The sequence below is a fragment of the Parabacteroides sp. ASF519 genome, from assembly GCF_000364265.2.
Lineage (GTDB): Bacteria > Bacteroidota > Bacteroidia > Bacteroidales > Tannerellaceae > Parabacteroides > Parabacteroides goldsteinii.
Genome location: NZ_AQFV02000006.1, coordinates 6,689,734 through 6,747,404 on the forward strand (window position 1 = coordinate 6,689,734; position 57,671 = coordinate 6,747,404).

The following is a 57,671-nucleotide window of genomic DNA, read 5'->3' on the forward strand; positions in this document are numbered from 1 at the left end:
TTCGGCAGATTGGCGTTCTGCGCAACCGGCAGGATACAGCCAGCCGCCTTGATCCTTCCGTCTGCTATGATCATGGCACCATCATGCAAAGGACTATTCTTAAAAAAGATATTTTCAATCAGACGGGCATTCACATCAGCATTGAACATTTCGCCGGTATGTTCATAAACCGACAGGTCCACATCTTGTTGGATAACGATCAGGGCACCGGTCTTTTTACGCGCCATATTCATACAGGCCAGAACCACCGGAGCGACAAACTTACCTTCACTCTCCTTATCCGCTCCTCTTTTTGAAAACAGTTTCCCCAGAAACTTCCAGCCGCGGTGCGAACCGAGGGCCAGTAGGAAACGCCTGATTTCATCCTGAAACAAAATAACCAGTACGACAAAACCGACACTGATAAACTTATCCAGTATGGCGCCCATCAAACGCATTTCCAACACCTGCGAAACCAGGATCCATACAACAATAAACGAAACGACCCCGCTAAAGATAGCCAGCGTGCCCGAACTTTTCATCAGTTTGTATGTCTGATAAAGGAAGAAGGCTACCAGCAGTACATCGATCAGGTCTTTTATTCCGAAATGCATCCACATAATTTAATTGAAAATTGAAAATTGAGAATTGAAAATTACGGATGAACGTGATCTTCGACTTTCAATTTGGTTATTATTTTAACTGTTTCTACAGCAGCTTTCACATCATGAACGCGGAGAATATCAGTGCCGTTCATTAGGGCAAAAGCATTCAGCACCGTAGTTCCGTTCAGGCTGTCGGCAGGTGTTCCTCCCAGGAAACGGTAGATCATACTTTTGCGGGATATACCGACTAAAAGGGGAAGATCGAACACGCCGAACTCCTGTAAACGATTCATCAAAAGGTAATTCTGATCGACCGTTTTACTGAAACCGAACCCTGGGTCAAGGATAATATCATTTACCCCCAGCAAACGAAGTTCACGTACTTTCGATGCGAAATACAGCATGATCTCTTCCATCATATCCGTATAACCGGTATGCTGCTGCATTGTCTGGGGGGTTCCGCGCATATGCATCATAATATAAGGTACATTCAGCCCGGCAACAGTACCGAACATAGCCGGATCCAGTTCGCCGCCCGATATATCGTTTATGATGGCAACACCATAATCCTCCACACATTTACGGGCCACATCAGCACGAAATGTATCGACCGATACGACAGCCTCCGGATAATGTGCGTTCAATATCTTTAAGGCAAAAGCCAGCCGTTCCATCTCTTCTTCCGGCGAAACCTCCTCTGCATCGGGACGGGACGAATATCCGCCGACATCAATGATCTGACCGCCTTCCGACAATATAGCCTGTATACGTTCTTCAATATCTGCTTCCGTTTGTTTACGGCTTCCGGCATAAAAAGAATCGGGGGTAACATTCAGAATCCCCATCACTACCGGGGTAGAGAGCGACATGAGTGTTCCCTTAATATTGAGCGTTTTATCTGACATTCCAATTTTATATTTCCAGCAAAGATACACGATTCTCACTGAAATCTTCCCTCTTCATTCCTCATTCTTCATTTAATTACTACTTTTGCTCTCTAATAATCAGCAAACGAAAGAAAGCTATGAGTATTTCAGAACTGTATGAATTATTTATACACCATCCGAAAATAACGACAGACAGTCGCAATTGTCCGCGTGGTTCTATCTTTTTCGCCCTGAAAGGGGAAAGATTTGACGGAAACCAATACGCAGAAAAAGCACTGGCTACAGGTTGCTCTTATGCCGTGATCGATAACCCGGACTATGTCACAGGCGAACGCACCATCCTGGTCGACAATGTATTGACTGCCTTACAACAGTTGGCTCACCGCCATCGTAAAGTATTAGGTATTCCCATTATCGGTATTACCGGAACAAATGGGAAAACGACCACCAAAGAATTACTGGCGGCCGTATTATCCACCAAGTTCAACCTGCTTTATACCGAAGGCAACCTGAACAATCATATCGGTGTTCCCCTGACCCTGCTTCGACTGACACACGATCATGAGATGGCAGTTATCGAAATGGGGGCCAGTCATCCGGGCGATATCAAAGAACTGGTAGAAATCGTTTTGCCGAACTACGGAATCATTACCAACGTCGGACGCGCCCACCTGGAAGGTTTCGGTTCCTTTGAGGGTGTAATAAAAACAAAAGGGGAATTGTATGACTATATCCGCCGCACAAAGGGAAAGATATTTATAAAGAAAGAAAATAAAGACCTCCAGGGGATCGCTAAAGGGATCGAACAAATCACTTACGGGGCAGACGATACTTCGTTCGCTTCAGGTCATGTGATCAGCTGTAACCCGTTCCTCACTTTCGACTGGAAACAACAGGGGAAAATTCATACTGTAGATACGCACCTGATCGGGGCATATAATCTGGATAATGTGCTTGCCGCCGTCGCCATAGGCCGTTACTTTAAAATTCCGGCAGAACGCATCAGCCGCGCCATTGCCGCTTACGAGCCGACAAACAACCGGTCGCAGTTAAAAGAGACAGCAAGCAACACCTTACTGATCGATGCTTACAACGCAAACCCCAGCAGCATGAAAGTCGCGTTAGAGAACTTTACAGCCATGCCGGTATCCCCTAAAGCCGTCATTTTGGGTGACATGCGTGAACTGGGGCCGGCTAGCGACGAATTGCATGCCGAAGCGATAGAAGAAATCAAAGCCGGAAAATTCGATAAAGTATTCCTCTGCGGAGAACATTTCCAAAAAGCAGGCAAAGACTTTGACACCTATGCCACAACAGAGGAATTGATCGACGCATTAAAAGCCAACCCGTTAAAAGGATACCATATCCTGATCAAAGGTTCACACGGGATGGCATTGGAAAAGACAATAGAAGTTCTGTAATAACTGTCTGTCCTGTTTGCTTGCCGACAATTGTCGGCAGGCCTGCTCACAATTATCGACAGGTTTGCTCATAATTGTCGACAAGCCTGTCCATAATTATCGGCAGCCAATATGATCAAGTAGTTCCTTCCTCCTGATTATCCATAAACAATACCTTCTTCAGCTTCTGATACAGGAAAGACAATACGAGCAGGATAACTCCCAGCATGATAAATACAATGATCTTACCAACCGTCGGTAGTAACCACAGATCGACAACAGGAAAATCAATAAGATAATCTTAATTTAATGAACGCAACTAAAATACGGATTAATTTAAATTACAAGCTATCCATAATCCTTCTTTGTTTCTCAAAAAACAAAATACGCTGTTGTTCACCACTGACCGATATCATGGTAGAGGCTTTCAGCAATGACTGAAGCCAGTTACGGACAATCTCATAGGCCTTTTCGTCCTGCGAAACAACCGTATTCAAAATAAATGCCCGAATGATGCTGATCCGGAAATTCTGTGAATCCAGATAACTATAACTGGCATCAAAATTAATATTCGAAATATAAAACAAAACCGGATTACCAGTCTCATTATATACCCCACGGGTTGCCATTAATTCCATATTATCGAGGAAACGGAGTAAATCCTGTTTTAAAAGACGGATATTTTCAGTATCTATCAGATGGATACTGCGACAATATAATATATCATTCACTATGTATTGAAAAATCAACGGATCCCAGATATAAGTAGTCTTCCCAATATGTTTCGATTCCGCCGCAGTTATCCGCTGAACCTCCAACAGTTTCTCCGAAGGTTCTATATCGCAGAAATGAACCGCCCTATCCGAATGGCCATACTGATTATACCATTTACAGAGATAAAAACGGGTTATATAATCGTAATCAAGTAAGAAAGTGGTAGGAAGCACGTTCATACACTCCACCCCGCAGGAAGACGGATCGGTGCCAGCTTCCCGCAACCGTTCGTTATACATTTCCCACATTTTAAAATCATCCTCTATCGGTTCCACATACTCCACCAGACTCAGCTGATAAGGACGACTCTTTGCCGCACATCCTCCGACCAGATTATCCAACGAGACCCCAAACTTATTGCAGATCGCAGCTATCTCTGCAAAAGAAAAAGCCACATCGCCCCTCATACGGCGGTACACAGCTTCTCTTTCTATACACAGTAAATCAACCAAAGCATTGGTCAGGGTCGCTTTATGTGGCATTTTCTCTCTGATCGCGCTGATAAACTTTTCGTAAATCAGGTCTTTACTCATAATAACAATTTTAATGATTGCCAGTAGACAAAAATAATAAAAATAAAGAACCATTCCTACCAATACTCATTTTTGACTACTTTTGTATATTTATAAACAATATAATAATATGCACGATCTTTGTTGTATAGGTCATATCACACTGGATAAAATTGTGACCCCTAAAAATACAGTACACATGGCGGGAGGAACCGCTTTTTACTTCTCCCATGCAATCAAACATTTCAACGACATCGATTATTCGTTGATCACGGCTTTAGCCGAATCGGAGATGAAAGAGGTTGATAAGTTACGATCGGAAGGAATCGATGTGGCGGTTATGCCCAGCAAACATTCCGTTTATTTCGAGAACATCTACGGAGAGAACCAGGATAACCGCACGCAGCGGGTTCTGGCGAAAGCAGACCCGTTCACAGTCGATTATCTGAAAGATATACAGGCCAAGATCATACATCTGGGAAGTCTGCTAGCCGACGATTTCTCACTGGATGTCGTGAAATACATGGCTGAAAAAGGACTCGTATCCGCCGACTCTCAAGGTTATCTGCGCGAAGTCCGTGATAAGAAAGTCTACGCTGTGGACTGGACAGAAAAGGAAGAAGCATTAAAATATATCCATTTTCTGAAAGCAAACGAACATGAAATGGAAGTGCTCACAGGCCACGACGATGTTGTCGGTGCTGCATTGAAAATGTATGAATGGGGAGTAAAAGAAGTACTGATCACGTTGGGCAGCCTGGGCTCTGTTATATACGATGGAAAAACATTCCATAAAATACCGGCCTACAAACCCAGAGAAGTGGTTGATGCCACCGGCTGTGGCGACACTTATATGACCGGTTACCTGTATCAGCGTGCCAAAGGTGCTTCCATAGATGAAGCTGGCCGCTTTGCCGCCGCCATGTCCACCATCAAGATCGAAGCCTCCGGTCCCTTCAGCGGAAGCAAAGAAGATGTCATCCATTGCATGGAGACGGCGGAACAGAAGTTTCCGGAAATTTAGACGAGCCTGTAAAATTCCCCATATTTTTTATTGTGTGGGGAATTTTCCCCAACTAGAAAGGGGAATAATCCCCATTGCAATGGGGAAAATAGAATTATCTAAACGCCTTGCTGAACGTGGTCATCAACAGAATACAAAGTCCCAGCAAGCCGACCACCATATAAGCATATTCCATATTAAAAGCCTGCGAGATTGCCCCGATCAGTAATGGTGCGACAAGCGAACCGATAAAACTGATACTTGAAAGAATGGTAAGCGCAATCCCTACCGGTGTTTTCGACTTTGCCCCGACAAGGCTATAAATAGTAGGAACCATACTCGAAATTCCCAGTCCGACCAACATGAATCCGAATGAGTTGACAATCACCTTCAAGGCCATCGAGTCAACTGTACTGCCCAATAAGGCAGAAGTAAAGAACCCGATAAAAATAAAAGCACCGGACAACTGCAACACCCGCTGCTTTCCCCATATCCGGTACGCATAATTAGCCAGGAAGCGACCGACAGTCATCATCACCATAAACACCAGAAAGCCTATCTGCAAAGATTTAGGTACCTGCAAAACCGATTCAAAATAGACACCGCTCCAGTCAAACATCGCGCTCTCAACCACCAAAGCGAATAAACCGACCAGCCCCAACTTAATCAGCAACATCTCCGGTCTCTTTATATATTGCCATTTCTCCGACTTATCTTCTACAGCTTCCTCCTTCACTTCCGCTGTAAATACATCATCCTGTAAATACCTGCGGCTCACCATGGTAAGCAACAGTATCAATGCAGCGATCAACGTAAAATGCCAGAACGGAGTAATATCCGAAACGATCATGATAAAACCGATCAACGCTCCCAGACAGGCAGCCAGACTCCATCCCCCATGAAAAGAAGCCATGATCGTCCGCCCATAAAGCCGCTCTATCCCGATCCCCTGTGTATTCAACGATATATCACACAGATTCCAGAACACACCGAAACAAAACAGCCCCCCCCAAGCATATAAATATTCAATGCCGTCCCAATCGCAAATAGAGAAAGGGCATATCCCATAATACTGATCTGCACCATAATACGACTTCCCAGCTTCGATACCAGATAACCCGCCAGCGGAATCGCCACAAACTTCCCCACCGGAATCATAAACAGCACAATCCCCCAATACAGGGCATCATTCACCGTAAAGATCTCCTTAATATCAGGAATACGACTTGCCCAACTTGAAAAGCAAAGCCCCTGAGCAAGAAAAAAGGAAAGAACCGCAAAACGTATATGTTCTTTCGAATAAGCTACATGGTTATTAGAATCCATTTCATCAGATATTTATTGAACGGTTAAAAATAGACATATTTTCGTTATACCGGGCACCAATCTGTGAAACAAAAAATAAATACACAGTTCAAATTGTGCGTTTATGAACACTAAACGTGCGATAAAGCACTCACTCTTCAATAGCCACAACAGGACAAACTACTATATAACAAACATTTAATTCATGGCACATTTTTTGATTATTATCATTTAATAATATTCTATCATGATTAGACACTATTTCAAGACAGGATTCAGAAACCTGCTAAAATATAAAACCCAATCCTTTATCTGCATAATAGGATTAGCAATCGGATTGACCTTTTTCACCGTTGGGTACTATTGGTATAGATATGAAACATCTTACGACAGCTTTTACCCGGAATCGGAACATACCTATAATATTTATACGATCGACAAACAGACTGGAAAAATGCAGCCGGGTGCCCCCGTCATTTTATGCGCTGAATTAAATGAAAACTTCCCCGAAGTTAAATATGCTGCTACTTTATCCAATGCTGGGGGCATATATACTTCCGATAATAAAACAATCGGTACCCCCTTATTTAAATGGGTAAATCAAAACTATACCCGGCTTTTTCCTCCCAAAGTTATAGCCGGAAACATGACTGATCCCATCCCTACAACCGAAGACGGAACAAAAACGAATCTGATGGTAACCCGCAAATTCGCTTTGAAATACTGGAAAACCCCGGAAGAGGCTATTGGTAAAATACTCACTGACCAGAATAAATTCACAAAGACAATAACAGCCGTTATTGAAAATCCACCCTCAAACAGTATTTTTCAGGCAGATGGTTATTATAGTATCCAAGTCGATAAAAGCCATTACACCAGCCGTTCGCCGGAATATTACTGGAATTATCCACCTAATGAAATGTATGTATGCCTCCATGAAAATACAGATGTAAAAGCATTCAGTCGGAAGCTACACACCTATTCGATAAAAAATCAGCTAAACCCTAATTTATATATCGAAATAACCCCTATCACTAAAACAAGATACCAATTGGGAGCAGAGATGTCCTTCAATCTAAACTATATCCGGACCTTTGTTGTTTCCGGATTATTATTGCTACTCTGTACTCTGTTCAATTTTATCAACTTACAGGTCAATCGCATCTTTGAGCGTTCCCGCGAATTTAAGCTACGAACCTCTCTGGGAGCAGTAAAAAAGAATTTATTCTGCCAGATCATCATTGAAATTTCTATTCAGGTACTGTTAGCCTTGTTAGTCGGGGTTTCCCTGATAGAACTGACAACCCCTTATATCGAACAATTATTGGATACGTCTATTCAAAAACAGGAATTATTCATAGATTTATTACAGACAGGAATATTCGGCTGGACTCTTCTGTTATCAATCGTCCTGCTTATCATCAGCCGCTTTATCCATAAGCAATCAAACGATTTCAAAGCGGGTCCCCCATTATTCCATACGACCAACAATGAATGGATCCGCAAAATCAGTATCGGACTACAGTTAGGTATTTGTGTCGGCTTCATGTTTACCGCACAAATATTATTTCTGCAAATCAACCGGATGAAAAATACAGCGATGGGATTTGATACCGACAACCTTATACAGGTTAATATATCCTCACAAATCTACTCGCAATTCACTGATGAGATAAAACAAATACCAAGTATTACAGATTGCATTCGCGGAGGAAATTTCCGGCTAAGTCATGATAACTGGCATACCGAAAAAGAAATAGGATGGGAGAACAAACCAGCCAATGCCTCTTATGAAATCCAGATGATACAGGCAGGCATAGACTTCGCACAGAAGATGAAAATTACATTGCTGAAAGGACGTTACCTGGAAGATACAGACATGCAATCGGATGATCCGTCCGGCATCGGATGCCATAAAGTACTTATCAACGAACAAATGGCCAATCTGCTTGACACCACCGATCCGATTGGAAAAATGATTAGCAGAAAAGATTATCTTCTAAGAGGAACGGACGAGACACCTCCCCTTTATTTTGAAATAGTAGGAGTCGTCAAAGATTTCCACGGACTAAGCCTTCGAAATCCAATACCTCCTACAATCATTGAATATTGGAATTTCTATGATTACTATTTATATTTACGGACTTTACCCGGAAAGGAAAAAGAAGCATTAAAAGCTGTAAAGGAATTGATCAGTCGTATAACCCCCGAAGGATTTCCGTTGAGCGAGACAATGACAGTCAACGATCAGTTGGAAATACTGACCCGCACTGAAAACGCCAGTCTCCGGTTATTCACCTTACTGGCTATTTTATGCGCATTAATTTCCATCTTTGGTATTTATTCTATTTCTTCGTCCAATATGCAGCAGCGAAAGAAGGAAATAGCCATTCGAAAAGTGATGGGAGCCACTTCGCGAGAGATCATTGATATGTTCTTGAAAGAATACACAATAATCACTTTGACAGCCAATGCCATCGCTTTACCTGTCGGCTATCTGTTCGCCCAAAAATGGCTGGAACAATATCCACAGAGCGTTCATATCCAACTCTGGATGTTTATAAGTATCCTGCTGGCTACTATTCTGTTAGTTATACTGACAGTCTTAGGACAAGTGATTCGGGCCGCAAACGGAAATCCGGCAGAAGTTGTAAAAAGCGATTAAAAATAAATGATGAGGACAAGAACCGGAAATAACAGAAAAAATCCGTATGTTTGCCATAAACCTTCCGAGTATGATAAACAGAATATTACTGATTTTCCTGTTGTTTTTCTGCAAAACCTTGCTTTTAGGACAAACTATTGCAGAACGAATAATGCCTCCCGAAGGATATGTCCGAACAGAGGTAGCAGCAAATTCTTTTGCTTCATATCTCCGTCGGCTACCTCTGCAACCGGAAGGAAGCAAAGTTTTGCTTTATAATGGAGAGACAAAGCGTAATCAGCTGCCTGCTTATGCCGTCGTCGATCTGGATATCGGAAAACGTGACCTTCAGCAGTGTGCCGATGCCGTTATCCGGTTGAGGGCAGAATATCTTTACGGACAGAAACAGTATGCAGCCATCCACTTCAATTTCACAAACGGATTCAATGCCGAATATACCAAATGGGCAAAAGGCAACCGTATCCGTGTGAACGGCAATACAGTGTCGTGGTATCCATCCAAAGGCGAAGATTATTCCTATAAAACATTCCGTTCCTATCTGGATATGGTATTTTCCTATGCAGGAACAGCCTCCCTATCGAAAGAACTGGCTCCGGTCAATTACCAAGAGATGAAGATAGGTGACGTATTTATCCAGGGCGGTCACCCGGGGCATGCCGTTATTGTCGTCGATATGGCCGTTCACCCAAAGACAAAAAAGAAAGTATTCCTGCTGGCACAAAGTTATATGCCTGCCCAGCATATCCATATACTGACCAATCCGATAAACTGGAAGAAATCCCCCTGGTACGAACTGAGTGACTCGGATGACGGAAAAGTTTATACCCCGGAATGGGTATTCAATAAAAAAGATCTGAAACAATTCAAATAAAAAACGTTTCAAAAGCCACTACATATCAATACCTTACATTTAAATATATTATTTTTCTCATTTATTATTCAATAAAGATGCAGCCTTTTTACAACTTCTACCATCTTATTAGTCGTACATAATTTATTAACACTAAAATAAAAGAAAAATGAAGAAGACGTTGAAATGGTCGCTTATGATGATGTTAGCAGTAGTTGGTTTAACTTTTGCTTCTTGCAGTGATGATGATGACACTCCAACAGTAGGAACTGTAGAAGATGTTAATGGCGAGTTTACAGGGAAGATGACTTATGCAAAAGAAGCAAAAGAAGCAGCAGCTACAGGTACGACTCTGGAACTGAAAGTTGCAAATGACTCAATTCAGTTTGAGAAATTCCCTTATCAAGCATTAGTTGTAGAACTTTTGGGTGAAGAAGCATCAAAGCCTATCATCGAAGCGATTGGCGATTCACTGAATTACAAAATAAACTATACAGCAACAATGAATGCGGCAAAAGATTCAGTTGTAATGACTTTAAAACCGGAACCATTAAAAATCGATGCTGCTGGTGTTGAAGTTACTATTGAAGCAGAAAAGACAGCTTCATATGCAGTTAAAGACAAAAACTTAAAGTTCACTATTAAAGCTGCTAATGTAAAAGTAGGCGGAATAGACTTCCCTGGTGGTTGGACTCCGATGGACTTGTCTTTCGATATGAAGAAGAAATAAGACTAATTCTATCCAATATAAACGGAGGATGTTTCATTGGAAGCATTCTCCGTTTTTGTATTCCAACAACAGGTCCTATATAATATATGTATAGTGCGTCAAACTTTTCTCTCCTTCTTTCCGCAACTGATTACTATCAACCGCCTCTTTTAAGTCCCTGCTGGCCGTAGCTGTTGATAACTCTTTAAAATATCTCAGATAGTCTTTACGGGTAAAAGAAGCATCTGCTATATAATCCTTAAACAAAGCAATTCTGTCACGCCCCGTAAGTGTTACATTCTGCGATTGCAGTAATTCTTCGAGCGACTCTTCTACTATTCTCAGCATAAATTCAACAAAGATAGTAGACTCCCCTTGTCTGTCAGCAACAGCCAAAATCCGATAATACTCTTCCTGATTTTCTTTAATGAGAGACTCTACCGGCAAATATTCAAACACCGGATTATACTTCATCAAAATAACACTTTGCCACAAACGTCCCATTCTTCCGTTTCCATCAAGAAACGGATGGATAAATTCAAACTCATAATGGAAAACACAACTCTTGACAAGCAATATTTCATCATCATTCTCCAAATAACCAAACAAGTCATTCAACAGCGATTTAACAAGAGTCCCTGAGGGAGCGACATGTGCCAGCTGTTTTCCTTTCATGATGCCAACTGATTTATTCCTCAGCCTCCCAGCGTTTTCTACCAGACCATCCATCAATATCTGGTGTGCCTCACATAAGGATTCTATGCTAAAAGGATCAAAAAGGCCAATATTTTCATAAACACGAATTGCATTTTTCACTTCGGTAATATCTTTTAATGGAGCTATTACACGTTTCTTTTCCAATAAAGCCGTAACTTGATCGAAAGTTAACGTATTTCCTTCAATAACAAGAGAAGAATGAATTGTGCGTATCCTGTTCCTTTTTCTTAGTTCAGTAGGAGGCCTATGCAAACGGGCCGCTTTAATTTCACCCAGTTTTTCTGAAATTGAAGCGACTTTAGCCAATATATAAGGTGTTATTTTATAAAGAGGTTTCATTGTGATAGTATCATTTGATAGTATCAAAGATAAGAAATATATTTATATAAACATAAAAAATCTCCTTCCGGTATGCGAATTAACATGTAACCGGAAGGAGATTCTTATATTCAACAATCTTTTCAGGATTGGTCTGCTACAATTTCTCTTTCAAATAATGCCCTGTATAAGACTCCGGGCACAAGGCCACCTCTTCCGGCGTTCCGGCACAAACCAGATAACCGCCGGCGTTACCTCCTTCCGGTCCTAAATCGATCAGGTAGTCAGCACATTTGATCACGTCCATGTTATGTTCAATGATCACTACCGTATGTCCTTTATCGATCAATGCATTAAATGCTTTCAGCAGGGTCTTTATATCATGGAAGTGCAAACCCGTAGTCGGCTCGTCGAATACGAACAAAGTCGGCTGCTGCTTTTCCTGCCCCAGATAATAGGCCAGCTTCACACGCTGGTTCTCACCGCCGGACAAAGTCGAAGAAGTCTGTCCCAGTTTGATATAACCCAGGCCGACATCCTGCAACGGCTTCAACCTTTTGACGATCTTCTTTTCCTGCGAACCGGTATATGCTTCGAAGAACTCGATTGCCTGGTTGACAGTCATTTCCAGCATATCATAGATATTCACACCGTGATATTCCACATCCAGCACATCCTGTTTGAAACGCTTTCCATGGCAGCTTTCGCATTCCAACGTGATATCCGCCATAAACTGCATTTCCACCGTGATACGGCCGTCCCCTTTACATTCTTCACAGCGTCCGCCTTCCTTATTAAAAGAGAAATAGGCAGACGTATATCCCAGCTGTTTCGCCAGTGGCTGTTCACCGAACAATTTACGGATCTCGTCGTAAGCACCGATATAAGTCACCGGATTCGAACGCGAACTCTTACCGATCGAGTTCTGATCGACAAACTCGATACCCTGTATCATCTTCATATCACCTTCCAGGCCGGAACAATCCACCATCAGCCGGGCCGCATCATCCAGATAATGCTTTACCCCTTCATAAAAGATATCCCGCACCAGCGAACTCTTTCCCGAACCGCTGACACCGGTAACAACCGTCATCACGTTCAACGGAAATTTCACATCTACCCCTTTCAGGTTATTCTTACGGGCCCCTTTCACCTCTATATAATTATTCCACAGGCGCCGGAAAGCGGGGACTTCAATCTTATCTTCACCGGTCAGATAACGGACCGTATAACTGTCGCTGCTGGTTTGCAGGTTATTCACATCCCCCTGGTAGACCACTTCGCCCCCCAAACGTCCAGCCTTCGGACCTATATCTATAATATAATCGGCTGAACGGATAATATCCTCGTCATGTTCCACCACGACCACCGTATTACCCAACGCCTGCAACTGACGCAACACCTTTATCAGCAAATCGGTATCTCTCGAATGCAACCCGATACTCGGCTCATCCAATATATACAAGGAACCGACCAGGCTGCTGCCCAACGAAGTCGCCAGGTTAATACGCTGACTTTCACCACCCGACAACGAAGCCGAAAGGCGGTCGAGCGTCAGATACCCCAACCCGACATCCAGCAGGAACTGCAAGCGGTTCATAATCTCCGTCAACAAACGTTTTGCCACGGCCGCATCCGTTTCGTCCAGCACCAGGTTGTCAAAAAAGGCTTTTGCTTCCGTGATAGGCAATGCCACCAGTTCAGCTATATTCTTACCGCCTACTTTCACATAGAGCGCTTCCGGTTTCAGGCGGGCCCCTTTACAGGAAGGACAGGTCGTCTTTCCCCGATAGCGAGCCTGCATGACACGGTATTGTATTTTATAAAGATTCTCTTCCACAAACTTGAAAAAGTCGTCGATGCCGTGCAAGCCGCGGGCACCATGCCACAACAGGTCTTTTTCCTTCTGCGTCAGGTCGTAATACGGACGATGTATCGGGAAGTTGTATTTCTCGCTCTTGGCGATAAACTCCTTCAACCACTCTCCCATCACTTCGCCTTTCCAGCAGACCACCGCCCCCTGAAAGACCGACAAACTCTTATCCGGTACCACCAGGTTCTCATCGATACCCAGAACTTTTCCGAATCCTTCACAGACCGGACAGGCTCCCAGCGGATTATTAAAACTGAACATCATATCGGTCGGTTCGATAAACGTGATACCATCCGCTTCGAATTTCTTGGAATATTCCTTTACCACCGTCCCTTCGGCAGCATAGATACGGATAATACAGGTATCATGCCCTTCAAAAAACGCCGTTTCCGCCGAATCGGCCAGACGGCTTTTCAATGTCTTATCGTCCGAAACCGTCAAACGGTCGACCAGCAATTCAATATTGGGAGAACCGAGCAATGCCTCATCCGCCAACACTTCCTGGATACGGTAAGCCGTGTCGTTGATTGACAAACGGGTATATCCTTCTTTCTGTAAAATCTCCAGCTGCTCCTTCATGCCACGGCCTTCCGGCAGGACTACCGGGGCAAACACGGCAAAACGGGTACCGGCCGGATATGCCAGAACCTCCTTCACGATGTCTTTCACCTGATGCTTTTTCACTTCCATCCCCGACACAGGCGAAATCGTCTTGCCTATCCGGGCATAAAGCAGCCGCAGGTATTCATATATTTCGGTAGATGTACCCACTGTCGAACGCGGATTGCGGGTATTCACCTTCTGCTCGATCGCAATAGCGGGCGGAATGCCTTTAATATAGTCGCACTCCGGCTTGCTCATACGCCCCAAAAACTGGCGGGCATAAGAAGAAAGACTCTCCACATAGCGGCGCTGTCCTTCGGCATATAACGTATCGAAAGCAAGGGAGGATTTTCCGCTGCCGGATAATCCGGTTATCACGACCAGTTTGTCGCGCGGGATCTCTACATCAATATTCTTCAGGTTATTAACACGAGCCCCTTTGATAAATATAGCATTATTTTCAGACATAAATCTTTTCCTAATAAGGATACAAAAATAGCAAAAAGAAACGAGAACCTGAATTTAGTACAGAGGTATTCGGGTTTGTTATTATTTATTATCTATTATCTTTGAATCGGATAAGAGACTTTCGCATATCTATCTGAATTACATTTTTTAATCTACGGAAACAGGATCGTTTTTTACCATTTTTTTAGCTCGGAAATAACTTCGATAATTACTGAATCCAGCATGAATAACAATCTCCATCAAAGATATTTTTTGCTTTCTTTGTACAGCCTCCGCCTGTAATCTTTCAACTTCCTTCAATCGGTAATTATTAATAAAACGATTGAAATTCATCTCATACTCTCTATTTATAAATGCTGATATATAAGTTCTGTTGGAGAAAAGATCCTTGGCCATGTCGGTTATTTTGAATTCCGGGTTTAGATAAGGTTTCTTATCCTCTAAATACTTCTCGACTCGCTCCCGCCCCAATTGCGCATAATTCCCCAACGCAGTCATTTCCTTTTCTTTGGCAGTAACAGGTTCGATAATCACATAATTCTCCGAAAGAATATTCAGGCACAGCACAATATGAGTAAAAACTGCCGGCAACGTTGTAAATATCCAAATAAGCCCCAACTTATTGAATAGCCCGATACCCAATATCAATCCGGCTATCGGCAAGGTTTGCAGCAGGACCCTGAAAATAATGATAAAGGATAGCCAATCCAGCGACATCCGGTAAATATCAGCGGAATAATCAGTTACCTGACGTTTATAGGATTTTATGCGAAGCAAGCTCAATACAGAATATAAAATACTCAGCAAAATACAGACGATAAACGTAATGTCGACAATCGCGCTTGTCAGGCTTACTTCATTATCATAAATAGCAGTCCATCGTTGCCGGAACGGCACTATTAAGGCAATCACGTAAATAGTTACAGTCAAACACGACGGAAGGATAAAATGGTATACCGGAAAACGCCTCTGCTCGCCTATTCCCGTAATAATATAGGTAATCAGGTACAGGAATATGGGAATAAAACTGAACGAGGAAAAGAAAACAGGTTGGTATGTTATAAAAGTGTCGCGGGCGACAGAATGCATAACCAATCCACTCCAGTACAACATTATCAAACAGTATACAGTGATTATGCTGTAATGTATTTTCCGATTGACTGTATTGGAAGAGCGAGTTATGTCAAGCGAAATCATGATGAGGCCGACCGCAGCGCTTACCACAGGTATTGAAAAAACTATTGCACGTCCGATATCTTGATTCATCCTTTTTTATTTATTGGTGATTCCTTGTCTGTCTGTTCTTTATATGTATTTTCCAATTGAATCGCACGCTGGAAATGCCTAGAGTCTTTGAACCCCGCCATGGTTATTACCTGATACGGATTTTTTTGTTCATTCGAAGGATGCGCTATCAGAGTCTGGTATTCCCTAATCCGACATTGGTTCAGGTAACGCCTGAAATTCACCCCATAAGTTTGATTGACAAAATTGGACATCACGGTACGGTTCACCCCCATCGCCTCGGCCATGTCAGTCAACTTGAAATCAGGATCGAGGAATGGTTTTTGTTGAGACAAATAGTTTTCGAACGCCGTCCTGTTCAATTGTCCGCGGGTGTCATCCGGCACAGGGTATTGTTTGGCGATCAAACCGTTGTTCCCGGTCTCATTTTCATTGCCTGAAAACAAATCAAAGGTCTTGTAAGAGAGATATTGCCTACGGATAACCTGATATGTAAGCAAGATTTCCTGAGCCATAATGCATAACGCGTTCAACCGAATAAGCCATTGACTTGCCCCGACCAACGAAGGCAAAAAAGCAATTAGAAATATAACGATGGAAAGTATGGAAAGCATGAAAAACATAATGAGCCAACGCGATGATTTAATACTGACATATTTTCGATCCGTATCGGCCATTTGAAGTACCGTCTGCCTATAATACCGCAGCAATAACAGGCCAGTCGGAACAATATAAGCTATTGCAGTGATAAACCGCAGTAAAGAACTGGATATAAAAAGCTCCGTATAGCGCTCAAATAACGACAGTCTGGTAAAAAGTCCTCCCTCGGGAGGTGACATCCAAGCTGTCGTTATCAGGATAATTGCCAATGTGGGTACCGGCCAAATGTAATTCAGTACGGGAAAGTTTCTCTTTTTCCCTAAATAGGCCAAGTAATAAACGATATTGTAAAACAATATGGGAATATAAATATACGACAGGGCAAAAGGAATATCGACCGGAAGGAATATCGGATCGTCAGAGAGCACATGCCATAAAGCGGATGACCACCATACGGCTATCAGGATACAATAAATGCTTACAACCCGCCTTAATTTCCTTTCGGCAAGATTGCGATAATTCCATATCAATAATAAAGTAAAGACCGAACATATGGCCGAACAAAATATCGGTAAAATATAGGTCATCAAGTTGCTGTATGTGACAAATGCTCCCATGTCAATCGAATTCAAATTATTTTTCTCGAGTGTGTGTTTCTGCTGGCTTTTTCCGATGCACTTAAATTGCTTATGCAGACAGTCATAAACTCACTGACATTACGGTATACAAAGATAGCCTTTTTTACTGCACTTATTTGTATTACAACTGTTAATAATGACTCCGCGCACTTCTAAAATGAGTCAGACTTTGATGATTTGACATGCCCGTTACAAAATTGCAGCTTGTGTAAAATGGTCATTACGATTTTGCCGATATGATTTATACGTTTTGACACTATGCGATAACAAATACGCCGTTCCTTTGTGCAAAACAAAAATAAAGAAAGCGAGGTCACCGCAGTTGACCTCTTGAGACTGTCTATGCAAGAACAGACTATAAAATTTACAACGGAATAATTAACTATAGCCATAAAATATGCACAATGGAATTATAAAACGAATATTGGTCCTGCTGGTAGTTGCCACCGCCGGTATGATGCAGGATACCAAAGCCCAGAACGTGGCTGTCAAGAGTAATGTTCTGGCAGATGCTTTCCTGAATCCGAATTTGGGAATAGAGATCAGACTCGCACCTAAATGGACTTTGGACGCTACGGGACAGTTCAACGCATGGACACTCTCGCACGACCGGCGCTGGAAACACTGGGCCGTTCAACCTGAGGTCAGATACTGGTTCTGCGACCACTTTTCAGGGCACTTCGTAGGTGCTCACATCCATGGCGGACAGTATAACATCGGAGGTTTTGACGGAAAAATCAACTTTCTCGGAACGGATGCCCGCAAACTGAAGGATACCCGTTATCAGGGCTGGTTCGTCGGCGCTGGTATCGCTTACGGTTATACGTGGATACTGGGGCGGCATTGGAACCTTGAGGCGGAAATAGGCTTGGGCTATTCCTATACACGCTATGACCGCTTCCAGTGTGCCGGGTGCGGCAGAAAGTTAGAAACGGACAAACCACACCACTACGTGGGGCCGACGAAAGCGGCAATCAACCTTGTTTATGTATTTTAATCGTGTGCAAAATGAAAAAGATAATATATATCCTATCAGCCCTTTGGGGCATGGTTACGGTAGCGGAAGCACAAACCGCAATCGACATGCGAAAACAGGACATCGTGGACGGTGTTTCCGTGGAGAATCTAAAAATAGAACGCAACGGCGGGTACATCGCCATAGACATGCTTTGGGATTTGTCAGGGCTTGACGTAGACGATAATCGTGCCGTACTTCTTACACCATGGCTAGTCAATGGCAACGACTCGCTCGACCTGCAACCGATAGGGGTTTACGGCAGGCGCCGTTACTACTTCTATGTACGCAATGGCGAAAGCATGCTATCGGGCAAGAATGAAAAGAGCTATAAGGCCTCGGAAAAACCCGATACCCTCAAATACCACCATATGGTACCATACGCCGAATGGATGAACGGAGCCGTGCTGTCGCTTCGTCGTGACGACTACGGGTGTTGCAACACGTTGTTGGCAGAGCGGAATGACACGCTCGGACGACACACCGAAGCGTTTTTCCCCGAACTGGTATATATACGTCCGCAAGGGCAGATCGAAAAACAGGATTCACTCGAAGGTTCGGCGTTCATCGACTTCCCGGTGAATCAAACAGTGATTTATCCGGATTATCGACACAACACCGCCGAACTTGGGAAAATACAGTCATCGATAGACTCCGTGCAAGGCGACATGGACATAACCATTACTTCGGTATGGCTGAAAGGTTACGCTTCACCCGAAAGTCCTTATGCACATAACAAAGAGTTGGCTATCGGACGTACGGCAGCATTGAAGAAATTCATACAACAACTCTACCAGTTTGAAGACGAGGTAATAACGACTGACTACGAACCGGAGGATTAGGTAGGATTGCGCCACTACGTGGAACAGTCAGACCTTGAACATCGCACAGAAATGATTGCTTTGATAGACGGCAATTTGGAACCGGATGCCAAAGAGCTGAAAATAAAACAGACCTATCCGGCGGAATATCGCTTCCTGTTACAGAACTGTTATCCGGCGTTGCGCCACACTGACTACCGCATAGTCTACACTATCCGCAGTTACAGCGACGTGGAGGATATAAGGCGAATCATACGTGAACGGCCGCAGAAACTGAACCTGAATGAGTTCTACCTCGTCGCACAGGAGTATGAACCCGGTACGGATGAGTTCACTGAAGTGTTCGAGACAGCGGTACGCATGTTCCCGGATGACACCATCGCCAACCTGAACGCCGCCAACGCTGCCATGCGCCGTGGCGACCTCACGGCCGCAAAGCGTTACCTTGCCAAAACGGACAATTCGCCCGAGGCTGTTTATGCCCGAGGTGCACTGGCCATCCGGCAAAAAGATTACAACAGTGCCCGACGTTACTTGAACGAGGCGAAATCTCTCGGATCAGAACAGGCCGGCATCACGCTTGAACAGCTTGAAAAAGGGAAACATTAAGGATAAACGAGATAATATATTATTAACAAAATTAGATTACAAACATTTATGAAGATGAATAAATTATTTTTAGGTATGTTCGTATGCATCGCATTGTGTGCATGCTCGAACGACGAATCAGGAATTATTCCGGATGATACACCGAATGCCTTCACAGGAGACGAGGCGTACATCAATATCCGCCTCGCTGATGCAGGTTCACTTACAAAGGCGCAAGAAGGTGGCTTTGAGTACGGAATAAACGAACAGTCTGTAAAAAACGCCTACTTCTACTTTTACGATGCAGACGGTGTATTCGTGACACAAGGTAATGCTTGGGGAGGTGGCAACGCCTCAACGACTGCCCCTGCCGAAAACATTGAATTTGTGAGCAACAACGTCGTTGTACTGAAAGGACTGGACAAAAAAGACTATCCTAAATATATGGTAACAGTGCTCAACAAACCGACCAACTTCGTGTATGGAAAAACACTCGACGAAATGCAAACAGTGCTTGCAGACAATAACGCGGAAGGTATTTATTATCCGGAAACGACCAATAACGTCACAACCAATTACTTTACCATGAGCACTACGAGCTACACCGAAACCAATCGGACAAAATATTTCGTGACGGAAGTTAAAGAGGAAAATTTCTCTCTTGAACCGATAACAGATGTGAGTGCCATTAGCAATGCAGTGACTGTATATGTGGAGCGTCTGGCTGCCAAAGTAACCTTGAATGTATCCGATGAACTTCCAAAGGATGTAAATGGGCGTTATCCGATAAAAGTCACTGTAGCAGGCGAAGACAACCCAGCCGGAAGCGGTAATATCGCTTCGGAAGAGCTTTATGTGGAATTGCTCGGATGGAAATTGAACGCCACAGCGAAGAAATCGTACATGATTAAGAACATAGATGCAACTTGGACGGATAATGACTTGGGCTTTACATGGAACAGATGGACCGACCACCGCAGCCATTGGGGTAAGTCGTTCAACTACGGTTTGTCCGGCTATCCTGAAAATGCGGCGGGAGTTCCCACCAATTCCACATATCTGAATTATGTCGATTTGGAAAGCGACTTAACCGCATTGGGAACCCCTGCCTATTGCGCCGAGAACACCAACACAAACACCATCGTGACTGGCAACTTTCCTTCTACCGTTACGAGTGTCCTGTTGAAAGCCAATATATGCGATGCAAGCGGCAATGCACTCGACCTCGTACGTTACAATGGTGTACTTTTCAAACAAGACTCCTTCCTCGAATATGTGCTCAACGTACTGAAGACGAAAAACCAACTGAACATGTGGTATGAAGACGGTCAAGACGATGGAGGTAATACAAAATATACACAGATTGGTAAAGAGTATGTGAAATTGGAGAATATGGGCGACGGAAAAGTAAAAGTGGTATTTACGAATGAGAATGAAACCTCATTATATACAGAGGACGGCGCCAACAGTTCGGATCAAATCATCGCCGCTCTTAACGAAAATCTGGCCGCTGCTTCAGCAGATGCCATCGCTTACAACGGTGGATCGATGTACTACAATATACCTATCGAACACCTCAACAATGGCGATGTCACAAACGGGACTATTCCGGAAGCCAAATACGGTGTGGTGCGCAATCACCACTATGTAGTCACCATTGACAAATTGGAAAATATAGGCAAGGGGATTTTTGACGAAGACGAAAAAATCGTTCCCGGCGAAGATCCGGACGGTGACACTTATTACGTTGGCGCGAAAATCAATATCCTTTCCTGGAAGATTGTCAGCCAAAATGTGGAACTTTAATTTTTCTTGAAACAATCCTTATCTTATAAAACAACCATTCCATGAGGAATAAACCCCACATGGAATGGCTTTAGAAAAGCGCTTCCGCTCCGGCGCAAAGAGAGGACGGAACCGGAAAGGGCGCATCTGCCATTTCCCACCGAAAATGAAAATCCCCTGCGGTATTTTCCGCAGCATACATATATAAAATAAATAATATAAATCAAATGAATATACGATCTTACATAAGAAAAATAAACGTCAAGTCGATGGCGGTCATCGCTTGCACCTCGATGCTATATGCCTGCGACAGCTTAATCTATGACGATGAGGGCGACTGCTCGGTAAACTACCGTGTGAAATTCCGCTACGATTACAACATGAAGTTTGCCGACGCCTTTGCCCACGAAGTGAACGTAGTGACACTTTACCTGCTCGATGTCGACGGCAAGGTGGTTTGGCAACGTACCGAACAGGGAGAATCCCTTGCGGCTGATGATTATGCCATGACCATAGATGTAGAACCAGGCGAATACGAGCTGCTCGCTTGGTGTGGCACAACTGACAAAGGTTCTTTCTCAAGACCTGCAACAACCGTCGGCAGAGAACTGACCTGCACGCTTGACAGGCAATACGATGCCGGAAACAAGGCATTCGTCAACGAAGATCTCGACCGCTTATTCCATGGGCGACTGCCGGAACAGACGTTCGGTGAAACCGAAGGTACGTACACTTATACCGTACCATTGGTGAAAAACACCAACAACGTCCGAGTGGTGTTACAACACCTCTCGGGAGAGGCTGTGGACAAAGATAAGTTCGTCTTCACCATCACCGATACTAACGGAAGCATGGACTGGGACAACACATTGCTACCCGACGAGCCGGTGACTTTCTTCGCATGGCATACCGACGCCGGGGAAGCAGGCATAGACTCCCAGTCCGAAGAAATACAGACTGTGTCTCGCGCCATTTTCAGCGCAGCCATAGCCGAACTGACCATACCACGTCTTGTAAAAGGACAGAAAACACAGCTCACCGTGACCAACAAGGAAACAGGAAAACCAGTTTTCTCCATTCCTCTTATCGACTATGCCTTGCTTGTGAAAGGTTTCTATAACCGGGATATGGACGACCAGGAATATCTCGATAGGCAGGACGTATACGACATGGTGTTCTTCCTCGATAAAGGTGACCGTTGGCTCGATGCCTACATTTACATCAACTCTTGGAAGGTGGTGCTGCAAAACAGCGAATTATAATAAAAGGAATGCGAATGAAAAATGTGGTAAAACATATCATCACGGGGACTCTGATGCTCCTTGCGTTGTGGAGTACCTCGTGTAGCCATGAAACGGATGTTTTCGGCATATCCGAAAAAGAAACAGCTCTCAGCATCGGCTTCAGATTGCCCACAAGAAGCCCGGAGACCGGTGAAGACTATGAAGTTGGCGAAACCTATGAAAACTACATAGACATAGAGAACAACAACTACAGGATTTATTTCTTCACCTTCGACAATAAGCTCATCGCTCGTTTTGAGCCGGACGGTTTCGTAGTAACTGAAAAAAGCGATTACAGGGATTATAGTGTACTTGGCAAGGCACCCGCCGCTTTGGCCAATCACAAAAACTTCAAAATGGTCGTGCTTGCCAACTGGCCGCAATATGGCGACGATACGATGAAGACCGGAGAAACGTTGCTTTCGGATATCTGCAATGCCGATTGGGGGCAGTTCGATAGTTTTTCTTCTTTCGAGTTGAAACCGGAACGACTGATTCCTTTCTATGGTGTCCATGAATACAACAATATAGAGTTCAAGTCAGGAGAGGTTACATTGTTACCTGAGCCTGTCACTCTACTCCGTGCCGTGGCAAAGGTGGAGATGATCCTCAAGACAGATGACTATTTTGACTTATCGATCAGTGAGGTAAAAGTTCGCCGCTATAATAAAAAAGGATATTGTGCCCCCAAAGATATTTTTTCACAGGACGACTACGACCACGGTGGTGAGTGGAGCAGCGATTACGTTAGCGGCTTGCACCTCGTAGGAAATAGCAACGATACGGAAGAAAAAATACAAAATTTCCGCTTTGTAAGCCGGTGGGTTGGTACTGACGGAAATAAATATGAGAAATGGATTGCCTACCTGACCGAATACCAAAATATTGACGCAGGCGACAAATACGCGTGCATTGAAGTAAGGCTCGATGCCCAGACCGGTGAGGACGAACCGTATAAAGTCTATTTCGCAAATTACGATGAGAGTGGAAAGACAGATAATAAGGACAATACCAAGCGTTTCGACATCAACCGAAACATCCTCTACCGTTTCACCATCACCGTCCGCGACAACAGGCTCACCGTGAACGTGCAAGAATGGAAATATACTTATGATAATGAATATACTTTTGACTGATATGAAACATTACTTTTTAATCATACTTCTATTGGTAACCATCGTAATGGGAGGTTGCACAGAAGAACTGCAACTGGAGACAAGTGGAACAAACGGGGCAGGTCTTGATGAAGGTGAACTGACGGAAGCCGTATTGAATTTGTCCGTCAATACATTTGCCGTTGAAGCACAAGCAAAAACAAGGGCGTCTCTACCGAGCGACACACCAGAAAAAGAGACTTCGGAAGAAAAAGAGATACATAACATCTGGGTGTTCCAGTACGATGCGACAACCAAAGAACTGCTGATAAAGCCGCGTTACTATACCATCGCCGATCAGGCAATGTTACAAGACCTACCCGTATATCTGAAAGCCGGAGTTCCGTCCATTGTATATGTCGTAACCAACACGAGCTATGACAACTGGGCCAACGACGGCACGGATACTTCATGGCAAAAGTTCAAGAATCTGGAACAACTGAAAAAACAAACCCTGCCTACCGCTTTCCCTTTACGATCGATAGATAAGGTGTCGATACCAATGGACGGAGCAAGCGAGGAGGTGGAAGTAACGACAGGTATTAAGGTCACAATACCGGTTACACGTATGTATGCCAAACTCAAAGTAAAAGTAGAGATGCTGAAAGCAGAAATGAAACTCAACAACGTCAATGTAAGGCAAATTCCGAATATTTGCCGGGTAGAGACATTGGCCGGCGACGGAAATGGAGAGCCAATGGATGCGGTTCCATTTCCTGTCGGAACGACATTCAGTTCGATAGCCTTTGCCGCCTCGGATTTGGAAAAGAACGAAGATAAAGAATGGGCTGTTTTCTATGTCCCGGAAAATCTGCAAGGAGAAATAGAGACTCAGGGCGGTAACAAGTCTGATGCAGCTCCTTCCAATGCACTTGTAGTCGATGTCACCACCGAAATCGGTGGTGAAAGGTATCTCTATGCAGCTTATCCCGGAGGAAACTCATTCAATAATTTTAATATACAACGTAATCAAGTTTACCGTATGACGGTGACTGTCACAGGAGAGAAAGGTCAAAACAATCCATCATCCAACTGTTTTGTTATAAAACCAAACGATTTCCTCTCTTTTGAGCCTTATTACCGTGTAGAGACAGGGGGCGGGTATAATTTTGCAGACTATTTAAACCCTCATGACGAGAATCTGAAAATAGCCCGTGTCGGTATTATCTGGCAAACCAAAGACTGCATTGGTAATAATACGAATGGAACGTTGGTTCAACTCGGTGAGAATACAGGCGACATTCATCAGAAAATCTATGTTAGAACGCAAAAGAAAGGTAATGCCTTGATCGGTGCTTACAATAGCAAGGGAGACATTATATGGTCTTGGCACATTTGGGTTACAGACCATGAACCGGACAATTTCGGTAAAGCTGTCACTTATTACACATACGACTGGGACAATAATGGTATACATCCTGAGAAGCCGCGTATTCAAGGCTATGCTGTCATGTCATGCAATCTCGGTGCATTGGCAGATAATCAAAAAGGTATAGGAAATGGTCTCCATCGGTATCCGGATGAAATGACGCAGGCCTTCGGCATGTTGTATCAATGGGGACGAAAAGACCCGTTCCCTCCTTTACGCAATATTATAAATGAACATCAGGATTATAACGACGGACATACAGATCTGCATTATGACAACTCCAACCAAATTGAAGTGCATAAGACATCCCTTACCGATGAAAGCATGCTGTTCCATTCGGTAATCGGAAGCACCCTGACCGGGGCTGTCAGACACGCCATCGCTAATCCTACGATCTTTATCTGTGGGACGAACGAAGTCAACCGAGGCGAAAGTTATGTGCAAACAAAGAGTAGCTATTTCAATTATGGCGACTGGTGCCCGACAGGAGAAAGCGACAATAAGCTTTGGGGAGGACTGGAACCGGCTTCCGATGGAATGAAAGCCTACACGATTAATCAGAGTAATAATGTACATATATACGATAACTACGGAACGGAAAAATCCATTTTCGATCCCTGTCCCACAGGCTGGAGAGTAGCCTCGGGCGAATTGTGGTTCGAGTTTACAAATACAGGACTCAATCCAGGATCTATGAGCGGTATCAATTATGACGATGGATTTCCGAACGGATATGGAATGAATATGTATATGCAGAAATGGAAAGAGGGTCCGACATCTTATTTCCCGACACAGGGAACACGTGTAGGCGATGGAGGAGGTTTTCGTGCAAGTAGTTGTGGAAACTACCATAATGCAACCACGGACACGGACAATCGAGTGAATATTTTGCATATCCATAAGGATGCCGGTCTGTTCCATATATTCGAATACCAATTCTATTTTTATTATGTAAAGTCGGTCGCAGGACCAATCCGTTGTGTACGCGATTCGAAATGAAACAGCCCTCTTCTACCTCCTGCGCTCAGTCTCACTTTTATTTATTATCTTTGCCGCAGGAAATGAAGAAAGTGTTACAATAATCTCAAACCAGACAATATTCATGAACAATCAGTATATCCGCCTGCTTCTGGCAGTGGTCCTTTGTGTAGTTACCTCCTGTTCGACTACACGCCAACTACCAGTCCGCGAGACAGAAGGAAAAGACAAACGGGAATTCAGGGGAGCCTGGATACAAACAGCTTTCCAGGGAGAATATAAGGATATGACTCCCGCCCAGCTACGGAAAGATTTCGTGCGTAAGTTGAATTACCTGCAATCCTGCGGTATCAACGCCATCATCTTCCAGGTCCGTCCCGAAGCCGACGCTTTCTATAAATCGGACATCGAACCCTGGAGCCGTTTTTATACCGGACAGCAGGGCGTCGCTCCGGCAGGCAATTTCGATGTGATGGAATTTCTGATCGACGAATGCCACAAACGGAATATGGAGTTCCATGCCTGGCTGAATCCTTACCGCGCCAGCACGGCCGGCAACACCCGTTTTGCCGATTCGCATATTTATAACAAACACCCGGAATGGTTCGTCACCTATAATAAACAGATCCTGTTCGACCCGGGATTGCCCGAAAGCCGCCAGTTCATTAATAAGGTAGTACGCGACATTGTCAGCCGTTACGATGTGGACGCCATCCATATGGACGACTATTTCTACCCCTATCCGGCAGCCGGCATGCCTTTCCCCGACGATAAGAGTTTCCAGAAATACGGACTGAACAAAGGTTATACCAATGCACAGCGCAGTGACTGGCGCCGGGAGAACGTGAACACGCTGATCCGCGAACTGAAACGGACCATCCTGCTCACCAAACCCTGGGTGCGTTTCGGCATCAGTCCCTTCGGTATCTACCGTAACAAGAAAAGCACACCCGACGGTTCCGGCAGCGACACCAACGGCCTGCAAAACTACGACGACCTTTATGCCGACATCCTCCACTGGGTGAAAGAAGGCTGGATAGATTACAACATGCCTCAGATATATTGGGAAATAGACCATCCGGCAGCCGACTATATCACCCTGATCCAATGGTGGAATAAGAACGCAACCCTCGAAGGTCCCCATCTCTATATCGGCCAGGACGTGGCACGCACCATGAAAGCCAGCCAGCTGACCCGCAAAATGCGTTACGAACGTGCCCTGTCGAAAGTCAAAGGCAACTGCTTCTGGCCCGCCAACGAACTGTTGTGGAACAACAAAGGTGTAGCCGACAGCCTGAAAAGGAACTACCACCGTTATCCGGCACTGATCCCGGCCTATACCCATATGCACAACCGGGCACCGCAGGAGGTGAAAAAACTGAAAAAAGAATGGACCGCCGACGGTTATATGCTGCACTGGAAGGCCGAACAAAGCCCGACAAACCCGGAGCTAGCCTCCTACTTTGTCGTCTACCGTTTCGAAGATAAAGAACCGATCGACCTCAGTAACCCGGCAAAAATCGTAAAAATCACCCGTAACACAAGATATTTAATGCCTTATGATAACGGAAAGAAAAAATATCGCTATATTGTGACCGCCGTAGACCGTTTTCATAACGAGAATACGGGAAAAAGTATAAAGGTAAAATTATAATGACCGTCTATGTTCTCTCCGGACCTTAGATACAGCAAATTTACGGATTGTGGCTCCTGTTCCGAATACAGGAGAAACATCTTTAAATATCGTTCCTATCCCAAAGGACTTATCATCCCACGGGAACGTTGTTTGCAGAATACATTGTATTTTCTGCTGAAAGGTTCCGTGCAGGTCAATAGCGAAGAACATCCCAATACCATTTTCAGTGCAGGACAGTTCATCCTGCAACCGATCGGCTCAAAGGTCGAATTCAAGATCCTCGAAACCGCCGAATGTATCCTGTACCTGTTTGAACGCCCGATCAATATCTGCAACGAACGTTTCAACAAAGGGGCCAGCATAGCAGAGACCTCCCGTATCGAACCGATTGTAATGAATATGTGCCCGCCGTTGCAGTATTTCGTGGAAGGGGTACGGATGTACCTGAACGACGACCTGCTGTGCGCCGGTTTCCTGAATGCCAAACGGACGGAGCTGGTCTACCTGCTCAATTGCTACTATACATTAAAAGAACTGGCCGCTTTCTACTCGCCGATCTACCGGTACAGCAAAAGTTTCCGTTACTTCGTCATGCAGAATTATATGAAGGCGAAAGATGTGGAAGCCTTCGCCCAGATGGGAGGCTACAGCACACCTACTTTCCGCCGCCTGTTCAAAGAGACATTCGGCGAACCCGCTTACCAGTGGATGCTGAAAAAGAAATGTGAAGACATCCAGAACGACTTAACCACTACCGAAATGTCTATTTCAGAGATCAGCTACAAATACGGTTTCGAATCGCTTTCCAACTTTTCCCACTTCTGCCGGACCAATTTCGGCATGTCTCCCCGTGCACTTCGCAATAAAAAAGACGAATAACCAGTAAAAATCAACAACTTTCGCAGTTTTTACAACTTATTGAATAGAAAAAGCAATTTTACGTCTGCTTTTTCCCGATACATTTGCGTCAGAAACAAGAAGAATTGACTTTCAACGTATATTAAATGATGATAAGAAGTGAACTAGGTTGCTCGTGCGGAATCGCAGTCTGTATATTAATGATCATTACATGTTTCATTAAATGCAGTTCGGAAGAAAAGCCAGAGCAGTCTTCCTACGGTTTCATTTGGTATTCGTTGAAATGGGAACAGGCCATGAGCAGCTATGAAAGTCCTAAAAAAGTTCGTTATTGCTTTTATCCTTTGGAAAAGGGTGCAATGATACAGATCGAGAGTGACACAAGCGGTCTGAAGTTCACACTGCCACCGGATACATACCGTTTACTGGTTTTCAATTGCGATGCCGACAACATCCAGTTCCGCAATATGAATTCATTTGAGACGGCAGAAGCATTTATCCCGGAAACGAAAGCGGCCGGGGGTACGACATCGGGACGCATTCCTTTATATGGAATAGCCATCGACAACCTGGAAGTGGAAGCCAACGACGGAGCAAATAATAAACGTGAGTTCAGTCCGGCTTCATTGATCCGCGAAGTAACGCTCGACATAAAAGTCGAGGGTATGGAGTATATAAAAGAATGCAAAGGGCAGCTGACAGGCGTACCTGCCGCTTTCAACCTGAGCAAACAAGAGATCGTACCGGACAAAACAACAACAGTTAACTTTGAAACAACAACTTCAGCGGAAGGTATAAAAACAAATGTATTGATATTAGGCACTCCCCCCAAACAAGGAACACCCCCACCTGCCCTCCCTAAAAACGAAGTACAGCTGGATTTCACCCTCAATGACGGAAGTACCACCACTTCCACCCTCGACCTGGGCAACTCGATCGGAGAAACGGAAGGAAACAAAGTAAATGTAGACGTATCCGTAACGGTAGAAAAAGACGCTTCTTTCACTGTCACAATCAACAAGTGGGAAGTCTCTGCCGGCGATGACATGATCATCGAATGAATTGAATGATAAGTAATAAGCAACGAATAAAACAACAACAATTAAATTTTTATAATTATGAAAACATTAGTATTAAGTATGATTTCAATTGCTGCAACAGTTGCAGCAATGACCGCTTGTACAAGCGAAGGTGACCCAATAGATAATATTGATAATGGACAACCGGTGGAGATACAGTTGAATGCAGGGATTGGGAGTATTACGACAAAAACTCCTATAACCAGCGATGATCAAGGTAAATTGTCCAGCGCTTTACCAGGTATCCAATTCGTAAAAGCAGCAGACATTGCAGAATCTCCTGCATGGGGAGATGTAAGTAAAGTTGCATCTACTGCAGAAATAAAAACCGATGATATCTCAACAGGTAAAATCTCATTCAATACACCACTCTACTACAATGTCGATCCTACTCTCAAATCATGGTTAATTGGCTACTATCCAGTAGCGGAAGTAGAACCTGATGCTTCGACAAACAAAGGTAAATTACAATGGACAATAACAGGGAAAGAAGATATTTTATTATCAGCAGAAGTTTCAGGCAATAAAAGTAAAGACGAACAAATTAAATCCATAACATTCAATCACCAATTGCTCCAGATGCAATTTAAATTTGTTGCAGAGGATCCAGCAGCTATTGACACTTGGGGAAATGCCATTAGAAGCATTGCTATTAAAACAAAAGCTTCAGGTACACTTGCTAATTTACCATCCACTATAACATGTACATTATCATCTACTCCTTCATTAGCTTGGAGTAACCCAGCAGAACTAACAGCTTATGCAGTCACAGATGGAACATATAGCGACAATAAAATCACAGAAGCAAGTCCTATAACTCTAACTGAAACTGAAACTTTAGGTGGATACATAATGGTGCAACCTCTAACAGCAACAACTGATTATACTCTTGCAATTACGACAAACAAATCAACGGCAGAGGTTCCTATTACTTTAGGAGCTGCCCCTGCTGCAGGAAAAGCATATGAAATCATACTTACATTTAAAGCGAGTACTATAGCTACTACTGCAACCATTACAAAATGGGAAACAGTTACAGGAGGAACAGGAACGGTTCAATAATAGTAATATATACTGAAGACAAAATTAGAGTGTTTAAAAATATTTATATTGCATTACAAAACAATTATTACTTTTTTAAACACTCTCACTCTCTATTAATTTACTATCGTAGTATTACATGAAAAATTCATCTTCATACCTTTTGGCCCTCATTTTCATCCTAACCGGATGCAGCAATGAAATCGGGATAGAAGAGGAACCTCATCCGATAAACGAAGTTCCTGTTCCCATCCTGATTATGCCAAAAGGGATTGATGCTACAACTAAGGCATTAGTAGATGTATTCACAAATGATAATATTAATGAAATAGGTATTTACGGAACAAGTAGTACAAAAGTTATTTACAACGGAATCTCTCCCAGCCAGATAGGGAGCAATCAGGAATTAATCTTTACGAATCCATCATTGGTTTATCCGACAGATGGAAATTCAATCACTTTAGCCGGATATTATCCGCGCCAATCAAAAGGTACAGCCTATACAATCAATAATAACTCTTTAGAGTTCACATTGACCGGTGAAGAAGATTTAATGCATGCCGCTCCAATCAACGCCGGAAACCAAAAAACGCCGGAAGCTGTCAACCTAAACTTCACCCACAAACTAACTAATGTAAAATTCAACCTGGTAAACGGAACAGAAAATATATTGCCTGACGGAAATATATCCATTACAACCGATGCCCCCAATAGCGGAAGTCTGGATCTGTCGAATGGCATAGTAACAATCGACCAAACTTCCACAACAACATTCACATTATCGACCGACATCAATGCAAACACAATGGCTAGCAAAGAGACAATATCCGTAAACGGAAATCTATTGCTATTCCCTGAACTAGCCTACACCTTCAAACTAAAGATTGGCGATCAATCTTATAATATACAGATAGACACAACCAACTCACCAGCATGGGAAGAAGGCATTTCCTATCTGTTGACAATCACAATCAAGAAATTAAACACTCTAAAATCATTCACTAAATCGGACAACAAAGCCGAATCGTCATCCGATTCTTTCGTTCAAGGCAATATCATACAAATAAAATAATGACAAAATGAAAAATATAAAGTTATTACTCTCTGTTCTATTCTTTGCGACTTTCAGTTGCAACAATGATGGCGATGTTATAAAATCAACCGATGGTCAAGGGAGTATTATACGCTTTGGAGGTAATATTATTATGACGAAAGCAATTGTCGACAATACAGCTTTTCCCGACAACTCCCAGGTCGGGATATTGGGTTGGGGATATAATAAAAACAATTCCGGAGGAAATATGACTCTCCGCAAGGACCTCAACAACTCTCCCTACACCAAAACCACCGGTAGCAATGAATTTACCTGCGATACCCATGCCCATTACCCCATCAACCCCGACACCTTACTAAACTTTTACGCTTATTACCCTTACACCGAAGCAGCGACAGCCGCTCCGTTAAATATCCCCTTTGACCTGAAAAAACAAGACGACATCATGTGGGCAACTCCCGTACTGGACCGAGATAAAACAACAAGTGATGAACCAGTCAATCTCTCTTTCAACCATATCCTTTCCGCCATTACACTTAAATTCAAGAAAGCGGATGATATTAAGGAGGAGATGATCCTGCTAAGCATTTCGATGGAGAACTATCCGTCAACCATACAACTGAACGTACAAACTGGCAAGCTAAGTGTCGCTCCCTCAATTACGCCTTATACACTTATCGACAACCTGAATAAAGAAATAACTCCGAACGAAGAAACAATCGTTACCAACTATCTTCTTTACCCGGTAGAGAAACCTGTTTTCATTGTCCGGATGAGTAACAAAGATTACCGCATCGAATCGACAAAAGCATTCGAAGGAGGAAAAAAACAAACCTACTCTTTCACCATACAAGCCCAGGACATCAGCATCTCAGGCAGTATCAATCCTTGGCTGGACGGTGGCACCAGCGATGAAACAGTTTATTTCTAAGCATCATTTTTTACACACTCCAGAGTCACCCAACAATAAAACTCCTGGAATCCCTGTATTTATCAGCATCTTCAGGTGACGCTGTCCTGCAAAAGCAGCGTCACCCGAAACTATTTCGGATTCACCCCATGGCCTTATCCCTAAACAAGCTAAAACAACATCCTGTTTTGAATGCTTAGAGGAAATACTAGGAAATCTATCGGTTCAGAATTTGTCAAAAGTGAGCTATCTTGTCCCCGTGCTTGACACGGGGCCGCAGAAGAACCAGCAGTATCAAAAGATACATATAGGATACGGTCTGTGCCTTTGCGATCCCGTGTCAAGCACGGGAACGGGATAGCTCAATTATTTCTATAAGTAATCCTTTTATACTATATCACACTAATACAAAATATATAGCTAATTATCAACGAACAAGTAAGCCTTTAACCTTTCGACCAAGGGAAAACAACAAGTTGACCTAGGTCAACTACATATTTCACCCAGGTCAACTAATAGTTTCACCTGGGTCGAAAAGTTAGAAAGTAAGAGGATTTGAACTAACCTCCGCTTATATCTGCGGTAAACAATTATAAGCTTTCGGATAAAAACAGACAGTACCACCGGTGATCCCATTCCAACAGGGTGGCGTCACCTCAAAACCCTGATGAATACAAAGATAAAAGGCCTCACCCGGAGAGTGAAGTCTTATTTCGTAAAACTTTTTCAGGAAAACTATTTTTCCTGCTCCTGACGAATATACAAACGATCGGTCAAAACATTCGTATAAGTCTGAACCGGGATATCATCGTAATCTGTCAGTTCACCGAGAAGGAGCAACTCTGCATTCTCCATCCACGGACGAAAAGAAATCTCTTTTTTATAGTTTACCTCCTGCAACAAGGTTGGAGCACTTTTCAACACTACATAAGCATTTTTATCGGCCACCTGTTTGCCCTGAAAAGCAATCGTGCGCTCATACATTTTATGTTTATTCGCCCCGTTGATACGGATGGGTGACAAACGAAGCAGGTAATTGTCCTTGCGCAAAACGGGAGTCAGTATCAATGTCTGATAACGTCCGACAGACAGGCCGCTCAGCAAAATATCCATATCCAGTTTTAAAAGGTTACCTTCTACCTCTGCCTTATTCTGTTTGATATTAATCAGGCCGTTATAAGTAGTAGCCGGAGCTTCCGTCTGTGACTGTGCCTGAACCGGGAACAGCAGTGCGACCAGCAGAAAAATAAATATATAGACCGGAGTTTTCATCGTTCACTTATTTAATTATATATACAATACTGACACCGAGTTTAGTCGGTCCGAAATAGTTATTACGGTATTTATAAGCCGGTTCCTTATCCGCAGGGTAAGCCGACTTGTCATACTCAAAATGCAGGAAGCCGACTCCCGCCGAAAACTCGATGTTCCAATGCGGAGAAAGATACAACTGATATCCGTAAGAGATACCACCGCCATAGGCATTGCCGTCGTAAGCAAAATCCTTTTTCATCACCGACATGAAATTCACATGAGACATATCGTAGTCCATATAAACACCATGAACTCCGAAATAATGGCCGTTAAACTTTTCATGCAGCCAATAACGTGCCTCGGGTTGCACCATCCAATGCTGCCACGACTTGTCGCTCGCAACATCCCAGCCATTATAATTGCCGGAGATATCCAGCGACCAGTGTCGGTTGAAAGCAACTTCGGCACCCAGGTTCACTGTTGCAGTTGCATCATACAAAATATTAGACTTGACTGCCACAGTCTGCGCTTTCGCTCCCCACCCGATACCGCACAACAACAGTGCGATGAATAATACTTTTTTCATATCAGTGTCTTTTCTCTACATGCTTTAAAATCTATTAGCACACAAAGATAGAAAAAAGAAATATAAAACATTAGAGACAACCAAATTATACGTAACTTTGTAATTTAAATAATAAGGCATGAGAATCAAATATTATATATATAGCGTTTTGTTCGCGCTATTACTGGGAAGTTGCAGTAAAGAAGACATCGAGATAAAAGGACCAGCCAAACGAACAGTACTTGCTTATATGATTGCCAGTACCAATCTTGGTAGTGATATACGTGCCAATATCAGACAAATGATTACAGTCGCCTCCAACAAAGCACTCAACGGAGGAAATCTGGTTGTATATTATTCGGAAAGCAAAAGCAGATCTTATTTGTTCCAGATAAAAGAAGACAAGAAAGGGAATATAGTAACAGACACCGTCCGTTTTTACGAAAACCAAAGTGCTATCCTGCCGGAAACTATGTATAAGGTGATCAAAGAAACAACAGAATTGTTTCCAGCAGAAAGTTATGGTCTGGTATTATCCAGCCATGGCACATCGTGGCTGCCAGGTAATTTCAGTTCTTTACGTTCTTTCGGAGAAGAAAACGGCCAATATATGGAAATAACCGAAATGAACGAGGCACTGGAAGGCTTTCATTTCGACTTCATGTTGTTTGATGCTTGTTATATGAGCGGCATTGAATGTGCTTATGAGTTGAAAGACAAAACGGATTATTTCCTGGGATCGCCGACCGAAGTCCTTGCCCGCGGATTTCCTTATGAAGATTTCCTGCCTGCCTTGTTTAAAGACAAAGCCGATCTGGAAGCAGTTACCAAAAGTTTTTATGAATACTACAGCAATAACGATTATGCTCCATACGGCACAGTATCTCTGATAAAGACAAGCGAATTGAACGAATTGGCACAAATTGTCAATGACATATTAAAAGACAAAACAGAAGAGGATATTTATGCTCTTTCTTTGTCGAATATGCAGATACTTGAATATCTTACTGTCAGGCAGCCGCATATGCTTTATGACTTCGATGATTTTATCAAGTATCTAGCAAACGACGAACAGTATCAACGTTTTACCGCTTGTATGGAAAAAGCGGTCATCAGCAAATATGCAACACCTTATTCATACTATGCAGCATTATATGGAGCAAGAAAAATCAAGCGTTTCTCCGGCCTGTCGGTCTTCGTGCCCCAATCCTCTCTGACGAAGTTGTCAGACTGGTACAAGCAGCTTGCCTGGTATAAGGCGGTTTATTAACTAAAAACAAAAGTAGCTGTGAAGGGACTATGGTTAAAGTCTCCTCATAGCTACTTTCACCCCATTATAGACTCGCTATATTATTCAGCTTTTTGCGTATATCATCCCAAGTTACCTTATTCTGCTTCTTCGAAGCTTCGATCATCTTCTTTTCATAAGCTAGTTTAGGTATTTCCACTTTGGCAAATTCGATCAACAACTCAGTACCTTTCACCAAATTATCCCAATCTTGTTTACGTTCTTCCGGAGACATAACATCCAATCTTGCCTTGTGTTCTTCAAAATAAACACGCCGCCCGTCTTCATCAAGATCCATAAAACGTACGAAATCCTCATACATTTCCTGCGTTGGAAATAAACTTCTATATTCCGGATGCGATTCTAAATATTCTTTATTATCCATAAATTACTCCTCCATCTCTTTAACTAAAGCATTATACCAATCAAGAATAACATCTATATTCTTCATTATTAAATCTTTTTCCTGATCAGAATGATCATTCATCTGTCCTGAATAGTTCATAAAAAGGCTTTCCAGGAATCCTTTTCTACGTTTAAATTCTTCTTCTTTCATAGGCATTACAATTATTTTGATTAATGTTCTATGCCCATTGGAGATATTACAAAGGTAAAGCATCCAAACATCTTCAACAAACATAAAGCGATTTATTAATAAACTACTTATCCACATTCTTTTACCGGACAAGGAATACCTGTTTATATCTTTTTACTGTGCCGCTGGTATGATACAATTCGGCATAGAAGATATAAACACCTGTCTGTAGTTGCCTCCCGGACAGGGCATAACCGTCCCAAGTTAATTTTCCCGTCAAACCCAGCAGTTCGTGATTAGCAATTTGTGCTACACGCTGACCGGCGATATTGAAGACAAAAGCACGGCAGTTATATCCCGGCTGGTCCAGATAATAGGATATAGTATAATGGCCGGCACTTTCATCCCACTGCGGTGTCTTGATGCCGGTCGGTTCATCCGGAGTATCCGGATCATCGGGCAGAGAAATATCCGATTGTGAATTAGGATAACCGGGAGTACCATAACCCACTGTAGCAGATGCAGAGGTCCAGTTCGAAGGCGATTGCGTTCCCGCATCGGGATCGATCCGTTCCAGGGAGACACCTTTCTGATCCTTTATCGAAGAGGCATGCCATTTGGAGGTATAGGAAACTTCATCGATCACTGTTCCGTCTTTGGTCCGGAACAGGACAAGCGTAGAGGAAGTATTCGCCAATATAGGAAGTTTGGGGACTTCAAACAATGAAGACGGAGACTGGATTGTGTAAAAATCGGTAACGCCCTCCAAGTTCTTCGTCAACAACACATAACCATCCGCCTCGATTGTTACTGTAATGGAGGATAACGGGTAGCGGGTATTCAATGTTCCATCGGCTTTCCTGACCGCGACCGATAAGCCGGATACCGGCAAGGCACGATCGGAACGGTTGTACAACTCGATATATTCGCTACCACCGGCAAAAGGGTTGGGAAGAAGTTCGTTAAAAACAAACTCTCCCGGTTCGACGGTAATATCAGGGAGAGACGGATCGTCAGGAATATCCGGCTCGTCGGGGTCGTCAGGTGTAACAGGTTTATCCGGTTCATTGGGTTTTTCCTCACCTTTACCGGACGAGTTAACAGAGCCGGGAGTTCCGCCACGCGGATCGGAAGAGAGATGCCAACCGGACGAAGAACGCTCCCAGGATTTGGCGGGGGTGGCTTTTTCATAGGTTACTTCATCAATCAGGTTATTATCGCCATCAAACAGCTGCAACAACTTTCCAGTATTAGCCAGTGCGGACGGGAAATTATCCAACGGGACCTTCACCGCTGAAAGATCAGCCACAATATCCCTGCCGGAGCGATAAAGTACCGCATACCCTTTTGCGGGAATTTCAAAGGTCGTCATAGGCTTCGCTTTTCCACCATATGAAAATTGCCAGTCTGTAAGCACTAATACATTCTCTGTAGTGTTATAAAGTTCTACATATTCTGTTTTCGGCAACTCTTCCAGTCCCTTGGGATCGGCCATTATTTCATTAATAAGAATAGAGCCTGATTCAGATGGTTCCTCACCTTCGTCTTCTTCCTCCACTTTTACTTTCTCTGAATAGCTGTCAAGTGTATTCCCTTTCTCATCCGTTACGCCGGAATAGGAAATTGTATAAATCTCTCCTGTCTTCATTTCTTCCGGATAATGAGTATTTACAACCTTCCGGCTTTCATCAGCATATACAATACGGTCAGCATTCCCTATGTCGGAAATAGAAAATACAGCCTGCTCCGTTTTAACCGGAAGATCAAACACAAATTGTAAATCAGAGAGAGTCAAAGGTTCTATTGACAACAGTTTAGGCAAAGTGATATCGGGTTTTGAAGGATCTTCAGGTTCTTCAGCCGGATGCAGAGGCGTTTCCGTCAGCTCATGACGGACCAAAATATTATCAAAATAGAAAAACATGTTTTTAAGGGACTTAGCTTTGCAATAACAAATGATATTAAGACTACCGGAATCACGGATATCCTTCAAATTCTTATCATCCAACTCTCCTTCTTTTATATAATAATCTTCATCAGACATTCGAGTATAAAGAGTCCAACGGTTACATTCTTCCAAAACCAGCTTAATATGAACCATTCTCCCATCCATCCGGCGAGCACCTTTAATCAATCGCTGCGCATTCCCTTTTGGAGGCCATTTATAAAAAGATACATTATCATCATTACTTCCAACTTGAATATAATACAATAAATCACTTGGTTTATCAGTTCTATATAAATAAATACATGCTTTATTAAAATTAGACGGTTTAAAAGCTAATGTAATATCCATCTCCCACTCCATTGTCCGACCAAAAAGAATTGGTGTATGAAACGGATAATTACCGGTCAGACCAGAGCCGTCAAACGCCAATTGTCTTTCCTCATTAATTACATATCTACTAGAATCATCAATCCACGGATTATTCGAACCGATCTCCGGACCATCAAATGTTTCTGTAAACTGTGCGAATGCACAAACAGGAAGCAATACAAGGATAAAAAGAATAAATTGTTTCATAGTTATATAGTTTTGTTATAAAATTATCTATCTTTGCACGCTAATAGCTTACAACTATTATTGTGTTCGATTTTGGATGCGGTAAAGTTATAACAATTTTTTTATATTACAATTTAATTAGTGCTCAAAATGAAAGTAGCAATTGTTGGCGTGAGTGGTGCTGTAGGACAAGAGTTCCTGCGCGTGCTCGACGAAAGAAACTTCCCAATGGATGAGCTGGTGCTTTTTGGCTCATCTCGTAGTGCCGGACGTGTTTATACCTTCCGTGGTAAACAGTACACCGTTAAGGAGCTTAAGCATAACGACGACTTTAAGGGAATCGATGTTGCTTTTGTTTCGGCCGGTGGCGGTACATCTATCGAATTTGCAGAAACCATTACCAAACATGGTACTGTGATGATCGATAACTCCAGCGCATTCCGTATGGATAACGATGTGCCTTTGGTAGTTCCTGAAGTGAACCCGGAAGATGCACTGAATCGTCCGCGCGGTATCATTGCCAATCCGAACTGTACTACCATCCAGATGGTCGTTGCATTGAAGGCAATCGAAAAGGTATCGCACATTAAACGTGTACATGTATCAACTTATCAGGCCGCCAGCGGTGCGGGTGCAACAGCTATGGCCGAACTGATCAAGCAGTACGAACAACTGTTGAAGGGCGAAGAACCTACTGTAGAAAAATTCGCTTATCAGCTGGCCTACAACGTGATTCCTCATGTTGATGTGTTCACTGAAAACGGTTATACGAAAGAAGAAATGAAGATGTATAACGAAACACGCAAGATCATGCACTCCGATATCGAAGTAAGTGCCACTTGTGTTCGTGTTCCGGTTATGCGTGCCCATAGCGAAGCAACCTGGATTGAAACAGAACGTCCTATCAGCGTAGAAGAAGCACGCAAAGCTTTTGCTGAAGGCGAAGGAATCATCCTGCAGGACGATCCGGCAAACAAGGACTATCCGATGCCGCTGTTCGTTGCAGATAAAGAACCGGTTTATGTTGGCCGTATCCGCAAGGATATCAGCAACCCGAACGGTCTGACATTCTGGACTGTAAGCGACCAGATTAAGAAAGGCGCTGCCCTGAACGCTGTTCAGATTGCCGAATACCTGATCAAGGTGAAGAATATAGGATAATAATCTTACAATCTTTCTATATAGAAAGGGACGGTCTGTTGGAGATCGTCCCTTTCGTTTTTTATCATGTTTATCTTTCATGAACGATAAAACAAATGCCATTTTATCTTTTATAATCGACAAAATAGGACTACATTTGTCTTGTACAAAAGATAAAATAGCATGGAAAAGAATGTAATAAAGTCTCTAATCATTGAATATCAGCAATTCGTTGAGAAAATAACACTGATTGAACGAGATATTCATTTATCAGATCAGCTAAACTATGTATTTGTTGGTCTTCGTCGTGCAGGTAAATCTTATCTGATGTATCAACAAATACAACATTTGTTGAGAGAAGGACACTCAATAGAAGAAATTCTTTATTTCAATTTTGAGGATGATCGCCTGATAAACCTAAGCGTTGAAGATCTCGATCTTATAAAAGTTTGTTATGAAGAGCTTTATGCACATCGTCCTATCTTCTTTCTGGATGAAGTTCAGATTGTGACGCATTGGGAGAAGTTTGCCCGTCGGCTAACAGATCTGAAATATCGGGTGTATATTACTGGAAGCAACGCCAAAATGTTAAGCAGTGAGATTGCAACAACACTTGGCGGCAGGTTTATTATACAGAATGTATATCCTTTTTCATTTCGGGAATATCTAAAAGCCAATGACATAACTGTTGAACCAGCCTGGTATTTCAAAAACCGCACGGAAATAGTTCGTTCATTCTCTGATTATTTTTATTTTGGCGGATTACCGGAATTAGAATTGATAGAAGAGATAGAAAAGCGCCAATGGTTAAGCAATTTATTCAATAAGATATTTTTTGGTGATTTGATAACACGCTATTCTATCCGAAACGATTTAGCCATGAAAGTCCTAATCCGTAAGTTGGCGGAAAGCGTAAAACAACCCTCTTCATTCAACCGGTTGTCAAACATCGTTTCATCCACAGGAGTCAAAGTCACCACAGATACCGTTATCGATTATCTGGAGTTTTTGCAAGCAACATGGTTGATCTTTTCTATTGAGAATTATGCCAGTAAATTAGTAGAGAAAGTATCCAATCAGAAATACTATTTCATCGACAATGGCCTGTTGAATCTATTTCTGATAGACCCGGAAACCTCACTGCTAGAAAATTTGGTAGCTATCAGCCTAAAAAAGAAATACGAAGAAGAACTTTACTTTTATCATCAGAACATTGAAGTCGACTTTTATATACCGACAAAGAATCTGGCTGTACAGGTATCATATAGCCTGAAAGAAGAGGCAACACGCAAACGCGAAATAACAGCGTTATTAAAAATAGCCAAAGTCATGGATGTTGACAAACTACTCATCATTACTCACGATGAAGAAGAAATGATTGTGGAAGACGGAAAAGAGATCGCTGTTGTTCCGATTTGGAAATGGCTACTTGAACAGGACAGTCTGTTGGAAAACAGGTAGTGTCGACAGACGCCCGGAAGGAATGGATTAGTCTTCTGAACGAACCGACGAAGCCAAATGTAGAGTCAGCAAAATGCCAAAGTTTATTCATATCACATCTGTGATACAAAAGAAACTCAACTGTGATACAAACAAAATCCATCTGTGATATGAAAGGAACACAGATGTGATATGCATTAATCTGTGTTCCCTGAATAGTTATCCGTATCTGTTTACCCCATTTTCCAGGTTTCCGTCACATTCCTTCAGCATAATAGCTTTCAGTTCTTCCGCTTTCTCCGGATATTTATCAATCACGTTCTTGCGCTCCTGCGGATCGTCAGACAAGTTGTACAACTCATAAACACCTTGTTTTCTGTAATAACGGAGTTTCCAGCCATCGTTCATAACAATGCCCGGTCCGAGATTGGAGCCATATACGACATACCGTTTCGGATCTGTTTGCTTCCCATTCAGCAAAGTAGGCAGGAAAGAGATACCGTCTTTCTTTACCGGGAGCGAAACGTTTAGCAGATCAGCCATCGTAGACAGGAAGTCGTAATTGGAAACCAATTCCTTGCTTTTCACGCCGGCCGGTATCAATCCTTCACCGTAAAAGATCAGCGGGATATGTACGCCGCCATCCAGATTACTCCGTTTCAGTCCGGCCATCCCGGCATTCCCGTTAAAAATATCGCCTGCCAGGTCGCTGTAATACTTATCTGTATAGTCATCAAACAATTGGCCGGTTTGCAGGTTCTTATAAGGTTTTTCACATCTTCCTTTCTGCGAATAATAAATCTCATGCCCGTTATCGGCGGCAAAGACTATAATCGTATTCTTATCCAACCCCAGATCACGAAGCTCATTCATAATTATCCCCACATGATCATCCAGCAACTTAATCATAGAAGCATATTCTTTTTCTATCGGTGTTAACTCAGGGTTGGCTGCCAACTCCGGGTGAACGGCCGGGATAGCTACCGGACCATGCGGCAACTGGGTCGGATGAAACAGGAAAAAAGGCTTATCCTTATTCTCGCGGATAAAAGACAGCATCTTATCCAGAAAAAGGTCCTGCGAATAAACAGCTTTACCATTTCTTTCCCATCGCTCCCGCAAAGTCTCATCTGTTTCATTTTCCGTACTCTTCCCACAGTTCGGAAGAGTATTCCCGTCAATCGTTACAATCTCACCGCTGTCAAACAGAAACGGCGGATAAAAACCATGGCAACGTACATGGTCGAGATAACCGTAATAATAATCCCACCCATGTTCCTTCATCTGTTTGCGGGTAGCCGTAAAACCCCATTCCAGCTTTCCGATCTCGGCGGTTACATAACCAGCTTTCTTAAATACCTGGGGAAGATAACAGTCGCCTTCCCCTAGAAGAATATCCCCATCATCTATCTCTTTCTCAAGAGCCGGAATCAATGAGAGGTTATCAGTCGGAGGAATAAACTGTCCTCCCTTCGATATCATCCATTTATCCGGATGGCAATCGTGATAACCGGTCAGCAGAGAGGCTCTTGCCGGAGCTGACAACATACAACCGTATGCATTATCGAAAGAAGTCCCCCGGGTAACCATCGCATCAATATGAGGTGTCGTGAAATGCCGTTGACCATAAGCGGACAGCATACCTTTTCCCATATCGTCGGCATAGATATAGATAACATTAGGTTTAACCAGCTGCTGCGCCTGTACATAATCGGATATGGAAACGCCTGCCAGAGACAAAACCGCTACAAATGAAGAGGAGAGAGTTTTATTCATAAATCGATCTTTAAAGCTATAGTATTGCGCCAAAGATACAAATTTACCTGTTAACTTTCACTTCATAAGGCATATCAACCGAAGTTTTCCCTGCCAACAGATAGAGCTGTTTTCCGAGAGTAAACCGTATAATAACCGTGATTTTCCTGTTCTATTATTTAAGGTAAACAGAATGGATAAGAATTCTTTCATCAGAAATCTTACCCATTTCATATGCAATCAATGATGGAACAAACGTACCCCTGTAAACGCCATCGTTATGCCATATTTATCACAAGTATCGATCACATGGTCGTCACGAACGGAACCGCCTGCCTGTGCGATATATTCGACACCGCTTTTGTGAGCACGTTCGATGTTGTCACCGAAGGGGAAGAAAGCATCTGAGCCCAATGCTACCCCTTTCAGGGTGTCCAGCCAGGCACGTTTCTCTTCACGAGTCAGCACTTCCGGTTTTTCGGTGAAGAACTGTTGCCAGATACCGTCGGCCAAAACATCTTCGTGGTCATCGCTGATATATACGTCGATTGTATTATCGCGGTCGGCACGACGGATCTTTTCGATCCAGGGCAGGTTCATTACTTTCGGATGCTGGCGGAGATACCAGATGTCGGCTTTGTTTCCGGCCAAACGGGTACAATGGATACGGCTCTGCTGACCGGCACCGATACCGATAGCCTGTCCGTCTTTTGTATAGCAGACAGAATTACTCTGCGTATATTTTAATGTAATAAGGGCAATGATAAGATCGCGTTTGGCAGCTTCGGAAAATTCCTTATTCTGAGTCGGGATATTTGTCAGCAGGCTTTCGTCTAGTTTAATCTCGTTACGTCCCTGTTCGAAAGTGATACCGAACACATCTTTATGTTCGATCGGAGCCGGCTTATAAGACGGATCGATCTTAATCACGTTATACGTTCCTTTTCGTTTGTTCTTCAGAATTTCTAAGGCTTCCGGGGTATAACCGGGAGCGATGACACCGTCGGAAACTTCACGGTTGATCAGGCGGGCAGTAGCTTCGTCGCAAGTATCGCTCAAAGCGATAAAATCGCCGTAAGAAGACATGCGGTCTGCACCACGGGCACGGGCATAAGCGGTTGCCAAAGGAGTAAGAGGCAGGTCGTCTACAAAATAAATTTTCTTCAGGGTATCGCTCATCTCGATTCCCACAGCGGCACCCGCCGGACTAACATGCTTAAAAGATGCGGCAGCCGGTAGTCCGGTAGCCTCTTTTAGTTCTTTCACCAATTGCCAGCTATTGAAAGCGTCCATGAAATTGATATATCCGGGACGGCCGTTCAATACCTCTATAGGCAATTCCCCCTGCTGCATAAAAATGCGCGACGGCTTCTGGTTGGGGTTACAGCCGTACTTCAGTTCTAAAGAGTTTTTGTTTTCTGTGCTCATATTGCTTGTTATATATGATTCTATCTCATCTCCGCCATTCCTTCTTCAAGGGTATGAGGAGTATAGCCTAATTCACGTTTTGCTTTTTCGATGCTCAGTCCGCTGAAACGGGGACGCGGAGTCGCTTCGTTCATTTCTTCGGTGGTGACCGGGATAATCAATGAACGGTCCAGCTTGAAATAATCGGCAACACGGTAAGCGATATCGGCTATCGAAAGGCATTCGCCTCCACAAATATGCCAGATACCGTTTAGAGAAACATGCATCAGTTTTTCTACTCCGATAGCGATATCCTCTACCCAAGTCGGTGTACGGTACTGATCGGAAACGACCCGTATCTGCTGACCAGCTTCCAGGCGGTTCTTTACCAGTTGCAAAATATTGCCATGTTGCCCCGGCAATACTTTTCCGTAGACAACGACCACGCGGACATTCGCATAATTACTGCAATTGGCAGCCACGGCCAATTCTCCCTGATATTTCGACAGGCCATAATAATTCACCGGAGCCGGAATATCTTCCTCGATGTATAAAGAACGATTCTTTCCGTCAAAGACAAAATCGGTCGACAGATGAATAAAACGGCTACCTTCCTGTTCACAGCAACGCGCCATATTTTCAACGGCAAGTACATTGGCGGCATGCGCCTCTTCATGATGGGACTCACAATAATCGGGTACGGAAAGTGCGGAAGCATTTATCACGACATCAGGACGCATCTCCCCGATCAATCGCCCGATGGCCGGATGATCATTGATATCCGCCTGAACGAAACGGGTATTACTCTCCGGCTGAATATCTTTATGCAGGGAGCATCCTGTCAGTTCATACCCACCACACAGGGACAGATGTTGCAAGATGCGTCTGCCTGTAAAGCCGTTTGCTCCAATTATCAGCGTTTTCATCAGAATGAATATATTAATACACCTAATATACGGTGATTGGTTACTGAATGGGTATCACGAATACGTCCGTCGGCAAGTGTACGGTCGCCATACCAGGCCAGAGACGGGCTGTACTCCACTCCTAGTTTCCAGTGAGGCAACACATACGACAGTTGCAAATTAGTGGTAAAGACCTGATCCACATCGAGTCCCACTCCATAAGTCGGTCCGACAATATCCTTGCCTGCCCCCAGGTTTTTCAAATACCCTACAAACAATCCGGGTTGCCATTTCTTGCCATACACCACGTTCAACCAGGTCATTAAATGACGGTAAGACGTATACTCCTGTTCGCCGGTACGTTTGTCTATACTGCTGACGCCATAACCACCCAGCATACAGAGATGAGCCAGATTCTCTCCCATAATCGTCTTTGCCGAAATCTTCCAGTTATCATCCGTATAACGGGCATGCGCCTCGACAGAAACGGAGGTAACACGCTCTTTTACCTTATAAGTCTTATCACCGACTTCGGATTTTATACGTGGTGCCAACGAAATAAGATCGGCACCAATACCCACCATCCAATTGTTGGTTTTATAATCGACACCGGCATAAAATTCCGGTACACAACTATTCTTTATATATTCCTCGCTCTTTCCGTTCGGTCCGGTAGACAGATACTGCAACTGCCAGATAGCCGCCCCCGTCAGGCTCCACCCCTGATTGGTATAACGATAGCGAAGCATCGGGTTACGGCTGAACGGCTGGAAAGGTGCTCCGGTGGAAAGGTTCAACATTTGTGGAAAGATATCACCGAATAATGGGTGCCAGGTCTGTCCGATCAGGACAGCCGATTTTCCCCAATCCAGATTTACATAGGCATGCCGCACACGAATCATGGCAAAGTTACTTCCCGAACCACGGAAATCCACTTCCAATTTAGCGGTTGTCTTAGCTTTGCCAACACTCGGTCCTGCCACATCAATCCCCAAGCGGGAATACAACAGGTAAAAGCTACCGTTTGCCGTAGCATTCAAATCATTACCATCTGCATCCGGAGAGATATCTTTCGGATAGAGATGAAACAAACCGTCTACTATCTCGGAATTGGCCCGGGAATTATAGAACAAGTCACCACGAACCTGTCCGTAAAACGTATACGAAAAATTCTTCTTCTGTGCATAACCGGACGTTACAGCTAACAATCCGGCCAATAAAAACATACCTAGTCTCGTTCTCATTTAAAAGCGTTCAAATTAGAAATAATACATAACCAATCCCAATATGCGGTGATTGGTTATGGCGTGAGTGTTTCCCACTTTACCGTTCTTCTGGTCGATCGTTCCATACCAGGCCGTTGCCGGAGAATATTCCAGTCCGATCTGCCAGTGAGGCAGATTATAAGAAAAATTCATATTTACCGTCAGCAACTGATCGATATCCAGTCCCATTCCGTAAACTGTTTTCGAGGCTGTCAGCTCATCATCCGTCCCCAGGTTCTTGGTGTATCCCAGGAATAGTCCCGTTTTCCATTTCGTGCCATAGGTGAAATTCGCCCAGGTTGTCGAATGACGGAAAGGAGTATATTCCTGCTCGCCGGTCTTCGGATCGACAGAACTAATGCCATAGCCGCCGATCAGGGCCGTCTGGTCCAGACAGGAAGCCATCAGGCTTTTGGCTGCAAAGGTATAATTACGGCCGGTATATTTCAAGTGAGCTTCGTATGAATATGTCGTCATACGCTCATTTACTTTATATACTTTGTCATTTATCTCAGAAGTCGTACGGGGTTTTAAAGAAATAAGGTGAATACCGGCTCCTGCCAGCCAGCCATTGCCGGACGTATAATCGGCTCCTACATAAAACTCCGGCACACAACTATTCTTTATATAATCTTCGCTCATCCCTTTCGGACCGCTCGACGTGTATTGCAACTGCCATATAGCCGAAGCGGTTAGTTTTACATTACCTGCCTTGTATTGATAACGAATCTGCGGACTGCGGTTGAAAGGTTGGAAAGGTGCGCCTGTCGACAGATTCAACATATCCGGAAATACGGAACCGAATAACGGATGCCAGGTATGACCGATCAATACATTACTCTTATCCCAATCCAACGCTACCCATGCTTGGCGGATACGCAACATAGTCGTACTTCCCGAAAAGCCGCCGAAGTCAGTCTCCAGACAAGCTGAAGTACGAGCCGAGCCGACATTCGGGCCGGTCACACTCAATCCCAGGCGGGAAGTGAACGTATAAAAACTACCGTTGGGAGTCGCATTCAAGTCTTTCCCGTCAGCATCCGGTTTTTCATCCAAAGGGAAAAGGTAGAAGTTTCCGTCTACCGGAGCCATATTTGCACGGGTGTTGTAGAACAGGTCACCACGTACAAAACCATAAAACTTGTAAGTGAAGTTTTTCTTCTGGGCAGTTGCGGAAAACAAAGTCAGCATACTTACCAATAGCAGAGCCAGCTTTTTCATCGTTGTCGTTTGTTATCTATTTGTCTAGTTTGAAGGCGCAAAGGTATATATTTTTGTTTATTCAATTTGAAGAACGAAATATTATTTGTTACTTTGCTTCCAAGTTGTAAGCCTGAAAGGCCAAAATGATTAATAATGTAAACTACATAAAGAATTATGAGTACTAAAAAGTTTTTATTGGAGGAGAAAGACATACCTACAGCCTGGTATAACATTGTGGCTGACATGAAGAACAAACCACTTCCTATTTTAAATCCGCAGACAAAGCAACCGTTGAAGGAAGAAGACTTGTATCCTTTATTTTCCAAAGGTGCTTCACACCAGGAAATGAACACGACAGATGCATGGATTGAAATACCGGAAGAAGTTCGCGAATTATATAAGGTATGGCGTCCGACTCCGCTAGTTCGTGCTTACGGGCTGGAGAAGATGCTGGATACTCCTGCACATATCTACTTTAAGAACGAAAGCGTCAGCCCGATCGGTTCGCATAAACTGAACTCGGCTATCGCACAGGCTTACTACTGCAAACAGGAGGGTATTACCAATATCACTACGGAAACAGGTGCCGGACAATGGGGTGCCGCCCTATCCTATGCCGCCAAGGCTTTCGGCCTGGAACTGGCTGTATATATGGTAAAGATCAGCTATCATCAGAAACCTTATCGCCGCTCTATCATGCAGACATTCGGTGCACAAGTGATCGCCTCTCCGAGTATGAGTACGAAAGCGGGACGTAAGATTCTGACCGACCATCCCAACTATCAGGGTAGCCTGGGTACAGCTATTTCGGAAGCGGTAGAACTGGCAATGCAAACTCCGAACTGCAAATATACATTAGGTAGCGTATTGAACCACGTCATGCTGCATCAGACTGTAATCGGCCTGGAAGCAGAAAAGCAGATGGAAATGGCCGGCGAATATCCGGACGTTGTAATCGGTTGCTTCGGTGGCGGTTCAAACTTCTCCGGTATTACATTCCCCTTCCTGCGTCATAAACTGACGGAAGGAAAAGATGTACGCGTTATTGCCGCCGAACCTGCTTCCTGCCCGAAACTGACACGCGGACAGTTCCAGTATGACTTCGGTGACGAAGCCGGCTACACACCGCTCATCCCGATGTTCACGTTAGGACATAATTTTGCCCCGGCAAATATCCACGCAGGTGGTCTACGTTACCACGGCGCCGGTTCTATTGTCAGCCAGTTGATGAAAGATGGTTTAATGAGCGCATACGATGTAAAACAGTTGGACACATTCCAAGCAGCCACCATGTTTGCCCAGGCGGAAGGTATCATTCCGGCTCCGGAATCATCACACGCTATTGCCGTTGCTATCCGCGAAGCACTGGAAGCGAAAGAAGAAGGTAAAGCCCGTACGATCCTGTTCAACCTGTCCGGTCACGGATTGATCGACATGGCTGCTTACGACCAGTATCTGGCCGGCGACCTGACAAACTACGAAGTAACAGATGAGGAAGTTGCTAACAATTTGTCAGAATTGGAAAAGATCATCAAATAAGAGACCTATTTACCAAAATAAAAGTGGCGCTAATAACAGGGACTCACGTCTTTTGTTATTCGCGCCACTTTCGTGTGTGTCTATGAATGTTTTAAAATAGGTATTATGAGAAAATTTCCTCATAATTGGTTGCCGGAACAAGCATTTTCTGTGTGTTCAGGCTATAATCTTTCTTCTTTTTGTCCCACATTCCGTATTCGGAAGTGATATTTCCGTCTTCATTATACTGATATGTAATCAGATAATAAGGATCCCATGTCTCTTTTGCCTGATTCCAGCGGTACGCTTTTTTCTCAGCGACTTTGCCGTTATCATTGTAGGCGAATTCATATTTCACCTGTTTGTTCAAAAGCCCTTCTTCCTGTAGGAATATTACTTTTGAAACGATCTTTCCGTTCTCTTCCTTCGTATCATACAGATAGTTTCTGGGAGAAGCGGCACTCATTGCCAGACTGCAAACGAACAAAACAACAAATGACAAAATTTCTTTTCTTAAAATCGAAGCTTTCATAAATATATTACTTATAAGATTTACTTTCAAATTGCGTGCAAATGAACACAGTTTTCGGGTAATAACCAAATATATTCTGACATATTGATAGCACAATAGCCTTATTTAACTATTTTAAACTACACCCAAACACATACAAAACGGCACACAGCTTACAATTTATAAGAAAAACGATTTACAACATCAAAACAACATTGTTTTTAGTCTCTATTTTCTTAATAAGCCAAAAGAAAAAGCCAACTTACTTACGAATTGACACTAATAGTTTTTTTCATCATCAGCTGCATTATTCAGAACTAAATATACACTCACGATTGTTATTTAGAAATAAAAGAAGGATATTAGCATCCAAATTAAATCGGTATATCATGGAGAGAAATATTTTTAAACTGGAAAATGACCAATTGAAAGAGATTGCTCTTTCATTGCGACAGAAAGTAGAAGAAGGTCTGGCAAAAGACGGCCAGGAGATACAATGTATCCCGACATTCATCACCCCCAAAAGTACAAACATAAACGGTAAAGCCCTCGTTCTCGACCTGGGCGGTACGAATTACCGGGTGGCAACAGTCAACTTTAATAACGACAAACCGACTATCCATCCTGAAAACGGCTGGAAAAAAGATCTGTCGGTAATGAAAACTCCCGGCTTCACCCGTAACGAACTGTTCAAGGAACTGGCTGACCCTATCGGAGAGATCAAGCGGGAACAGGAAATGCCGATCGGTTATTGCTTCTCGTACGCAGCCGAATCGCTTCCCGACGGGGATGCCCGGTTGTTGCACTGGACAAAGGGAGTGCATATCAAAGAAATGCTCGGACAGCCGGTAGGGAAACCTCTGCTCGACTATCTGAATGACAGAAATACCCCCGGGTTTACAAGCATAAAGGTTCTTAATGATACAGTAGCCAGCCTGTTCGCCGGACTTACCGACAGTAGTTATGACGCCTATATCGGACTTATAGTCGGAACGGGAACCAATATGGCGACCTTTATTCCTGCCGAAAAGATTACAAAATTACCCTCTTCCGTACAGGCACACGGGCCAATCCCTGTCAATCTAGAATCAGGAAACTTCCATCCCCCTTATCTGACAACTGTCGACGACACGGTCGATGCCTGCTCCGACAGCCATGGCATGCAACGTTTTGAGAAAGCCGTCTCCGGCATGTATCTGGGAGAGATATTGAAATCGACCTTTCCGCTGGATGAATTCGAAGAAAAGTTTGATGCGCAGAAGCTGACGACTATCATGAATTATCCGGATATTCATAAAGATAAATATGTACAGGTTGCCCACTGGATATATAACCGTTCCGCACAATTGGTCGCTGCTTCGCTCGCAGGACTGGTCTCTTTATTAGTTTCCTATAATAAGGATATCAAAAAAGTATGCCTGGTAGCCGAAGGAAGTATGTTCTGGAGTATTAACAGGAAAGATAAAGATTACAATGTGCTCGTAATGGAAGAACTGGAAAAGTTACTGAATGAGCTTGGAATAGGCGATGTGAAAGTTCATGTGAACAAAATGAATAATGCGAATCTGATAGGGACGGCTATTGCGGCATTGTCCTGATAAGAAAACGAGGGTATATCAATCAGTTGAAATACCCTCGCTATTCTTTATACTCTTCCTAAAAATTCATCTACCGTATAATTCAGGAAATTATTAAAAGGCAGTAACTCTTCGAATCGCTTTAAGGTCTGATCCATCCAGTCGTCCGCCATAAAGAACTCGTCCGGCAAGTTGGCAGCAAAACAGAAATCTTTATGCTTCATGATCTCGTCATATTTGAAATCGGTCGGATAACCAGCCGGCATACGCTTCAGTACCTCCCCTTCCATCACCGGAAAGGCTTCCTTAAAGGATGGCTTTTCAATGATACCGACAAACTCGTCGATGTGATCGTAAATATCCTGGCGAAGCATTTTCAATAATTTAGGCGGAGGACACCATACGCCACCGGACAGCATACAGGCACCCGGTTCGAGATGGATATAATATCCGCCCCGCTCGCTGGCACGTCCGCCCTGGGCCATATAAGCTGCAAAATGAACCTTATAAGGTGTCTTGTCCGGCGAAAAACGCAGATCGCGGTAGATGCGAAACTGGCAATCCTTCGATGCCAGGCCTGCTACCTGCGGATCGAACAGGGCAATCCGGTTGATTACTTCCTGCACTTCGTCGATAAATCCTTTGTGCAGGACATCGAAGCGGTCCTTGTTTGCCTGGAACCACTCCCGGTTGTTGTTTACGCTTAATTCCTTCAGGAATTGTATAATCTCTTTATTCATATTGTCTGTCTGTTTTACCCACAAAGATAGAGAATAATATCATTCATTCTTCCAGTTTCTGTCGGTACGGAAAGGAGCGACCGGCAAACCTTCCTTGCTGAACAGGTTGCCGATGGTCGCATCATCGAAACAATAGTGCACCACGACAGGCTTCTTCACTTTGGAAGAGGTTACAACGACCGTATTATCTTTGATCCGGACTTTGGCAGGCATAAAGACACCATCTTCGCCGGCTATCATGAACCCGGTAATTTCCTTATCTTTACACATCAAACCGTTACCGGCATGCAGGAAAGAGATGACAGCTTTGTTCTTATCGATGGTCATACTTTCAAACAGAGGGCTTTCATATCCGGAATCGAGCCGGCCGTATATCTTGCCCAATGCCATATTCGCCAGACGTTGTCCTACACTTTGCTTATCGGTCGGATGGATATTCTTTACATCTGCCACACAATCTGAAACAGCGACCATCCCGGCCCCCGGAACCGTACGGGCCACCCATTCCTGATGCTCGCGAACCAAAGCAGCGCCATTATCGCCGGCATTATAGGTAAACGGTGCGATCTGCACCAGATAGAACGGAAAGTCTTTTTTGAAACTCTTACGCCAGCTCTCGACCATCGTTTTCAGCAGGATTCCATACGAATCCGGATGATCGCGGTTGGATTCGCCCTGATACCAGATAGCGCCGGCAAGGGCATAAGGCACGACCGGACTGATCATCTGATTATACAGTACACCCGGCTCTACGGGCCACCAGGGATATGTTTTATCGGGCATTACATCACGTATCCGGGGATTGTTCATTACCTGTTCTTCGGGGACCCATACCTCGGCCGGAGTACCTCCCCAGGCAGATACGATCAGGCCGACAGGGACATTCAGGTCTTTTTGCAAGTCACGTCCAAAGAAGTAAGCTATAGCGCTGGTACTCTTCATTCTGTCAGGGGTACAGGGTGCCCACGATGCTTCGCAATTATTCTGCGGGGTTGCAGCCCCGCGTTTGGGAATATGGAAGAAACGGATATTCGGATAATTGGCGGCGGCGACCTCTTCTTCGCTGTTGTCGATACCGTGCATCGGAGTCCATTCCATATTGGACTGGCCGCTACACAGCCATACTTCGCCCAGCATGACATCTTTCAGTTCGCGGGTACCATCGCCCAAGACCGATAAGGTATAGGGACCGCCCGCCCCGATCGTTTTCAGGGTGGTATCCCAGGTTCCGTCCGAACGGACGACAGTCGTTGCCGTATCCTGCGGAGCCCAGCTTCCGACAACTTTGATTGTAGCACTTGCAGATCCCCAGCCCCACACGGGCACTTCACTTTTCTGCTGTAACACCATATGGTCGGTAAAAACAGCCGGCAGACTGACCTGTGCCTGCATACCGGCAACCAGAAGGGACAGACCGGCGACTATCCCTGTAATTCGTGTAAGTTTCATGTATCTCTTTGTATTTGATTAACGGATAACAAATGTACAACAAAAACTAGAACGAGAATCCCAGATTCAAATAAAATTGAAGGCTGGTGTTTTGATTGGACATGCTGAAAGTTGCGCTTAGCGGTCCCGCAATGCTGTTATACGCATATCCGAGACTTCCGCCCCACACGTTTTTCCCTTTCAGCAGGTGGAAGAAGTCATCATGATGAATCGCATAGTTACCGATCAGGGAAATATAGTTATTCCCTGCAATACGCTGACGAAAATGCAGGCGGGCAACGGCTACTGAGTTATCGAAGATCTCCATCCGATTGATTCCGGCAAACGGCAGCTGCTGGGGCACATACCGTCCTTCGACCTCGCCCCCGACCGCATTCAGGAAAGGATAAGCCAGATTCCCACCGATCAGTACGCGGCCATACAGAGAAGGCAGGATACTGAAATGGGAAGTAACAGGTATGACAGAAGTGAAATTCAGACCGACCGCAGAGAACGGTGCATGCCCGTTATAACTGACGAAATTGTCCGTATAAAAAGAATAGTCCGCTTTCAGGGAAACGCCTTTGGTCGGGAAATACCGCTTGTCGAACGTCTCCAGATGTGCCATAGCGAAATAACTGATAAAACCTTCCGGCTTTACCTCGTATTGGTTATTATCACCGGTATAGAGAAAGAAATTATAATCATAATATTCATAACGCAATCCCAGCTTGAACTTAAAATTCAGCCAGTTCATATCCGAATAGCCGAACTCGGCAAAATGATGGGTATAGCTGGTATTGAATGTTTTATCGCCTTTCTTGTAGATATCCAGATCCTGGTAAGTGAACTGGTAGGCCAGGTTCAGGTTGCGCAAAGGATTCCTTTCGATGGCATAATCCAGGCGGGCAAACGAAGTCTTCCCCCCGACACGCCCGGTAAATCCCAGCTTCGAATGGTTGCGGGCCCGGTGATCGAAAGTGGCATTCACCAAGACGCCGATGACCTCTTCCGAATCGAAACGCACACCCAGGTTCACAGAGCTGACTGATTTTTTTTGTGCCGTCAGCACCAAATTCTGCTGTTGCTCGCCGGTCAGCATATAATCTACATTCGAATAGGCATTGGAGCCGATCAGCACAGACATGGCATGATGGAGTTCGTGCAACGTGATCCGGCTGTTTTCCCGCAAACCACTGATCTTCATCAACCACTTTTCGTCCCTCGGATCGGTACCGACAAAGGAGATCGTCCGGATATAGAAACTGTCGGTAGGCAGCGCGGGGTAAGATTTCCGGACATGTCCATGCTCTTCCGGACAGGAATCTTCCGCTATTCCTATTTTCTCTTTCAGTGCAATGATCTCATCCCAATGGGCATAGGCTTCCTGCTCTCCGCGACGGATCAGCGTATCGAGTGCAACCGTACTAAAGCTGGCGGCATTATAAGAGGTCATATTCGGGCGGAGCAACAGGTCGGTCTGCTCCTTATTACGTGCATATTTATCATGTCCGTGTAAGGCGATAATCTGCCCGATCACATCACCGGGACTGTTCAGCTTGTCAAGCGTCTTCAAATCACTGGTACCCAGGTCTACACCGATAATCACGTCGGCGCCCATCTCCCGGGCGACATCTACCGGGAAGTTATCGTTCAACCCGCCGTCTATCAGCACCATACTATCCAGTCGGACAGGGGTAAACACTGCCGGAATCGCCATACTGGCACGCATCGCCAGCGGCAGGCTGCCTTTACGGAACACATAATCCTTCCCATCGACTGCATCCACAGCGACACAGGCAAAAGGTATATTGAAGTTTCTGAAATCTACGGAATCATGATAACCGATCGTCAGGTTGGAAAAGAGGTTCATCAGGTTCTGTCCTTTTATCATCCCTTGGATGACACGGTCTTTCTTATCTTTCCCAAAAGGCAGGGAAAGAATGTATCGTTCGGAGTTTTCCTTTTCCGGAAAGGTAAGGCTGCTTCGTTTGATCCGGTCGCTGAGCAGCATGGTCCAGTCTTGTTCCAACACCATCGTATCTATTTCCGCCGGCGTATACCCGATGGCATATAAGCCACCGACAATGGCGCCCATACTCGTACCCGCCACATAATCAATCGGAATACCGGCTTCCTCCAATACTTTCAACACCCCAATATGAGCTACACCTTTTGCACCCCCGCCGCCTAATACAACTCCAACCTTCTTCCGTTGAGCTGTCAGGGAAGGCAAAGCGACCAGTAACATCAGCAAAAAGCAAAGTAACTTTTTCATCTGCACACTATTTACGGCAAATGTAGTTCGTTTACGCTAAAGATGCAAACGAATCGGAGTTTACTGCATTTACTATACCAGATTCATAATTTATCATACGGGAGGAAACGCAATGAGATAAATAAAACACGAAGTAAGCAACAGACTCTCCGATAAATGTATTAAATTTGAAGCCTATTTCTCACCTTAAGAAGAAAAACTCATATGCAAAAATCAGCATTCTGTCTATTACTATGCTGCTTGACATTTCAAAGCTATGCGACAGTAGATTTACTGAAAGGCTATCAGTATGCCTCAGAACAAGCGCCGAAAGGGAACGAGTGGGAATCACCCGAGAACCTTGCGCTGAACAAAGAACAACCCCGTGCCTGGTTCTTCTCCTTCCAGAATCTGGAGAGTGCCCGGAAAGTATTACCGGAAAACAGTGCCTACTGGCAATCTCTGAACGGAGATTGGAAATTCAATTGGGCCCGTACGCCCGAAGAACGTCCGAAGGATTTCTATCAACCCTCCTTCGATGTATCAGGCTGGGACAATATCCCCGTGCCATCCAGTTGGAACATTGTCGGTCTTCAGAAAGACGGGACACAGAAGTATGGTACCCCTATTTACGTGAACCAACCGGTTATCTTCCAGCACAAAGTGGCTGTCGACGACTGGCGGGGAGGCGTGATGCGTACCCCACCGGAAAACTGGACGACCTTTAAAGACCGTAACGAAGTCGGCTCTTACCGTCGTGAGTTCACCATCCCGGAAGACTGGGACGGACGCAATGTATTTATCAGTTTCGACGGAGTAGATTCCTTTTTCTACTTATGGATTAACGGCCATTATGTAGGTTTTTCCAAAAACTCCCGTAATGCAGCCAATTTCAACATTACTCCTTATCTTCAAAAAGGAAAGAACATTGTGGCAGCCGAAGTATATCGCAGTTCCGACGGCTCGTTCCTCGAAGCACAGGATATGTTCCGTCTACCGGGTATCTTCCGGACCGTTGCGCTCTATTCGACACCGAAAGTGCATTTCCGCGATTTGGTGGTGACACCCGATCTGGATGCAACATATACCGACGGTTCGCTGACCGTCAAGGCAGACATTCGTAACCTCGATAAAAAAGCAATCAAGAATTATAAAGTGTATTATTCGCTTTATGCCAATAAACTCTATTCAGACGAAAATACACTTGTCGATGGATTCTTATCGCCTGTCATCGAACGGATCAATCCGGATGAAACAACGGAGAACCTGATGACCATCAAAGTAAAAGCGCCCAATAAATGGTCGGCCGAACAGCCCTACCGCTATACACTGGTTGCCGAACTGAAAGATAAAAAGAATAAAACGATCGATATGGTTTCCACCACTGTAGGTTTCCGCAAGGTAGAAATCAAGGATACACCGGCATCTGAAGACGAGTTCGGACTAGCCGGACGTTACTATTACGTAAACGGCAAGACTGTCAAACTAAAAGGTGTGAACCGTCACGAAAGTAATCCGGCTGTAGGCCATGCCATCACACGCAAAATGATGGAAGACGAAGTGATGCTGATGAAACGTGCCAATATCAATCACGTTCGTAACTCACATTATCCGGATGATCCGTACTGGTATTACCTGTGTAACAAATATGGTCTTTA

At 43.9% G+C, this 57,671-nt stretch carries 43 protein-coding genes and 2 pseudogenes (2 of these 45 only partly in view); 23 read left to right on the plus strand and 22 right to left on the minus strand.

All coding sequences use genetic code 11. The features are described 5' to 3' along the window. Together cdaA and folP are read right to left on the minus strand one after the other, a co-directional pair. Positions 1-599, minus strand: the 5' portion of a protein-coding gene (cdaA, locus tag C825_RS26945; RefSeq protein ID WP_044215084.1) for a diadenylate cyclase CdaA. Its footprint begins 187 nt before the window's first position; only the first 599 of its 786 coding nucleotides appear in the window; it begins with the start codon at positions 597-599; its stop codon lies beyond the left edge, outside the window. Between the two features lie 35 nt (positions 600-634). Next, positions 635-1,489, minus strand: a complete 855-nt coding sequence (gene folP / locus C825_RS26950) for a dihydropteroate synthase (RefSeq protein WP_010800841.1) — start codon at positions 1,487-1,489, stop codon at positions 635-637. Positions 1,490-1,608: 119 nt separating this feature from the next. Here folP and C825_RS26955 point away from each other — a divergent pair, with 119 nt between their 5' ends. After that, on the plus strand, positions 1,609-2,892 hold the full coding sequence (locus C825_RS26955) for a UDP-N-acetylmuramoyl-tripeptide--D-alanyl-D-alanine ligase (RefSeq protein ID WP_010800842.1): 1,284 nt from the start codon (positions 1,609-1,611) through the stop codon (positions 2,890-2,892). 320 nt (positions 2,893-3,212) lie between these two features. Here the strand turns inward: C825_RS26955 and C825_RS26960 are convergent, their stop codons facing one another. Continuing rightward, positions 3,213-4,178: a helix-turn-helix domain-containing protein gene (locus C825_RS26960; RefSeq protein ID WP_044215133.1), complete on the minus strand. Its 966-nt coding sequence runs from the start codon at positions 4,176-4,178 to the stop codon at positions 3,213-3,215. A gap of 109 nt (positions 4,179-4,287) precedes the next feature. Between C825_RS26960 and C825_RS26965 the strand changes: the two genes are divergently transcribed. Then, the gene (locus C825_RS26965; RefSeq protein WP_009859989.1) at positions 4,288-5,181 is read left to right on the plus strand and encodes a PfkB family carbohydrate kinase; all 894 of its coding nucleotides are present in this window, start codon (positions 4,288-4,290) and stop codon (positions 5,179-5,181) included. 94 nt (positions 5,182-5,275) lie between these two features. On the opposite strand, the pseudogene C825_RS26970 reads toward C825_RS26965, so the two are convergent. Continuing rightward, positions 5,276-6,486 (minus strand): annotated as a pseudogene (locus tag C825_RS26970) (MFS transporter). 226 nt (positions 6,487-6,712) lie between these two features. Here C825_RS26970 and C825_RS26975 point away from each other — a divergent pair. The 3 genes from C825_RS26975 (at position 6,713) to C825_RS26985 (ending at position 10,710) form a co-directional block, all read left to right on the plus strand. Further along, entirely contained in the window at positions 6,713-9,130 is a 2,418-nt protein-coding gene (locus C825_RS26975) for an ABC transporter permease (RefSeq protein ID WP_010800844.1), read from the plus strand. Positions 9,131-9,200: 70 nt separating this feature from the next. Further along, complete coding sequence (locus C825_RS26980) at positions 9,201-10,001, plus strand: DUF4846 domain-containing protein (protein ID WP_044215132.1); 801 nt, start codon at positions 9,201-9,203, stop codon at positions 9,999-10,001. A 148-nt stretch (positions 10,002-10,149) separates the two neighbouring features. Continuing rightward, entirely contained in the window at positions 10,150-10,710 is a 561-nt protein-coding gene (locus tag C825_RS26985; RefSeq protein ID WP_009859992.1) for a DUF4840 domain-containing protein, read from the plus strand. 75 nt (positions 10,711-10,785) lie between these two features. On the opposite strand, the gene C825_RS26990 is transcribed toward C825_RS26985, so the two are convergent. From C825_RS26990 to C825_RS27005, 4 genes are all read right to left on the minus strand, one after another. Next, entirely contained in the window at positions 10,786-11,745 is a 960-nt protein-coding gene (locus tag C825_RS26990) for a Fic family protein (protein ID WP_228100043.1), read from the minus strand. A gap of 136 nt (positions 11,746-11,881) precedes the next feature. Continuing rightward, the gene (uvrA, locus tag C825_RS26995) at positions 11,882-14,668 is read right to left on the minus strand and encodes an excinuclease ABC subunit UvrA (protein WP_010800847.1); all 2,787 of its coding nucleotides are present in this window, start codon (positions 14,666-14,668) and stop codon (positions 11,882-11,884) included. Between the two features lie 147 nt (positions 14,669-14,815). Continuing rightward, on the minus strand, positions 14,816-15,781 hold the full coding sequence (locus tag C825_RS27000) for a helix-turn-helix domain-containing protein (RefSeq protein WP_228100044.1): 966 nt from the start codon (positions 15,779-15,781) through the stop codon (positions 14,816-14,818). 149 nt (positions 15,782-15,930) lie between these two features. Continuing rightward, on the minus strand, positions 15,931-17,130 hold the full coding sequence (locus C825_RS27005; RefSeq protein WP_010800849.1) for a helix-turn-helix transcriptional regulator: 1,200 nt from the start codon (positions 17,128-17,130) through the stop codon (positions 15,931-15,933). A gap of 418 nt (positions 17,131-17,548) precedes the next feature. Here C825_RS27005 and C825_RS27010 point away from each other — a divergent pair, with 418 nt between their 5' ends. From C825_RS27010 to C825_RS27065, 12 genes and pseudogenes are all read left to right on the plus strand, one after another. Then, on the plus strand, positions 17,549-18,148 hold the full coding sequence (locus C825_RS27010; RefSeq protein ID WP_009859997.1) for a DUF3575 domain-containing protein: 600 nt from the start codon (positions 17,549-17,551) through the stop codon (positions 18,146-18,148). Positions 18,149-18,159: 11 nt separating this feature from the next. After that, positions 18,160-19,596: pseudogene (locus tag C825_RS27015) on the plus strand (hypothetical protein). 48 nt (positions 19,597-19,644) lie between these two features. After that, positions 19,645-21,381, plus strand: a complete 1,737-nt coding sequence (locus tag C825_RS27020; protein ID WP_173012293.1) for an Mfa1 family fimbria major subunit — start codon at positions 19,645-19,647, stop codon at positions 21,379-21,381. Between the two features lie 206 nt (positions 21,382-21,587). After that, positions 21,588-22,622 (plus strand): FimB/Mfa2 family fimbrial subunit, encoded by a 1,035-nt coding sequence (locus C825_RS27025; protein WP_044215082.1) that lies wholly within the window; start codon positions 21,588-21,590, stop codon positions 22,620-22,622. Positions 22,623-22,636: 14 nt separating this feature from the next. Then, on the plus strand, positions 22,637-23,779 hold the full coding sequence (locus tag C825_RS27030; RefSeq protein ID WP_010800853.1) for a hypothetical protein: 1,143 nt from the start codon (positions 22,637-22,639) through the stop codon (positions 23,777-23,779). A gap of 1 nt (position 23,780) precedes the next feature. Then, a complete protein-coding gene (locus C825_RS27035; RefSeq protein ID WP_228100047.1) occupies positions 23,781-26,165 on the plus strand; it encodes a DUF4906 domain-containing protein in 2,385 nt (794 codons plus the stop codon). A 103-nt stretch (positions 26,166-26,268) separates the two neighbouring features. Further along, the gene (locus tag C825_RS27040) at positions 26,269-27,798 is read left to right on the plus strand and encodes a glycoside hydrolase family 10-like protein (protein ID WP_009860003.1); all 1,530 of its coding nucleotides are present in this window, start codon (positions 26,269-26,271) and stop codon (positions 27,796-27,798) included. A 9-nt stretch (positions 27,799-27,807) separates the two neighbouring features. Further along, positions 27,808-28,659 (plus strand): AraC family transcriptional regulator, encoded by an 852-nt coding sequence (locus C825_RS27045; RefSeq protein WP_009860004.1) that lies wholly within the window; start codon positions 27,808-27,810, stop codon positions 28,657-28,659. 125 nt (positions 28,660-28,784) lie between these two features. Then, positions 28,785-29,699: a DUF5119 domain-containing protein gene (locus C825_RS27050; RefSeq protein ID WP_228100048.1), complete on the plus strand. Its 915-nt coding sequence runs from the start codon at positions 28,785-28,787 to the stop codon at positions 29,697-29,699. Positions 29,700-29,756: 57 nt separating this feature from the next. Then, positions 29,757-30,779 (plus strand): fimbrillin family protein, encoded by a 1,023-nt coding sequence (locus C825_RS27055; RefSeq protein ID WP_010800856.1) that lies wholly within the window; start codon positions 29,757-29,759, stop codon positions 30,777-30,779. A gap of 118 nt (positions 30,780-30,897) precedes the next feature. Next, positions 30,898-31,830 (plus strand): fimbrillin family protein, encoded by a 933-nt coding sequence (locus C825_RS27060; RefSeq protein WP_010800857.1) that lies wholly within the window; start codon positions 30,898-30,900, stop codon positions 31,828-31,830. A 7-nt stretch (positions 31,831-31,837) separates the two neighbouring features. Beyond that, entirely contained in the window at positions 31,838-32,743 is a 906-nt protein-coding gene (locus C825_RS27065) for a fimbrillin family protein (protein WP_010800858.1), read from the plus strand. Between the two features lie 714 nt (positions 32,744-33,457). On the opposite strand, the gene C825_RS27070 is transcribed toward C825_RS27065, so the two are convergent. Together C825_RS27070 and C825_RS27075 are read right to left on the minus strand one after the other, a co-directional pair. Continuing rightward, positions 33,458-33,994 (minus strand): DUF3868 domain-containing protein, encoded by a 537-nt coding sequence (locus C825_RS27070; RefSeq protein WP_010800859.1) that lies wholly within the window; start codon positions 33,992-33,994, stop codon positions 33,458-33,460. A gap of 7 nt (positions 33,995-34,001) precedes the next feature. Further along, positions 34,002-34,562 (minus strand): DUF3575 domain-containing protein, encoded by a 561-nt coding sequence (locus tag C825_RS27075; RefSeq protein WP_010800860.1) that lies wholly within the window; start codon positions 34,560-34,562, stop codon positions 34,002-34,004. Positions 34,563-34,680: 118 nt separating this feature from the next. Here C825_RS27075 and C825_RS27080 point away from each other — a divergent pair, with 118 nt between their 5' ends. Further along, on the plus strand, positions 34,681-35,811 hold the full coding sequence (locus tag C825_RS27080; RefSeq protein ID WP_010800861.1) for a clostripain-related cysteine peptidase: 1,131 nt from the start codon (positions 34,681-34,683) through the stop codon (positions 35,809-35,811). Between the two features lie 64 nt (positions 35,812-35,875). On the opposite strand, the gene C825_RS27085 is transcribed toward C825_RS27080, so the two are convergent. From C825_RS27085 to C825_RS27095, 3 genes are read right to left on the minus strand one after another with little or no spacing between them, the layout of a single operon-like run. Next, on the minus strand, positions 35,876-36,214 hold the full coding sequence (locus tag C825_RS27085) for a hypothetical protein (protein ID WP_010800862.1): 339 nt from the start codon (positions 36,212-36,214) through the stop codon (positions 35,876-35,878). A gap of 3 nt (positions 36,215-36,217) precedes the next feature. Next, complete coding sequence (locus tag C825_RS27090) at positions 36,218-36,469, minus strand: hypothetical protein (RefSeq protein WP_010800863.1); 252 nt, start codon at positions 36,467-36,469, stop codon at positions 36,218-36,220. A gap of 37 nt (positions 36,470-36,506) precedes the next feature. After that, positions 36,507-38,888 (minus strand): lamin tail domain-containing protein, encoded by a 2,382-nt coding sequence (locus C825_RS27095; RefSeq protein ID WP_010800864.1) that lies wholly within the window; start codon positions 38,886-38,888, stop codon positions 36,507-36,509. A 129-nt stretch (positions 38,889-39,017) separates the two neighbouring features. Here C825_RS27095 and C825_RS27100 point away from each other — a divergent pair, with 129 nt between their 5' ends. Together C825_RS27100 and C825_RS27105 are read left to right on the plus strand one after the other, a co-directional pair. Continuing rightward, positions 39,018-40,028 (plus strand): aspartate-semialdehyde dehydrogenase, encoded by a 1,011-nt coding sequence (locus C825_RS27100; protein ID WP_010800865.1) that lies wholly within the window; start codon positions 39,018-39,020, stop codon positions 40,026-40,028. 162 nt (positions 40,029-40,190) lie between these two features. After that, positions 40,191-41,468 (plus strand): ATP-binding protein, encoded by a 1,278-nt coding sequence (locus C825_RS27105; protein WP_009860015.1) that lies wholly within the window; start codon positions 40,191-40,193, stop codon positions 41,466-41,468. A gap of 198 nt (positions 41,469-41,666) precedes the next feature. On the opposite strand, the gene C825_RS27110 is transcribed toward C825_RS27105, so the two are convergent. From C825_RS27110 to C825_RS27130, 5 genes are all read right to left on the minus strand, one after another. Continuing rightward, positions 41,667-43,223 carry a sulfatase-like hydrolase/transferase gene (locus C825_RS27110; protein ID WP_010800866.1) on the minus strand — a complete coding sequence of 519 codons (1,557 nt, stop codon included), beginning with the start codon at positions 43,221-43,223 and terminating at the stop codon, positions 41,667-41,669. Positions 43,224-43,442: 219 nt separating this feature from the next. Then, positions 43,443-44,630 (minus strand): phosphoribosylaminoimidazolecarboxamide formyltransferase, encoded by a 1,188-nt coding sequence (locus C825_RS27115; protein ID WP_009860017.1) that lies wholly within the window; start codon positions 44,628-44,630, stop codon positions 43,443-43,445. Between the two features lie 20 nt (positions 44,631-44,650). Continuing rightward, positions 44,651-45,538 carry an SDR family oxidoreductase gene (locus C825_RS27120; RefSeq protein WP_173012297.1) on the minus strand — a complete coding sequence of 296 codons (888 nt, stop codon included), beginning with the start codon at positions 45,536-45,538 and terminating at the stop codon, positions 44,651-44,653. Beyond that, positions 45,535-46,758, minus strand: a complete 1,224-nt coding sequence (locus tag C825_RS27125; RefSeq protein WP_010800868.1) for a DcaP family trimeric outer membrane transporter — start codon at positions 46,756-46,758, stop codon at positions 45,535-45,537. The genes C825_RS27120 and C825_RS27125 overlap by 4 nt, the downstream gene beginning before the upstream one ends. Before the next feature lie 15 nt (positions 46,759-46,773). Beyond that, the gene (locus C825_RS27130) at positions 46,774-48,000 is read right to left on the minus strand and encodes a DcaP family trimeric outer membrane transporter (RefSeq protein ID WP_010800869.1); all 1,227 of its coding nucleotides are present in this window, start codon (positions 47,998-48,000) and stop codon (positions 46,774-46,776) included. Positions 48,001-48,156: 156 nt separating this feature from the next. Between C825_RS27130 and C825_RS27135 the strand changes: the two genes are divergently transcribed. After that, positions 48,157-49,521, plus strand: coding sequence for a TrpB-like pyridoxal phosphate-dependent enzyme (locus C825_RS27135; protein WP_010800870.1), 1,365 nt, complete (start codon positions 48,157-48,159; stop codon positions 49,519-49,521). Between the two features lie 103 nt (positions 49,522-49,624). Here C825_RS27135 and C825_RS27140 read toward each other — a convergent pair whose 3' ends face one another. Next, positions 49,625-50,032 (minus strand): DUF3836 domain-containing protein, encoded by a 408-nt coding sequence (locus C825_RS27140; protein ID WP_010800871.1) that lies wholly within the window; start codon positions 50,030-50,032, stop codon positions 49,625-49,627. Positions 50,033-50,400: 368 nt separating this feature from the next. Here C825_RS27140 and C825_RS27145 point away from each other — a divergent pair, with 368 nt between their 5' ends. After that, a complete protein-coding gene (locus tag C825_RS27145) occupies positions 50,401-51,609 on the plus strand; it encodes a hexokinase family protein (RefSeq protein ID WP_010800872.1) in 1,209 nt (402 codons plus the stop codon). A 47-nt stretch (positions 51,610-51,656) separates the two neighbouring features. Here C825_RS27145 and C825_RS27150 read toward each other — a convergent pair whose 3' ends face one another. Genes C825_RS27150 through C825_RS27160 form a run of 3 tightly spaced genes read right to left on the minus strand, consistent with a single transcriptional unit; the run spans position 51,657 to position 56,034 of the window. Then, the gene (locus C825_RS27150) at positions 51,657-52,328 is read right to left on the minus strand and encodes a DUF2461 domain-containing protein (RefSeq protein WP_010800873.1); all 672 of its coding nucleotides are present in this window, start codon (positions 52,326-52,328) and stop codon (positions 51,657-51,659) included. Positions 52,329-52,367: 39 nt separating this feature from the next. After that, the gene (locus tag C825_RS27155; protein WP_010800874.1) at positions 52,368-53,777 is read right to left on the minus strand and encodes a sialate O-acetylesterase; all 1,410 of its coding nucleotides are present in this window, start codon (positions 53,775-53,777) and stop codon (positions 52,368-52,370) included. A gap of 46 nt (positions 53,778-53,823) precedes the next feature. Continuing rightward, positions 53,824-56,034: a patatin-like phospholipase family protein gene (locus tag C825_RS27160; protein WP_010800875.1), complete on the minus strand. Its 2,211-nt coding sequence runs from the start codon at positions 56,032-56,034 to the stop codon at positions 53,824-53,826. A 204-nt stretch (positions 56,035-56,238) separates the two neighbouring features. Between C825_RS27160 and C825_RS27165 the strand changes: the two genes are divergently transcribed. Next, a protein-coding gene (locus tag C825_RS27165) for a glycoside hydrolase family 2 TIM barrel-domain containing protein (RefSeq protein WP_010800876.1) crosses the window boundary here: on the plus strand, positions 56,239-57,671 show its 5' portion. Its footprint extends 2,590 nt past the window's final position; the window shows 1,433 of its 4,023 coding nt (coding positions 1-1,433); it begins with the start codon at positions 56,239-56,241; its stop codon lies beyond the right edge, outside the window.

Excerpts from the sequence above, each read along its gene's own strand:
- C825_RS27060 (WP_010800857.1), top strand. The coding sequence starts at position 30,898 with ATGAAAAATTCATCTTCATACCTTTTGGCCCTCATTTTCATCCTAACC.
- C825_RS27005 (WP_010800849.1), bottom strand. The coding sequence starts at position 17,130 with ATGGGAGCATTTGTCACATACAGCAACTTGATGACCTATATTTTACCG.
- C825_RS27025 (WP_044215082.1), top strand. The coding sequence starts at position 21,588 with ATGAATATACGATCTTACATAAGAAAAATAAACGTCAAGTCGATGGCG.
- C825_RS27080 (WP_010800861.1), top strand. The coding sequence starts at position 34,681 with ATGAGAATCAAATATTATATATATAGCGTTTTGTTCGCGCTATTACTG.
- C825_RS27035 (WP_228100047.1), top strand. The coding sequence starts at position 23,781 with ATGAAACATTACTTTTTAATCATACTTCTATTGGTAACCATCGTAATG.
- C825_RS27055 (WP_010800856.1), top strand. The coding sequence starts at position 29,757 with ATGAAAACATTAGTATTAAGTATGATTTCAATTGCTGCAACAGTTGCA.
- C825_RS27110 (WP_010800866.1), bottom strand. The coding sequence starts at position 43,223 with ATGAATAAAACTCTCTCCTCTTCATTTGTAGCGGTTTTGTCTCTGGCA.
- C825_RS27130 (WP_010800869.1), bottom strand. The coding sequence starts at position 48,000 with ATGAAAAAGCTGGCTCTGCTATTGGTAAGTATGCTGACTTTGTTTTCC.
- C825_RS27095 (WP_010800864.1), bottom strand. The coding sequence starts at position 38,888 with ATGAAACAATTTATTCTTTTTATCCTTGTATTGCTTCCTGTTTGTGCA.
- C825_RS27155 (WP_010800874.1), bottom strand. The coding sequence starts at position 53,777 with ATGAAACTTACACGAATTACAGGGATAGTCGCCGGTCTGTCCCTTCTG.
- C825_RS27075 (WP_010800860.1), bottom strand. The coding sequence starts at position 34,562 with ATGAAAAAAGTATTATTCATCGCACTGTTGTTGTGCGGTATCGGGTGG.
- C825_RS27050 (WP_228100048.1), top strand. The coding sequence starts at position 28,785 with ATGATGATAAGAAGTGAACTAGGTTGCTCGTGCGGAATCGCAGTCTGT.
- C825_RS27135 (WP_010800870.1), top strand. The coding sequence starts at position 48,157 with ATGAGTACTAAAAAGTTTTTATTGGAGGAGAAAGACATACCTACAGCC.
- C825_RS27000 (WP_228100044.1), bottom strand. The coding sequence starts at position 15,781 with ATGTTGTACTGGAGTGGATTGGTTATGCATTCTGTCGCCCGCGACACT.
- C825_RS26985 (WP_009859992.1), top strand. The coding sequence starts at position 10,150 with ATGAAGAAGACGTTGAAATGGTCGCTTATGATGATGTTAGCAGTAGTT.
- C825_RS27020 (WP_173012293.1), top strand. The coding sequence starts at position 19,645 with ATGAAGATGAATAAATTATTTTTAGGTATGTTCGTATGCATCGCATTG.
- C825_RS27150 (WP_010800873.1), bottom strand. The coding sequence starts at position 52,328 with ATGAATAAAGAGATTATACAATTCCTGAAGGAATTAAGCGTAAACAAC.
- C825_RS27090 (WP_010800863.1), bottom strand. The coding sequence starts at position 36,469 with ATGTTTGTTGAAGATGTTTGGATGCTTTACCTTTGTAATATCTCCAAT.
- C825_RS27115 (WP_009860017.1), bottom strand. The coding sequence starts at position 44,630 with ATGAGCACAGAAAACAAAAACTCTTTAGAACTGAAGTACGGCTGTAAC.
- C825_RS27010 (WP_009859997.1), top strand. The coding sequence starts at position 17,549 with ATGCACAATGGAATTATAAAACGAATATTGGTCCTGCTGGTAGTTGCC.
- uvrA (WP_010800847.1), bottom strand. The coding sequence starts at position 14,668 with ATGTCTGAAAATAATGCTATATTTATCAAAGGGGCTCGTGTTAATAAC.
- C825_RS27105 (WP_009860015.1), top strand. The coding sequence starts at position 40,191 with ATGGAAAAGAATGTAATAAAGTCTCTAATCATTGAATATCAGCAATTC.
- C825_RS27065 (WP_010800858.1), top strand. The coding sequence starts at position 31,838 with ATGAAAAATATAAAGTTATTACTCTCTGTTCTATTCTTTGCGACTTTC.
- C825_RS26965 (WP_009859989.1), top strand. The coding sequence starts at position 4,288 with ATGCACGATCTTTGTTGTATAGGTCATATCACACTGGATAAAATTGTG.
- C825_RS27070 (WP_010800859.1), bottom strand. The coding sequence starts at position 33,994 with ATGAAAACTCCGGTCTATATATTTATTTTTCTGCTGGTCGCACTGCTG.
- C825_RS27030 (WP_010800853.1), top strand. The coding sequence starts at position 22,637 with ATGAAAAATGTGGTAAAACATATCATCACGGGGACTCTGATGCTCCTT.
- C825_RS27040 (WP_009860003.1), top strand. The coding sequence starts at position 26,269 with ATGAACAATCAGTATATCCGCCTGCTTCTGGCAGTGGTCCTTTGTGTA.
- folP (WP_010800841.1), bottom strand. The coding sequence starts at position 1,489 with ATGTCAGATAAAACGCTCAATATTAAGGGAACACTCATGTCGCTCTCT.
- C825_RS26975 (WP_010800844.1), top strand. The coding sequence starts at position 6,713 with ATGATTAGACACTATTTCAAGACAGGATTCAGAAACCTGCTAAAATAT.
- C825_RS27125 (WP_010800868.1), bottom strand. The coding sequence starts at position 46,758 with ATGAGAACGAGACTAGGTATGTTTTTATTGGCCGGATTGTTAGCTGTA.
- C825_RS27085 (WP_010800862.1), bottom strand. The coding sequence starts at position 36,214 with ATGGATAATAAAGAATATTTAGAATCGCATCCGGAATATAGAAGTTTA.
- C825_RS27045 (WP_009860004.1), top strand. The coding sequence starts at position 27,808 with ATGTTCTCTCCGGACCTTAGATACAGCAAATTTACGGATTGTGGCTCC.
- C825_RS27160 (WP_010800875.1), bottom strand. The coding sequence starts at position 56,034 with ATGAAAAAGTTACTTTGCTTTTTGCTGATGTTACTGGTCGCTTTGCCT.
- C825_RS26990 (WP_228100043.1), bottom strand. The coding sequence starts at position 11,745 with ATGAAACCTCTTTATAAAATAACACCTTATATATTGGCTAAAGTCGCT.
- C825_RS27100 (WP_010800865.1), top strand. The coding sequence starts at position 39,018 with ATGAAAGTAGCAATTGTTGGCGTGAGTGGTGCTGTAGGACAAGAGTTC.
- C825_RS26955 (WP_010800842.1), top strand. The coding sequence starts at position 1,609 with ATGAGTATTTCAGAACTGTATGAATTATTTATACACCATCCGAAAATA.
- C825_RS26980 (WP_044215132.1), top strand. The coding sequence starts at position 9,201 with ATGATAAACAGAATATTACTGATTTTCCTGTTGTTTTTCTGCAAAACC.
- C825_RS27140 (WP_010800871.1), bottom strand. The coding sequence starts at position 50,032 with ATGAAAGCTTCGATTTTAAGAAAAGAAATTTTGTCATTTGTTGTTTTG.
- C825_RS27145 (WP_010800872.1), top strand. The coding sequence starts at position 50,401 with ATGGAGAGAAATATTTTTAAACTGGAAAATGACCAATTGAAAGAGATT.
- C825_RS26960 (WP_044215133.1), bottom strand. The coding sequence starts at position 4,178 with ATGAGTAAAGACCTGATTTACGAAAAGTTTATCAGCGCGATCAGAGAG.